The organism is Shewanella sp. MM_2022_3, from assembly GCF_022557375.1.
Taxonomy (GTDB): domain Bacteria; phylum Pseudomonadota; class Gammaproteobacteria; order Enterobacterales; family Shewanellaceae; genus Shewanella; species Shewanella xiamenensis.
In genome coordinates, this window is the sequence record NZ_JAKZGV010000013.1 from 1 (window position 1) to 57,671 (window position 57,671).

57 protein-coding genes (1 of these 57 running past the window's edge) are annotated in these 57,671 nt (G+C 43.6%); 3 read left to right on the forward strand and 54 right to left on the reverse strand.

Annotation, left to right across the window (positions count from 1 at the left end; translation table 11 throughout):
- From MMG82_RS09520 to rfaH, 13 genes are all read right to left on the reverse strand, one after another.
- Window positions 1–868, reverse strand: an 868-nt coding sequence (locus MMG82_RS09520; RefSeq protein WP_241406798.1) for an oligosaccharide flippase family protein, incomplete at its 3' end; no start/stop codon positions are given.
- 72 nt (window positions 869–940) lie between these two features.
- Complete coding sequence (locus MMG82_RS09525) at window positions 941–2,062, reverse strand: DegT/DnrJ/EryC1/StrS family aminotransferase (RefSeq protein WP_240293482.1); 1,122 nt, start codon at window positions 2,060–2,062, stop codon at window positions 941–943.
- A gap of 4 nt (window positions 2,063–2,066) precedes the next feature.
- Window positions 2,067–2,822, reverse strand: coding sequence for an acyltransferase (locus MMG82_RS09530; RefSeq protein WP_240293214.1), 756 nt, complete (start codon window positions 2,820–2,822; stop codon window positions 2,067–2,069).
- Entirely contained in the window at window positions 2,822–3,541 is a 720-nt protein-coding gene (locus MMG82_RS09535; protein WP_047537112.1) for an SDR family oxidoreductase, read from the reverse strand. Before MMG82_RS09535 ends, MMG82_RS09530 begins: the two co-directional genes overlap by 1 nt.
- Window positions 3,538–4,641 (reverse strand): class I adenylate-forming enzyme family protein, encoded by a 1,104-nt coding sequence (locus tag MMG82_RS09540; protein WP_241406799.1) that lies wholly within the window; start codon window positions 4,639–4,641, stop codon window positions 3,538–3,540. Before MMG82_RS09540 ends, MMG82_RS09535 begins: the two co-directional genes overlap by 4 nt.
- Window positions 4,642–4,902, reverse strand: coding sequence for a hypothetical protein (locus MMG82_RS09545; protein WP_241406800.1), 261 nt, complete (start codon window positions 4,900–4,902; stop codon window positions 4,642–4,644). It abuts the gene before it with no gap.
- Window positions 4,883–5,131, reverse strand: a complete 249-nt coding sequence (locus MMG82_RS09550) for a hypothetical protein (RefSeq protein WP_047537106.1) — start codon at window positions 5,129–5,131, stop codon at window positions 4,883–4,885. The genes MMG82_RS09545 and MMG82_RS09550 overlap by 20 nt, the downstream gene beginning before the upstream one ends.
- A complete protein-coding gene (locus MMG82_RS09555; protein ID WP_252977694.1) occupies window positions 5,125–5,532 on the reverse strand; it encodes an FdtA/QdtA family cupin domain-containing protein in 408 nt (135 codons plus the stop codon). The genes MMG82_RS09550 and MMG82_RS09555 overlap by 7 nt, the downstream gene beginning before the upstream one ends.
- Window positions 5,533–5,540: 8 nt before the next feature.
- A complete protein-coding gene (gene rfbA / locus MMG82_RS09560) occupies window positions 5,541–6,404 on the reverse strand; it encodes a glucose-1-phosphate thymidylyltransferase RfbA (RefSeq protein ID WP_240293212.1) in 864 nt (287 codons plus the stop codon).
- Between the two features lie 77 nt (window positions 6,405–6,481).
- Entirely contained in the window at window positions 6,482–7,552 is a 1,071-nt protein-coding gene (gene rfbB / locus MMG82_RS09565; RefSeq protein ID WP_240293211.1) for a dTDP-glucose 4,6-dehydratase, read from the reverse strand.
- Window positions 7,553–7,628: 76 nt separating this feature from the next.
- Window positions 7,629–8,618 (reverse strand): Wzz/FepE/Etk N-terminal domain-containing protein, encoded by a 990-nt coding sequence (locus MMG82_RS09570; protein WP_240293210.1) that lies wholly within the window; start codon window positions 8,616–8,618, stop codon window positions 7,629–7,631.
- A gap of 95 nt (window positions 8,619–8,713) precedes the next feature.
- Window positions 8,714–11,419 carry an SLBB domain-containing protein gene (locus tag MMG82_RS09575; RefSeq protein WP_240293481.1) on the reverse strand — a complete coding sequence of 902 codons (2,706 nt, stop codon included), beginning with the start codon at window positions 11,417–11,419 and terminating at the stop codon, window positions 8,714–8,716.
- 1,029 nt (window positions 11,420–12,448) lie between these two features.
- Window positions 12,449–12,949 carry a transcription/translation regulatory transformer protein RfaH gene (rfaH, locus tag MMG82_RS09580; protein WP_240293209.1) on the reverse strand — a complete coding sequence of 167 codons (501 nt, stop codon included), beginning with the start codon at window positions 12,947–12,949 and terminating at the stop codon, window positions 12,449–12,451.
- 475 nt (window positions 12,950–13,424) lie between these two features.
- On the opposite strand from rfaH, the gene MMG82_RS09585 reads away from it, so the two are divergent.
- The gene (locus MMG82_RS09585; RefSeq protein WP_037420415.1) at window positions 13,425–14,894 is read left to right on the forward strand and encodes a peptide MFS transporter; all 1,470 of its coding nucleotides are present in this window, start codon (window positions 13,425–13,427) and stop codon (window positions 14,892–14,894) included.
- Window positions 14,895–15,285: 391 nt separating this feature from the next.
- Here the strand turns inward: MMG82_RS09585 and MMG82_RS09590 are convergent, their stop codons facing one another.
- Both MMG82_RS09590 and MMG82_RS09595 read right to left on the reverse strand, forming a co-directional pair.
- Window positions 15,286–16,389: a response regulator gene (locus tag MMG82_RS09590; RefSeq protein ID WP_037424734.1), complete on the reverse strand. Its 1,104-nt coding sequence runs from the start codon at window positions 16,387–16,389 to the stop codon at window positions 15,286–15,288.
- Between the two features lie 120 nt (window positions 16,390–16,509).
- The gene (locus tag MMG82_RS09595) at window positions 16,510–17,295 is read right to left on the reverse strand and encodes a VacJ family lipoprotein (RefSeq protein ID WP_037424736.1); all 786 of its coding nucleotides are present in this window, start codon (window positions 17,293–17,295) and stop codon (window positions 16,510–16,512) included.
- A gap of 220 nt (window positions 17,296–17,515) precedes the next feature.
- Here MMG82_RS09595 and MMG82_RS09600 point away from each other — a divergent pair, with 220 nt between their 5' ends.
- Together MMG82_RS09600 and MMG82_RS09605 are read left to right on the forward strand one after the other, a co-directional pair.
- Window positions 17,516–19,516, forward strand: a complete 2,001-nt coding sequence (locus tag MMG82_RS09600) for a flagellar hook-length control protein FliK (protein WP_241406801.1) — start codon at window positions 17,516–17,518, stop codon at window positions 19,514–19,516.
- A gap of 15 nt (window positions 19,517–19,531) precedes the next feature.
- Window positions 19,532–19,840 carry an EscU/YscU/HrcU family type III secretion system export apparatus switch protein gene (locus MMG82_RS09605; protein ID WP_037420403.1) on the forward strand — a complete coding sequence of 103 codons (309 nt, stop codon included), beginning with the start codon at window positions 19,532–19,534 and terminating at the stop codon, window positions 19,838–19,840.
- A gap of 95 nt (window positions 19,841–19,935) precedes the next feature.
- Here MMG82_RS09605 and MMG82_RS09610 read toward each other — a convergent pair whose 3' ends face one another.
- The 39 genes from MMG82_RS09610 to flgK form a co-directional block, all read right to left on the reverse strand.
- On the reverse strand, window positions 19,936–20,334 hold the full coding sequence (locus MMG82_RS09610) for a DUF2802 domain-containing protein (RefSeq protein WP_037420401.1): 399 nt from the start codon (window positions 20,332–20,334) through the stop codon (window positions 19,936–19,938).
- Window positions 20,335–20,487: 153 nt separating this feature from the next.
- Window positions 20,488–20,982, reverse strand: coding sequence for a chemotaxis protein CheW (locus MMG82_RS09615; protein WP_011073088.1), 495 nt, complete (start codon window positions 20,980–20,982; stop codon window positions 20,488–20,490).
- A gap of 7 nt (window positions 20,983–20,989) precedes the next feature.
- On the reverse strand, window positions 20,990–21,970 hold the full coding sequence (locus MMG82_RS09620; RefSeq protein WP_241406802.1) for a chemotaxis protein CheW: 981 nt from the start codon (window positions 21,968–21,970) through the stop codon (window positions 20,990–20,992).
- Window positions 21,954–22,745 carry a ParA family protein gene (locus MMG82_RS09625; RefSeq protein WP_037420395.1) on the reverse strand — a complete coding sequence of 264 codons (792 nt, stop codon included), beginning with the start codon at window positions 22,743–22,745 and terminating at the stop codon, window positions 21,954–21,956. Before MMG82_RS09625 ends, MMG82_RS09620 begins: the two co-directional genes overlap by 17 nt.
- Window positions 22,746–22,809: 64 nt before the next feature.
- Window positions 22,810–23,304, reverse strand: coding sequence for a membrane anchored protein in chemotaxis locus (locus MMG82_RS09630; protein ID WP_109277579.1), 495 nt, complete (start codon window positions 23,302–23,304; stop codon window positions 22,810–22,812).
- Between the two features lie 37 nt (window positions 23,305–23,341).
- On the reverse strand, window positions 23,342–24,466 hold the full coding sequence (locus tag MMG82_RS09635; protein WP_047537078.1) for a chemotaxis response regulator protein-glutamate methylesterase: 1,125 nt from the start codon (window positions 24,464–24,466) through the stop codon (window positions 23,342–23,344).
- A gap of 20 nt (window positions 24,467–24,486) precedes the next feature.
- A complete protein-coding gene (locus tag MMG82_RS09640) occupies window positions 24,487–26,796 on the reverse strand; it encodes a chemotaxis protein CheA (RefSeq protein WP_173944675.1) in 2,310 nt (769 codons plus the stop codon).
- A 15-nt stretch (window positions 26,797–26,811) separates the two neighbouring features.
- Entirely contained in the window at window positions 26,812–27,549 is a 738-nt protein-coding gene (locus tag MMG82_RS09645) for a protein phosphatase CheZ (RefSeq protein ID WP_037420388.1), read from the reverse strand.
- A 13-nt stretch (window positions 27,550–27,562) separates the two neighbouring features.
- Entirely contained in the window at window positions 27,563–27,946 is a 384-nt protein-coding gene (cheY, locus tag MMG82_RS09650; protein ID WP_007649667.1) for a chemotaxis response regulator CheY, read from the reverse strand.
- Window positions 27,947–27,993: 47 nt separating this feature from the next.
- Window positions 27,994–28,707 (reverse strand): RNA polymerase sigma factor FliA, encoded by a 714-nt coding sequence (locus MMG82_RS09655; protein ID WP_047539533.1) that lies wholly within the window; start codon window positions 28,705–28,707, stop codon window positions 27,994–27,996.
- Window positions 28,700–29,581, reverse strand: a complete 882-nt coding sequence (locus MMG82_RS09660) for a MinD/ParA family protein (protein ID WP_047539532.1) — start codon at window positions 29,579–29,581, stop codon at window positions 28,700–28,702. The genes MMG82_RS09655 and MMG82_RS09660 overlap by 8 nt, the downstream gene beginning before the upstream one ends.
- A 4-nt stretch (window positions 29,582–29,585) precedes the next feature.
- Window positions 29,586–30,965, reverse strand: coding sequence for a flagellar biosynthesis protein FlhF (gene flhF, locus MMG82_RS09665; RefSeq protein WP_037420382.1), 1,380 nt, complete (start codon window positions 30,963–30,965; stop codon window positions 29,586–29,588).
- A gap of 11 nt (window positions 30,966–30,976) precedes the next feature.
- On the reverse strand, window positions 30,977–33,076 hold the full coding sequence (flhA, locus tag MMG82_RS09670; protein ID WP_037420379.1) for a flagellar biosynthesis protein FlhA: 2,100 nt from the start codon (window positions 33,074–33,076) through the stop codon (window positions 30,977–30,979).
- Window positions 33,077–33,470: 394 nt separating this feature from the next.
- A complete protein-coding gene (gene flhB, locus MMG82_RS09675) occupies window positions 33,471–34,601 on the reverse strand; it encodes a flagellar biosynthesis protein FlhB (protein WP_037424768.1) in 1,131 nt (376 codons plus the stop codon).
- Between the two features lie 17 nt (window positions 34,602–34,618).
- Window positions 34,619–35,416 (reverse strand): flagellar biosynthetic protein FliR, encoded by a 798-nt coding sequence (fliR, locus tag MMG82_RS09680; protein ID WP_037420371.1) that lies wholly within the window; start codon window positions 35,414–35,416, stop codon window positions 34,619–34,621.
- A 4-nt stretch (window positions 35,417–35,420) separates the two neighbouring features.
- Window positions 35,421–35,690, reverse strand: coding sequence for a flagellar biosynthesis protein FliQ (fliQ, locus tag MMG82_RS09685; protein ID WP_037420368.1), 270 nt, complete (start codon window positions 35,688–35,690; stop codon window positions 35,421–35,423).
- 17 nt (window positions 35,691–35,707) lie between these two features.
- Entirely contained in the window at window positions 35,708–36,454 is a 747-nt protein-coding gene (gene fliP / locus MMG82_RS09690; RefSeq protein ID WP_047539529.1) for a flagellar type III secretion system pore protein FliP, read from the reverse strand.
- Entirely contained in the window at window positions 36,451–36,858 is a 408-nt protein-coding gene (gene fliO / locus MMG82_RS09695) for a flagellar biosynthetic protein FliO (protein ID WP_037424769.1), read from the reverse strand. Before fliO ends, fliP begins: the two co-directional genes overlap by 4 nt.
- A gap of 34 nt (window positions 36,859–36,892) precedes the next feature.
- The gene (fliN, locus tag MMG82_RS09700; RefSeq protein WP_037420360.1) at window positions 36,893–37,267 is read right to left on the reverse strand and encodes a flagellar motor switch protein FliN; all 375 of its coding nucleotides are present in this window, start codon (window positions 37,265–37,267) and stop codon (window positions 36,893–36,895) included.
- Between the two features lie 12 nt (window positions 37,268–37,279).
- A complete protein-coding gene (gene fliM, locus MMG82_RS09705) occupies window positions 37,280–38,311 on the reverse strand; it encodes a flagellar motor switch protein FliM (protein WP_037420356.1) in 1,032 nt (343 codons plus the stop codon).
- A 40-nt stretch (window positions 38,312–38,351) separates the two neighbouring features.
- Window positions 38,352–38,873, reverse strand: coding sequence for a flagellar basal body-associated protein FliL (gene fliL, locus MMG82_RS09710; RefSeq protein ID WP_037420354.1), 522 nt, complete (start codon window positions 38,871–38,873; stop codon window positions 38,352–38,354).
- A gap of 83 nt (window positions 38,874–38,956) precedes the next feature.
- Window positions 38,957–40,582 carry a flagellar hook-length control protein FliK gene (locus MMG82_RS09715; protein WP_047539528.1) on the reverse strand — a complete coding sequence of 542 codons (1,626 nt, stop codon included), beginning with the start codon at window positions 40,580–40,582 and terminating at the stop codon, window positions 38,957–38,959.
- 150 nt (window positions 40,583–40,732) lie between these two features.
- The gene (gene fliJ / locus MMG82_RS09720; protein ID WP_047539527.1) at window positions 40,733–41,176 is read right to left on the reverse strand and encodes a flagellar export protein FliJ; all 444 of its coding nucleotides are present in this window, start codon (window positions 41,174–41,176) and stop codon (window positions 40,733–40,735) included.
- Window positions 41,177–41,187: 11 nt separating this feature from the next.
- Entirely contained in the window at window positions 41,188–42,525 is a 1,338-nt protein-coding gene (fliI, locus tag MMG82_RS09725; protein WP_037420345.1) for a flagellar protein export ATPase FliI, read from the reverse strand.
- On the reverse strand, window positions 42,494–43,441 hold the full coding sequence (gene fliH / locus MMG82_RS09730; protein WP_099458442.1) for a flagellar assembly protein FliH: 948 nt from the start codon (window positions 43,439–43,441) through the stop codon (window positions 42,494–42,496). The genes fliI and fliH overlap by 32 nt, the downstream gene beginning before the upstream one ends.
- Window positions 43,428–44,474: a flagellar motor switch protein FliG gene (fliG, locus tag MMG82_RS09735; protein ID WP_011716417.1), complete on the reverse strand. Its 1,047-nt coding sequence runs from the start codon at window positions 44,472–44,474 to the stop codon at window positions 43,428–43,430. The genes fliH and fliG overlap by 14 nt, the downstream gene beginning before the upstream one ends.
- Window positions 44,467–46,152 carry a flagellar basal-body MS-ring/collar protein FliF gene (gene fliF, locus MMG82_RS09740; RefSeq protein ID WP_037420337.1) on the reverse strand — a complete coding sequence of 562 codons (1,686 nt, stop codon included), beginning with the start codon at window positions 46,150–46,152 and terminating at the stop codon, window positions 44,467–44,469. The genes fliG and fliF overlap by 8 nt, the downstream gene beginning before the upstream one ends.
- A 44-nt stretch (window positions 46,153–46,196) precedes the next feature.
- The gene (gene fliE, locus MMG82_RS09745; RefSeq protein ID WP_011625692.1) at window positions 46,197–46,535 is read right to left on the reverse strand and encodes a flagellar hook-basal body complex protein FliE; all 339 of its coding nucleotides are present in this window, start codon (window positions 46,533–46,535) and stop codon (window positions 46,197–46,199) included.
- 175 nt (window positions 46,536–46,710) lie between these two features.
- On the reverse strand, window positions 46,711–48,051 hold the full coding sequence (locus tag MMG82_RS09750; protein WP_241406803.1) for a sigma-54 dependent transcriptional regulator: 1,341 nt from the start codon (window positions 48,049–48,051) through the stop codon (window positions 46,711–46,713).
- Complete coding sequence (locus tag MMG82_RS09755; RefSeq protein ID WP_144344717.1) at window positions 48,044–49,126, reverse strand: ATP-binding protein; 1,083 nt, start codon at window positions 49,124–49,126, stop codon at window positions 48,044–48,046. The genes MMG82_RS09750 and MMG82_RS09755 overlap by 8 nt, the downstream gene beginning before the upstream one ends.
- A gap of 108 nt (window positions 49,127–49,234) precedes the next feature.
- On the reverse strand, window positions 49,235–50,668 hold the full coding sequence (locus MMG82_RS09760; RefSeq protein ID WP_037420328.1) for a sigma-54 dependent transcriptional regulator: 1,434 nt from the start codon (window positions 50,666–50,668) through the stop codon (window positions 49,235–49,237).
- Window positions 50,669–50,953: 285 nt separating this feature from the next.
- Window positions 50,954–51,367, reverse strand: coding sequence for a flagellar export chaperone FliS (gene fliS, locus MMG82_RS09765; protein WP_047539519.1), 414 nt, complete (start codon window positions 51,365–51,367; stop codon window positions 50,954–50,956).
- A gap of 6 nt (window positions 51,368–51,373) precedes the next feature.
- Entirely contained in the window at window positions 51,374–51,694 is a 321-nt protein-coding gene (locus MMG82_RS09770) for a hypothetical protein (RefSeq protein WP_047539517.1), read from the reverse strand.
- A 28-nt stretch (window positions 51,695–51,722) separates the two neighbouring features.
- Entirely contained in the window at window positions 51,723–53,093 is a 1,371-nt protein-coding gene (gene fliD, locus MMG82_RS09775) for a flagellar filament capping protein FliD (RefSeq protein WP_047539515.1), read from the reverse strand.
- Between the two features lie 47 nt (window positions 53,094–53,140).
- A complete protein-coding gene (locus MMG82_RS09780) occupies window positions 53,141–53,527 on the reverse strand; it encodes a flagellar protein FlaG (protein WP_047539514.1) in 387 nt (128 codons plus the stop codon).
- 131 nt (window positions 53,528–53,658) lie between these two features.
- Window positions 53,659–54,477, reverse strand: coding sequence for a flagellin (locus MMG82_RS09785; RefSeq protein ID WP_047539512.1), 819 nt, complete (start codon window positions 54,475–54,477; stop codon window positions 53,659–53,661).
- A 254-nt stretch (window positions 54,478–54,731) separates the two neighbouring features.
- Window positions 54,732–55,553, reverse strand: coding sequence for a flagellin (locus MMG82_RS09790; RefSeq protein ID WP_047539510.1), 822 nt, complete (start codon window positions 55,551–55,553; stop codon window positions 54,732–54,734).
- Between the two features lie 94 nt (window positions 55,554–55,647).
- A complete protein-coding gene (gene flgL, locus MMG82_RS09795) occupies window positions 55,648–56,859 on the reverse strand; it encodes a flagellar hook-associated protein FlgL (protein ID WP_047539508.1) in 1,212 nt (403 codons plus the stop codon).
- An 11-nt stretch (window positions 56,860–56,870) separates the two neighbouring features.
- Window positions 56,871–57,671, reverse strand: partial view of a flagellar hook-associated protein FlgK gene (gene flgK, locus MMG82_RS09800; protein ID WP_047539506.1) — the final stretch only. 1,125 nt of this gene lie beyond the right edge of the window; the window shows 801 of its 1,926 coding nt (coding positions 1,126–1,926); its start codon lies beyond the right edge, outside the window — the gene reads right to left on this strand; it ends in the stop codon at window positions 56,871–56,873.

The following is a 57,671-nucleotide window of genomic DNA, read 5'->3' on the forward strand; positions in this document are numbered from 1 at the left end:
CTATAGGAAATAACAACAACAAAATAACAACTGTAATAAAAATTGATTTAAAAAGTTCTCTCAACAAAGCTTCACGGTCTTGTAACTCTGAAAACCTTGGTAAAAGATAAACGGAAGCAGCTGTGGTGATTAGCATTAAATACCCATTACTAAGCCTTAGCATTGCTTCCCAATTCCCTGCAACATTACTACCTAAGTCTTGAGTTAGCAAATCACGAATAAATATTGAAGCAATTGGTGCAGATAAAGCAGTTATAAGACCAGCACCTAAATACTTCAGCAACTTAAGGAAAACTTTTCTTTCGATATAGCCAAAAAAAAATTTAAAATGAAACCATTGATGTTTATTACAAATCCAAATGGTGGAGAACAAGGCCAAACCCTGATATATAGCCAAGCCGATCAAAGCCCCCTCCAGCTCATAGAAATAAACGAGAAACGGAACTGAAATTGCGGATAAAACACTACCAAGAATGTTAGCCACAACTAAGCTTTTAAATTCTTTTTTTCCGTTAAGAATAGCAACAAATAATGCATTAAATGCAATAAAAGGTAGTGATATTGCTAACCAATAAAAACAAGACTTTAATTCTTTTGAATTAAATATATATTCAGATAAAGCTTCACTATTAAGATATACAATGCAAGAACCTATCAATGAAAACAGCAAGGTTGTTGTCCCTGCTGTTTTCCACAGACGATGTATTTCATCAGACTCAGTATTTTCAGCAGTATATTTGATAATACCAGTAGGAGACACACCATTACTTAAAGAGGTAATCACTTGTATAGCATTTTGAAATTGACCAATCGCTGCATATCCTGATGGACCAACTGCAATTGCTAAAATTTTATTTAGCCATAACATAACTGCTATTTTAACAAATACAGAAATACTATTTAAAGACGTGACTCTCAAAAAGCTCAAAATCAATTACTCTTATATTTCAAAACGGTTAATGACACTAATGACATAATCAATTTCATTTTGCGTCATAGTAGGGTCTATCGGTATTGATAATACTTCTGAATGAATACTTTCAGTTATTGGTAAATGTAAAGCGTTAAATGTTGAATATGCTACTTGCTTATGGGGTGGTATTGGGTAATGTATTAAATTTTGTACCCCATTCTTAGTTAGCCATTGTTGTAGTTGCTCGCGTTTTTGGCAGCGAATAACATATAAATGCCAAACATGGGCTTTATAGTATTCAGTACAAAGCGCTGAGTATTGTATTGGTAATACAATTCTATTGTTACTTATTCCTTGAGAGTACATGGCTGCAATCTGTTGACGACGTTGTGTTTCATCCAAAAGATATTGCAATTTAACGCGAAGCATAGCAGCTTGGATTTCGTCTAAACGACTATTTACCCCCTGATAGAGGTTTTCATACTTCTTATGGGATCCATAATTTCGTAGCGCTTTTAGGGTTTGTGCTAATTGATCATCGTTTGTAGTAATAGCTCCAGCATCACCAAGGGCTCCTAAGTTTTTTCCAGGATAAAAGCTAAAACCAGCTGCATCGCCCCAATTACCAGCTCGTTTACCATTTATTTCAGCACCATGAGCTTGAGCACAATCCTCTAAAACTAATAAACCAAACTCTTTTGCAATAGCCATAATTTCAGGCATTGGTGAAAGTTGACCATATAAATGTACTGGCAAAATTAACTTTGTTTTGTCTGTGATAGCGTCGCGAACAATTTGTGGGTCAAGATTATAGGTAGCAGGGTTTGGTTCAACTAATACTGGTACTAAATCATTCTCTGTAATCGCTAACACAGATGCTATATAAGTATTGGCCTGAACAATCACTTCGTCACCGGCTTGTAGTTTACCCAACTCCTTCCATGCTCGGATGACTAAGATTAAAGCATCCAACCCATTCGCAACACCAAGAGAATGCTTTGTTCCACAATAAGATGCAAATTCAGCTTCAAATTGAGCAAGTTCATTACCCATAATATACCAACCTGAATCGATCACTCTGCTACAAGCTTCTTTTAATTCAGATTGATATTGTTGATTAATTTTTTGTAAATCTAAAAAAGGAACTATCATGTTATTTCTCTTTAACGTCATTCAACCAAGTTTCAACGACCTCCTCTGGATAACCTCTATGAAATCGATTACGCCATGGATATGCCTTTAACTTAGGATTATTGTGCATTCGTAAAATTTTAGAATCACAGATTATTTTTATTGGATTTCCGCTCGCTAATTTGCCCTCAGGAATATTTTCTTTAACAACAGAACCTGCGGCTACTACACAATCTTTACCAATACTAACTCCAGGAAGCACGAGAACTTTTGCAGCTAAGACTGCAAAATCATCAATAGTTACACCAATAAGATCGGTACTTGGAGGTGTAGGATCATTAGTCAGTAGCACTTCAGGAAAGAGCCAAACATAGTTACCAATTCTTGACATTTTACCAATATGCACATCAGCATGGCATTTAGTATAATTTCCAATTACACAATCACCTTGTACATCGGAACGATTCCCCAACTGGCATCCATCACCTATTATACTATTTTCTCTAACACTAACATAATGACCAGTATTAAGAGAGTCCCCTATTTTAGAGCCAGAATAGAAGACATTATGACTTCTAATATTGCAATTTTTACCAAACTTTAATTCTTTCTCTGCTGCTAATGGAGAAGGAAGACCTAATTCACAATAGGCACCAATGCGACAGCCTGAACTTAAATACACATTTTCATGTATTACCGTAAAAGGTCCAATCTCAACGTTATCTTCTAAAGTTGCTAAAGGTGAAATAATCGCTGAAGGGTGAATCAATACCGACATTAAGCAGTACTCCCCGCATCAACTGTAATAGTTGTCCCTGTTATAGAGCTTGCACCATCAGAGAGTAAAAAAACAGCGGCAGCTGCGGCATCGTCAACATTTGCTAGACGCCCAAGTGGACTTCTTCTTTTAATTGACTGCAATTTCTCACCTTGAAGACCTGCTGTCATTGCAGTCTCCATATAACCAGGAGCTAGAGTATTTACGGTGATATTCGCTTTTCCAACTTCCCTTGAGAGGGATTTTGTAAAGCCGGATAATGCTGACTTAGATGCCCCATAAACACTTAATCCGTTAAAACCAGTGCTTCCAATAATCGAACCAACATTTACAATTCGACCACACTGATTTAATAACATGGCACGACTTACATATTTTGTTAGCAAAATAGGTGACATAATATTAGTAATAATTAGTTGACTAATATCTTTTTCATGCATTGTCGCTAAAACACCATCATGACCAATAGCTGCATTGTTTATTAAGCCGTAAGGTCGCCCATGATCTTTTAATATTTTTTTGACTAAATTTGAGATACCTTCAGTCTCAGAAAAATCGTACTCATAAAAAAAAGCATGCTCAGGATAAGCAACTCTCAATTGATGAAAATCGCCTTCTGTGCGGCTAATTCCAACCACTTTGTAATTACTTTCAAGAAGCTTTTTTGAAATTGCTAGTCCTAATCCCTTACTTGAACCTGTTACTATAACTACTCTCATGAAGCTTTACCTCTCATGATTTTTCCAACAGAATTTTTCTCAATTTGATCAACAAATTTAATCAAAGCTGGAACCTTAAATGGTTCTAATTGTGAATAGCAAAAAGACTGTATGTCTTTCTTAAGTTGACTATGGTCGTTAAAAGATTCCTTAAGAACTATATTGCACGCAACTAACATACCCATCATTGAATTTTTTTTACCAAATGCATGACATTCAGATACTGCATCATGTTTTAAAATGATCCGTTCAATTTCTTCTGGTAAAACCTTATTACCTCCAACATTGATCGTACCACTTTCGCGTCCCATGAATATAACTCTATCATCAACAATCGAAACTAAATCACCAGTATTTATGTATCCGTCATCATCGATTTGCAAAACACCGCTTATAGTCGTATTAGATGAATTCTTAGATTTGATCCATAGCACACCATCTTTCAACTTTATATTTGGTTGAAAATGAGATTCACATGATGGCTTATCCAAGAATGAAATAGGAAATCCTTCTCTCAGATCATTAACACTAAACCCAACACCAGCCTCTGTTGAAGCATAAATATGGGTTATTTTAGCCTCGTGATAGGTAGTTTTTAATGTATTTAAAATTGTTTGATCAGCAATTTCACCACCTAACGTAATCCTTTTTAAATTAATAGAATGACTTCTAGGATCCATAAGTAGCTTTCGATAAAAAGAGGGTGTAGCAGACAAACAATTTACATTTGTAGAAATTAGTAAATCTATAATCTCAGGTATGCTATAATTAGATTCTAGAATGGTTAATTTAGAACCAGAACGTATTGATTGAAAATACACTTGTAAACCAGCAAACCGATTAATATCATAAACGAGTGCCCAGTTATATTCGCCACCTTTTTCCACATCAGTTTTAGCAGTTCCAGTAAGACGCTCAAGTTCATAAGAAACTAACTTTGGCGTACCTGTAGTGCCTGATGTTGCAAGTATCCATCTACGTTCAAAACTATCTGATAGATGTTCTGATATTATTTTAACTTCAACATTTGACTCACTAAAGTTAAAATAATAATTTACACTTACATTCAAAAAAAATTCTTGTTCTGTAACTGTATCCAATCAATCAGGTAGAATTAATAAATTATTTGCTAGATAAGATATAGAGGGTAAAAACTTAGCAGCAAGCTCACGAGAACCAAATTTAACAGCAATATTACTATTCTTATAAGCTGAGTATTTATCTAAGAAGTTATTAGAAATAGCTAGCATTTCAGAATAGGTAACACTTTCCCGATTATTAACAATACACGTTCTATGAGCCGGTACTCGCTTTAGAAAATCTAAAAGTGTCTCTTGATTTTTACTTTGAGTATTTTTCATAAATAGCTACGAATTCGCCAAAAGTTTGAGGATACACAGCATCTTCCATCAACTGAAATGGATCGTAATCTAGTTCCTCTTCCAAGAGAGCGACCAAAATTGCAAAACCTAGTGAATCAAGTTCTGTCTCTAGTAAAATAGTGTCATCACTTAAATTATCATATGACTTATTTGCATTTGTTTGAGCCAAAGCTTCATTAAATTTATCTAAAATAATTTTTTTTAACATTTTTTAATTTCCTGTAAGAAATTTTGATAATCACGAATGTAATCATCTTCATCATATATATCGCTTGCTAAAACCATCAATACACAGTCATCCGAAAAATCATGCATTTCTCGCCATGTGCATGAGTCAATTAATAGGCCATGTGTAGGTATGTCTAAAAGAATCTCTTCACGTTTTAAGCCGTCATCCAATACGAACTTACAGCTACCCTTTAAAGCTATTGCAACCTGTTTAAGTTTTTTATGGGCATGTAAGCCTCTAACCACATTCTGTTTAGTGGCATAAATACAATAAACACGTTTTATTTCAAAAGGGATATTTTTATTACCTTCAAATGAAACTAAATTCCCTCTTTCATCACCAAGATTTTTAAACTCAATTAATTTAATTAAGCTCACCATTAACTCCTTCATTCGAGTAATGAACTTAGATATTGTCCATAACTATTCTTGGACATTTCATTTGCAACTTTGAGTATTTGTTCATTACTTAGCCAATGATTGCGCCATGCAATTTCCTCTAAGCAAGCTATCTTAAAGCCCTGTCTTTTTTCGATGGTTTCAACAAATGATGCGGCTTCTAACAGACTTTCATAGGTGCCAGTATCTAACCAAGCAAAACCACGACCTAGCAGCTCAACATTTAACTCACCCATTTCAAGATAGGCTTGATTAATACTGGTGATTTCTAACTCACCGCGTTCTGAGGGTTTGACATTTTTAGCGATATTAACAACTCGGTTATCGTAAAAATACAGTCCTGTAACCGCAAAATTAGATTTAGGTTTTTGGGGTTTTTCTTCAATCGAAATAGCTTTTAGATCTTGATCGAATTCCACGACTCCAAAACGCTCAGGATCTTTAACTTGATAACCAAATACAGATGCACCGGTTGGTCTCGCGGCGGCTTTTTTAAGTATTGGTGAAAAACCTTGTCCCCAAAAGATATTATCACCAAGCGCTAAACACACATTATCATTGCCAATAAACTCTTCACCAATGATAAAGGCTTGCGCTAGGCCATCAGGTGTTGCTTGAACTGCATATTGCAAACTGATACCAAATTCACTACCGTCACCAAGTAGGCGCTGAAATGAAGATTGATCCTCTGGTGTAGTAATAATTAGAATATCTCGGATACCTGCCAGCATAAGCACAGAAATAGGGTAATAAATCATTGGCTTATCGTAGACAGGCAATAATTGCTTAGATACGCCTTTAGTAATGGGATATAAACGAGTGCCAGAGCCACCAGCGAGAATAATTCCTTTCATTAAAAAATAAGCTCCAAGATAAATAGGCCCTAGATTTAAAGAAAAATAAGGGTATTAAAACAAAATTGTTAAAAGGATTAAATGCCTAAACGCTCACGCTGATAAGTACCATCCTGTACATGCTGGCACCATTCTTGGTTAGCTAAATACCACTCGACAGTTTTGCGTAGACCCGTTTCAAAAGTCTCTTGTGGCTGCCAATTAAGCTCTGCACTCATTTTGCTTGCATCAATGGCATAACGGCGATCATGGCCAGGTCTATCAGTGACATAGGTAATTTGCTCAGCGTAAGGTGTGTTTTGAGGCACTAATGAATCTAAGATGCGGCAAATGGTTTGAACCACTTCTAAGTTCTGCTTTTCGTTATGGCCACCTATATTGTAGGTTTCACCAACCTTACCTTCGGTAACGACTTTGTATAACGCTCGAGCATGGTCTTCGACATATAGCCAATCACGGATTTGATCGCCTTTACCGTAAATGGGCAATGGCTTGCCTTCAAGTGCATTAAGGATTACCAGAGGAATTAACTTTTCTGGAAAATGATAAGGGCCATAGTTATTGGAACAATTAGTCACAATAGTCGGTAAACCATAGGTACGTAACCATGCTCGTACTAGGTGATCGCTCGAAGCTTTAGAAGCAGAATAAGGGCTGCTGGGCGCATAAGGTGTGCTTTCGGTGAATAAAGGCAGTTCAGAGTCTGCCGCCACTTCATCTGGATGCAGTAAATCGCCATATACTTCATCGGTGGAGATATGATGGAAACGGAATACAGCTTTACGCTCAGCATCAAGTTGCATCCAGTAATGGCGAGCAGCTTCGAGCAGCGTGTAAGTGCCAACAATATTAGTTTGAATAAAATCTGCAGGGCCGATAATTGAGCGATCAACATGGGATTCTGCCGCCAAATGCATAACGGCATCGGGTTGATGCTTAGCAAATACTCTATCTAATTCAACTCGGTCACAAATATCTACTTGCTCAAATGCGTAACGCTCGCTTGCCGCCACGCTCACCAAGGATTCTAAATTGCCTGCATAGGTCAGTTTATCAAGGTTAATTACGCTATCGTGAGTGTTGCTGATGATATGACGAACGACTGCTGAGCCAATAAAACCGGCGCCGCCAGTTACAAGGATTTTCACAACAAAAGACCTCGAAAAAATTAAAATAATTCGCTTATTTAAGTAAGAAGGATATTAGTGCGCTCCCGCACAATTTCTAAATTCTGGATTCTAGGTTATCTTCTTTTCTTACAAAATGTCTTACCAATACGAGCATCATACCCAACATGACACCAAGTATGGTGCCTAATACACAAATTAATGCGCGTTTTGGCTTAGCCTTTTCTTCAGGCGCTAATGCAGGGTCAATGGTTTTGAAAACGTATTCATCACGTACTTCGGCAAACATAATGGTTTTTGCCTGTTCTTCAATGAGTTTATAAAGTACGGTTTTTATATCTGCGACATTAGTTAAAGCGATTTGCTTATTTAAAAACTCAGTACTGCGGTGTGCTTCTGCTACATCACGGTCCTTCATCACCTTATTAATATCTTTAATTAACCAAGTGACCCATTGCTGCGCGACCGTCGGGGATAAATGCTCAACTGATAAAGTCACCATTCCCGTATCTTTGGCTTTATTGACAACAATCATTTTGCTAAAGACTTTGTATGCCTCTTGCATTGATGGCTCAGGTTTAAATGGCGCTTTCACTTCGCGCACCCAAGTATTGGTTTGCTGGTTGTATAGCTCAGGATCATAGATAAGTTTATCTGCATCCCTATCCCATTTTTCTGCCGCCATTAAATCGGCAAGGATATTGTGCTTTTGAATAAAATCACTGGTAAATTGGCGAGACTTTAAGACCTCAATTGCCAATTCGGTTTTATCTGTACCGCCTTTGCTACCCAGATTCACGCCTGCAAGGCTAGCTAGACCACCAAACTGAGAAGCTAACGCACTTAAACCACCACCTTGCTCCTCTGCTGCGGGAGCAAGCAGCGCTTCGGATTTATAGATATTAGGTTGCTTTATGGCAAAGACCACTGCACCAACTGCAAATAAAGCGGTAACAACCAAAATAATCCATTTACCACGCCAGATGACGGAGAACAGTTCGCGAAGATCGATTTCGTCGTCTTGCACTTGAGGGAATCTGGCATCGGATTGATGTATATTTGGATTTTGAGTAATTTGTGTGTTCATTGGTTCTTCAGATTCTAGGTTATATGCCCTAGGCACTGAACCTAGGGCGAGCTATAAGCAAATTAGAGGCCTAATGCCTTTCTAGCTCATTATTTTTACAGCCCAGAGATGGCTGAGATAGCAACTGCGGTGTTATAGATAATGCCAGTCACTTGCGACCAGAGTGTAAGGTTATCTTTGTACTCGGTATCTAATGGCACAATTACGGTATCACCAGGTTGCAATTGATCACCACCGCTGAACCAGCTTGAACGCGAAGGCATTAGAACTGAACCATTAGCCTGAATAACATAGGTTCTTCCCTCATCAGCACGTTCTCTTGCACCACCAGACATGGCTAGATACTGGTCTATCGTTAAACCTTCTTTAAACCTATGGGTTGCAGGATGCTGAACTTCACCCATTACTGCAATCGTTTGCTTAGTTGAAGGAACATATAAAATGTCAGCATCTTCTAACTGCAAATCAGCCTGAGTAATACCAAGTGAAATTGCGGGTAAATCCACGACTAAACGGCCAACCGCTTTAATATTTTCAAGGTCGGTTAGCATTAACTGTGCATCAGCATAATTAACTACCGTGCCATCCTTTGAAATCCCGCGGGTAGCTATATCACGACGCAGTTGGTCTGCCAGCTTTTTGATTTCAATCTGCTCTTGTTGGCGCACAGACTCACGTACAAAGACTGCTGAAGGTAATGCCGCATATTCGGTAAAGCCACCCACACGGGTGATTAAGTCACTTAAGGTTTCACCACGGCGAATATTGTAACGGCCAGGGAATTTAACCTCGCCTCTGACCTCAACCACTTTGGTCTCTTGCCAATCTGGCGTTGTCATCACAGTAAGAATATCTCTGCCAGATAACAATAAATTAGCACTTGAGTTATTTTGCAGTGCTAAAGCAAGGTCAATATTTTTATGCTCAGTTTTAGAACCTGAATTATCAACTACCGTTGATGTTAATTCGGCTCTAGTTGTGTAAGCACCTTCTTTCAAGCCACCAGCAGCAACAACTAAATCATTGACTCTTGCACCTGCGGTTAATGGGTACAGACCGGGTAAACGTACCTGACCATCAATCCCGACAACCTGAATCCCAGCTCCTGCTCGCCCCTGGTTATTAAGCTTAACCATGACCGGATAGAGTAATTCTTGGCGAGCCATTTGATTACTGAGTTTGAGTAACTCTGTATCATCAAATAAGTTTGCCAACATTTTGTTGACGACACCTTTAACCACAGCCACATCTTCTGACTCAGTTTTATCAGTAACAACCACTCCAGCCAACTGCGTACGCTGAGTTAATCTACTTTTATCAAGCTGAACAAACCCTGCTTTGAATAAATCAGAACTGATCAGAGAATTCGTGTTTAAAGAGGTTACCTTCTCTACGCGCTGTTTAACTAATTTATTCAGCTCGAAACGATTTTGTACATCGTCAGAAAAATTAAAAATAATGATTTTATCACGGGGATTTAAAGCGATATCTTGGTCACTATTTTTGTCATTAATAGCTTTACCCGGTGAAAACTGACGAACTTCAATATCACCATATTGGTTCACTTCACGAACCACTAAGGCATAATCTAAATCAGCAGAAATGGCTAAATCCCCCCAAATTGAGGGAAAAACATCACTGATTTTTTGTCCGGAAAACCATTGATATTTACCAGGACGTACGACAGCACCGACTACGGTCACGGCGCTTTCAAACTGTTCAGAAGCGTTTTTAACACGAATAACATCACCCGCTTTGGCTAATGTCATTTTGCCCTGTTCGCTAGTAAGGTCGACATTGATGACTGTTTTTAGCGATTTACTGTTGTAACGCTCAACCGAACTGCTTTTAGGATAGGCGCCAGGATTTAAACCCGCGGCCATGGCGATAACATCCGCCATGGTTTCGTTATTTTTTAACTCATAAATAGCTGGACGTCTTACTTCACCTGAGACGCTAACAAGGCCACCAATTGAAGGAATAAAGACGACATCTCCAGAACGTAAGCGCAGGTCGCCCGATGCATCCCCTTTTAACAGCAGATCATATAAGTCTAATGTACCGACAAGTTTGCCATTACGTTTAAGTTGTACATTCCGTAATGAGCCAATTTCGTTAACACCACCAGCAACAAATAACGCTTGGGTGATAGTCGATAAACTAGAAACCGTATATGAACCAGGTTTGTAAGCATCACCCGCCACAAATATACGAATAGAGCGCAATTCCCCCATGGTGATATTGGATTCAATACCAATCATTTGTTGTTGAATACGCTGCCCCAGCGTTTCTCTTAACTCAGAGAACGTTAACCCATTTACAGGAATGGGCCCTAATTCGGGGAATTGAATGACTCCTTCGCGATTAATTACTAAGTCGTATTCTTTATTCTCTTTCCCATAAAGCTGTACTTTGATGTTATCGCCTGGACCGACAAGATATTCCCCAGGGACTGGCACATCAGATACAGGCGCAAAGGTGCTAGGCTCACCAGCAAACATTTCATAGCCAAAGCGACGTAGTTTAAGGTTGGAAGAATCCGCAGAAAAATCTAATTCCGCTTTTTCTTTCTTATCACTTGCCGCATTGATGCGCTCTGGTTGCATGTCACGTTCGGAAACAACCTGCGGATTTGCTATCTGCGGCTGAGCTTGACTACCGGAAATCATACTGGGATCAATTCCGTACTGTCTCGCTAAGCGCTGTTGTTCTGCTTTGGGTAATTGTTTGAATTGTTCAATCATCTGCGGAGAGGGCGTAACGGCTTGCGCCTGAGCGCCCATCAATATTGCAGCACTCATGCTTGCGAATATCGCGACTCTAGGGGCCGCTTTGATGTATTTTTTAAGTTGTTGTAACACCAGATATCTCCGATTGGGTTTAAAGATGAAAAACAATGATAAAGCAGAGCGTCGCTACGCTCCTTCTAGATTCTAGCGCCACCGTAGTAGCGTCCTAGAGCAGCGCTTTTTTGCTTCGTCCTCGCAGTTGCGAAGCAACGTCCTTCTTTTTTCAGACACGCTACCGATTATTCCGTATATCCGTATACTCCACCCTGAGGGCTTGCTAAAGCAATTTTGAAGTGTTCCTGACACTTCTATCGCGTGGCGGCCAGAGGGCTTATTCAGTGCATCCAGCACTTCATCCTTCGGATCAGCTAACGCTGTTAATAATTGTTCCAGACAATTATTTGCGGCGTCCGCTTAACGAATGAAACTATTCATTCGATGCCTTTCAGGCACGCTACCGATCCGCGTGGCGGCCGGAGGCCTTCGGCGTCCGCTTAACGAATGAAACTATTCATTCGATGCCTTTCAGGCACGCTACCGCCCATAGATTGCGGCCTCTATATTGCCCTTCGCGCTGCGAATATTCTAATTTTTCAAAACCTTAGCATTTGTTACTTGCTGTTTTTAATTGTTGGCTTTCTAAAGTCCCAAACTTATCAGTTAACCATCTTTAGTTTGGCTACCATCTTCAAAAGACCTAAGCCCTGCTGGCAATTTAAGCCCGCGAGCCTCATATGCCACAGCGTAAAAAACAAGTAAAACTTTTGTTGCACACAATTTAGTTCAGCGGCAAAAATTGTACAGCCAAACCACTACGTCGTTTGCTCAAAAAACATGCACACAAATTATGTTTAACTTTTAATGGTGCAAATTTAGTTTTGTGATACCACCTCAATGCACAAACAAATATAACACACTGAAAATTATATATTTTTAATTTCAAGCTCTATATTACTTGAAATGAAATAACTCAGGCTATGGCAAATGTCTTACACAACTCTAAGCTAAAGTCTTAATCAACATAGTAAAATAGTTCACAACTCACACTCGTTCTACAGACTGTTCTGGCACAGTTAACATATTGATCTGTCCCATAATATTAAATAAAACGTGGCAACGTTTGTTTGGGCATTTCTCTTGAAAAATAGCTTCTAAGTCTGCAAACGGGCCGTCTTTAAAACGAATTTTCTCCCCTGTTTTTAGCTCTAACGGAGTGTCTAAAACAGATTGGGAAGGCGTTAATTCTTTCATGCGAATGGCGTGAATGACTCGGTCATCAATGGGTGTCATTCTTTCCTGACAATTGACTATACGACTCACACCGCGAGTAGAGTGGACTTGCTTAACGCTAGTTTGGCTTGGGTCAAAATTGATAAACAAATAATTTGGGAATAAAGGCACACGACAGATCCGCTTCTGACCGCGTTGAGATTTTTCTTCAGAGACCATTGGTAAATATGTCTCTAAATTTTGAAGAGCTAAATTTTGTTGTGCCCTCGTTTCACTACGAGGTTTACAGTACAAAAGGTACCATGCCTTCATCGATTAATCTCACTACCCTATGTTAAGTGACGTCCATTCACGGGTCGCAATCATAACAAAGTTGTCAAGACGGATGGAAGCAGTTTTTTGCCTTAAAACCCTTGCTGTTCGGTATCTAAACAAAGTACCGATATATTAGGAAAATCAACATAAATCGATATTTAGCGACGAGTTGCAGATAATCTCACCAGTTAGCAAGTCAAAATTGACTTTAGTGACTTTTAAAGGGTATATAAGGTGGGAATTTTAGCGAAAATATCCTAATTAACGCTTAAAATATTACTTTTATTATAAGAACGTAACAATAACTCATACTTAAATCTCAGTAATTCAACAATTTACTCATGCTTTTAAGCTAGAGCTAAATATCGAATTGACTCAAGATAAATGAGAAGAGCAACAATCATTTTTCTGTGGTGACATCATCCTGTTTCAGGGGCGCCACAGGCAATCACGAGCTTAAGGTGGAAACTTCATGAGCGTAGCAAAACCACAAGGGACAATGCTTGGCCATCCCAAAGGTCTGTTCCTACTGTTTACAACAGAACTCTGGGAACGTTTTAGTTATTATGCAATGCGTGCCATTTTAGTACTGTACTTAGTTGATAAAGTGCAAAGCGAAGGTGGACACGGTTTAGGTTGGAGCCAAGCTGATGCAATTTCGTTATATGGCACCTTCACTGGGCTTGTTTATTTGACCCCACTTCTAGGTGGTTGGTTAGCAGATACCTTTCTAGGCCAACGCCGGGCCATTATGATTGGCGGTACTTTAATGGCGGCTGGTCAATTTATTTTAGGTACGCCCCATGCGTGGGTACCTGGGATGGAAACCGAAGTATTCTACGTCGGCTTAGGCACGTTAATCTTAGGTAACGGCCTGTTTAAACCAAATATTTCTACTATGGTGGGCGATCTGTACCAAGAAGGAGATCACCGCCGTGACGGTGCTTTCACTATTTTCTATATGGGGATCAACGTTGGTGCTTTCCTCTCAGGTATTATCGTAGGCTCAGTAGTTGCCGCTTATGATGGTAATTTCCAAGCTGGTTTTATCTGCGCAGGTATCGGTATGATCCTGTCGTTAATTATCCAGCTTGTGTTTGCACAAAAGTTACTTGGTGATATCGGTAGAACTCCTGCTGCTAAGCTTGAAAAGCAAAAAGCAGCAGAAAAAGGAGAAGTCCGTAAAGAACCACTGACGAAGGTTGAACGTGACCGTATTAAAGTCATCATGGTGATGGGTTTATTTACTATTATTTTCTGGGCGGGCTTCGAGCAAGCTGGCGGCCTGATGAACTTGTTCACGAACGACTTTACCGACCGCATGATCGGCACATGGGAAGTACCAACCACTTGGTTCCAATCCTTAAACGCAATGTTTATCGTTATTTTCGCCCCTGTTGTTGCTTCGATTTGGGTACGTTTAGGTAAGAACGAACCTAACTCCCCGATTAAGTTTGCTTTAGGCTTAGTACTGTTAGCCGTTGGCTTCTTATTTATGATCGGTGCCGTTGTCGAAATGGGCGGTGACGCTACAGCTAAATCAAGCATGTGGTGGTTGGTTGGCGCTTATTTCTTCCATACCATGGGTGAACTTTGCTTATCGCCTATTGGTTTATCTATGGTCACTAAGTTAGCTCCACTACGCATCGCTTCGTTAATGATGGGTTCTTGGTTCCTCTTTGTGGCTGCTGCTAACAAAATTGGTGGTGTGGTGGGTTCCTTTATTGGCCATGGCGGCGAAAAAGAAGAACAACTTGCCAATGCAATGGCTATCTTCTCGGGTATTGCGATTACCGCAGCACTTTCTGGTGTGATCTTATACTTTATGGCAGACAAATTAGTCGATTGGATGCACGGTGCGGAAAGCAAGCATCACAATGAAGCCGAAGCATTAGAAGATGAAATTGCGGTAACCGCTGAACACGAAGCCATTAAAAGATAACGCAGCTAGAAGCTAGGACGCAGCCAAATGCGCTGCTCTAGGTGACTTAGCTGCGAGAAAAAGCAGATAGGGCTTCGCCCTGATAGGACGCTTCTACCCATCCTGAATAATTCTATATTCGATAAAAACGCTGCAGAAATGCAGCGTTTTTTATTGCTTTGCTCCCAAAACACGTTGAGGTTAGAGATGGGATGTTTCGCACACTGACAAATTAGAACATGGGGACTAGGTTCTAGGTGCTAGGTGCTAGGTTCTAGGTTCTAGGTGCTAGGTTCTAGGTTCTAGGTGCTAGGTTCTAGGTTCTAGGTGCTAGGTGCTAGAGTCTAGGCTTCTCGAGCTACGCAATGGCCTAGCTGTAGCGCTTTTGGCTGCGTCCTAGCATCTTATCTTCTTATAAACTTAATTGAATAAAACCACCCGCAGGCAAGTTTGAATTGTAGACTAATCCTTTAAATTGATTATCTAATAACTGCTGCTTATGTTCAGGCTCATTGGTTGCGATACAAAGTTGCTCCTGGGGCAGAATCGTTCGAAACTGAACACTCGGTTTACCCCAATCTAATACCCCTAGTGGTAAACTTTCTGAAATAGCCAATGGACTTAAGCCTTTGTCATTACGCAAATAGCACCTCAGTCCCTTGCCTGCTAGGGCAATGGCTGCACGATAACGAGTTAATTCGATTGCGACATAAACAATATCTACTGTGATATCCAAACCGGACTTTACCAAACGCTCATTCAAGTAGCTCAGCATATTGAACGGCTCGATAATGGTTTTACTCTGACCACTTCGATAACTTTTCAGCTTTTGGTTGACAAAACTGCGTAGCAAAACACAAGCAAACGCCGCGCGATTGTCTTCGGGATAGAGGTGGGCCATATACATAATCAAATGATCACTGCCCACCATTGTTGAGTCAATAAAGTAGCTACTGATATCACTGCTTTTAAATAAGCTGTAATCAACTTTGGCGGCGGGATAACTGATATTTGAAGCAGGGAAAAGTTGCTGCTGAACTTGCTTAGCCGCTTCAACACTTTGTTCTAATAAGGCTAAATTATCATTCAACTCTTGGTGAGATAAAGCATCAAAGTCTGCCTGAGTAATATCATCGGGATGATTTCGCTGCAGCCCTTGTTGAATGGCTTGCTCGATAATAAAGAGATCAGCAACAGGTTTAACCAAATAATCACTCGCACCGATGCGCAGCGCCTCGACGACATCCGCCATAACATTGTTACCTGAAATAACAATAGAAGGCACTAATGGCTCTAACCTGCTCATTTCCTTAAGCATATCTAAGCCACCAAGCTTTGGCATACTCAAATCGGCAAGTATGATATCGAAACGTTGTTGCTTGAAATGAATCAGCCCCTGCTCTCCATCGCCAGCCTGCACTACCTGTGCACCGCGACCATTTAGAAAGGTAGCAACGATTTGCCTGAATACTGGGTCATCTTCAACCCACAGAATTGAAACACCATTTAACGCCATAAAGATTCCCGCATAACGTTTACTGCAACAGCAATCATTCAATGATGACATGGGAAGAATCATTTATACGGCATGGGCTTGGCTGCATATTCATGCCTGCAGCCAAGTTAGCGCATGAGCTTACTCAAGTTCCTGCATGTACTGGTCGAGTAACTCATCATCTTCTTGTTTTTGAGGAACATTGCCATCATAGACCTTATAGTCCATGTGTTGTAAGTACGCATCTTTCACGAAGGCATAGGGATCGAGCGCATTATCAACAAGTCTTTCCTGGTCAATTGCCGAGGCTCTAGCATGTAAGCTTTTAAGGCCCCATTTAACCACGGATTGCCACACTGTGAGTTCAGATAGTGGAAAGTATAGACCATCAACCCAATCTGATGCGAGTTCACGAACAACATATGGACCAGCAAAGGGTGCCATAAAATAGGGACCATTAGGTACACCGTAATAGCCCAACACTTCGTTAAACTCGTCCTGCTTACGTGGCATTCCCATCATATCAGCCACATCAATAACGCCTAGTAACCCTATCGTCGTGTTAACCGTAAAACGACCACCCGCATTCGCCGCCCAACCCCATTTGCCTTGCAATAAGTTGTTTACCACGCTGCTGGGTTCTTCCAAGTTTTGCACAAAGTTATTAATCCCTGTTTTAGCAGGCAACGGGATATAATCGTTATAACCATGTGCAACGGGCCGGTATAGGTACCTATCGAGAAACAGATAGTTAAAGTCCCACATGGCGCGGTTGAACCCTTCAAAGGGATCTCTTGGATCTTCGTAAGTAATTTTTACAGCTGAAGCCCCGTCCTTTGGAGTGTTATCGGGTACGGCTACCTCTGCGCCATAAACCTTGGGCAGTAATGCAAAGCCTAAAAGTACCCCTATCCATTTCAACTTCATATTGCTCTCTTAAATAAATGTACTGCCGAGTTCACGAGTTTTCGTTAAAGTTACCATCAACAAGTGACGATAAAAGATTAGTCATCCGAGTCGTATACTAAGTATGACAGACAAAATGCCACTGACTTTACAAAGCGCATAAGCATACTTGGCAAAACAGTTTGGTCAATTGTTAATTTTTTAAATAACGCACCGCGAGTTATTCCAACAAAGGTTTAGTATGGAGTCGATTCCACTTAGTCAGATTACCAACGCACCATTAATCACTTCAGGGACTCAGAACACTGCCCTGAGCACCAATGCGCGTCCTATTCCCGCTGAAGTCCAACTATCTCCTGAAGGCGATAGTATTATTCTAAACGGTACAGAATATAATTTAAAGCTCGTTAATGCTCAGCAACGCCAAGCATTAATTATTGCTAGTCAATTTTTAGTCAATCAAGTCGTGAATAGCCCCTCTGAATCGAGTGCTATGACCCAAACCTCGCAACTGATTGCCTTGGGTTCGACAGTCAACCTTAAGCTCCCAGAAGCGATCACATTACTTGCACAACAAAATGGGATTTCAGAGACAAAATTATACGCTCTCTCTGCCCGCCCACAGGGCTACCCCCTCCCTAATGTCATTGTTACTGCAAAAGAATTCCAATTTACTAATGGAACTGTTGTGCCACAGGATCCAGGAACACGACTTAATGCGGGTGAATATCAAGCAAAAATTACCCTTTTACAAGGGAAACCTATTTTAGTGTTGACCCCAATACTGAGCAAACTCGAAATCCAAATTGGCGCTCCGATAAATGAAACTCAGCTTCCCATTATTGACAAGCAAGCGAGTCATGTTGTGATAAGCAAAATGGAACCCGTTCAGATTATTGCGAGTTTTTTACGGAAACTTGAGGGCTTAGTCCCCCAAACGGATAGCACTGCTGCAAAAGTGAATACGTCTAGCACCCAAGGTGGATCAATTTCCGACATAAAAATATCCCAGACTCAAACGGGTTCTATTGCGGATGAAGTGACATCCGTAAAAAACTCACCATCCAAGATTGCTATTAGCGTCAATTTACAATCCACCACAGAAGCAAAGCTGACGACAGGACAAACTACCAATCAACAAATTGATCCCAAAACGGCTATTCCTGAACCTAAGGCACTGACTAAAGATGCAAGCGCATCGGATGTAAAAAATACCGTAACGGTGTCAACTGCTTTGCAAAGTCAACATGCAAAATCGGACTTTAGCAGCTTACAGACTAAACCACAGGTCCCCGCTAATGAGTTAGCGATGACCAAAAATTTGTCCGGTAATGAAACACAGCTAAATCTTAAAACCCCATCAGACTCGTTAGGTGCTGACAAACAAAATAAGCTCAACGAAGCCAATATCAATGTTAATCAAGTGCTTCAAAAAGCCTTTACCAAGGCCGGTGCTCTCCCCATCGAGCAGATGGTCTCTCGAGCTAGCACAAACTTAGCTGCCGAGCTGTTAAAACATTTGCCTCATCTAGGCCCACATCCTTTAGGTCAATTAAGCGATCCAAACGAACTAAAAGACAGCATCCTTGGTCTCGCAACCTTAAATTTAGCAACGCCGCAGCTCGCTCAAGCCTCAATGCTATTCAATGCGGGAGCCATTAGCTCATTGTTTCAGTTGTTATTGGGGTTTAGGGCAAATAATGCCAATAGTAAAATGAGTGCTAAATTGGCCGATTACTTAGAGCAACTCCAAACTAGAATCGGATTATCTAACCACCAGCTGGGACAATTTAGTAAAGCTGGCGGCCTAGAAAGCATGGTACAACTAGCTTCAAGCCTACAGCTTTATCAACAAGCCAGTAGTGAAAATAATGGTAATTTAGTGTGGTTTTTTGCCCTTCCCTATGGGATTAATCAACGTCATGAACAATTAGAAGGTAAATTCGAGCGAGAAGCCGATAGCGATGAACAGCAACATCATAAAGGCTGGAATTTACAATTGAAGTTTAATCTCGCCCAGGGTCCATTACTGATATCGGCACGTTTTCACCAACAAGTACTAGATATTCAGTTCAAAGGTGACAGTCAGTCATTACTTCGCCGAGTAGATAACTTTCTGGCTCCACTGGGACAAAAACTATCGCAATTAGGATTTACACCGGGTGAATTATCCACCCAATTAGCACCAGTTCCAGCAACGTTGCTGCCTGGTGATCATTTTCTTGTGAAAACAAGAGCATAATTAAAGAGTCTATCTATGGCGGAAGAATACAAAACCCAGCAAGCAGTTGCCTTGAGTTATGACGGAAAACATGCGCCTAAAGTAGTCGCATCGGGTGAAGGGCTAATCGCTGACGAAATTATCGCTCTAGCAAAGGCCTCAGGCGTTTATATTCACCAAGATCCGCACCTGAGTAACTTTCTTCGATTGCTTGAATTAGGCGAAGAAATTCCAAGAGAACTGTATCTGCTTATCGCCGAATTAATCGCATTTGTGTATATGTTGGACGGAAAATTCCCAGAACAATGGAACAATATGCATAAGAAGATTGTTGATAAGGCTTAAAGCAAAAGTGGCTAGCTCCTAGAGCCACAACGTGGCGTTCTAGAGCAGCACTTTGCTGCGGCCGAGAGTCACGAAGTGCGTCCCAAATTATTCACCTATTTACGGTGTAAACGAATTAACAACTCAGCTTCAGCTTTAGGCAATTCACACTCTTTGATTAGCTCATCTACACCAGCTCCGAGGGCCACCATCTTCATCGCACGTGTATAAAGCTTTGCTTGGGGATCCTGTTGAGTAGATTCTTCAATGCGTTCAGATTGTTGATGTAAGCGTTTTTCAAGCTCAATCACACGACGTCCCATACCAATGGTACCGCTTCGAAGCTCCTGCATTTCACGCTTAAAGCCCTCGCGCTGACGATCGCCCTCTTTCACTAATACGGTTAACGCTTCAACTTTACTGCGCAACTTACTTAATTGTTTCTGAAGGTAAAGAACTAAACCTAAACACGCAATCACATAAACTAAGGCTGCGATTAAAAATTCATCGCCCATTCATCATCCCTACGCATCACAATCAGCTGAAATCAGCACCGACTCATCAAGTGGCATTCTAAAACTAAAAGAGTAAATTAAAGCCAAATGAATCGTTCGCATAACAAAAAGCAAAGCGGCAGATAGACACTATCTGCCGCCTCCGATGAATATTTAGAGTTGATTTAACTCAGCCCACTCTTCATCAGATAATAGTTTGTCTAAATCAACTAAGATCAACAACTCATTATCACGATTGCTGACGCCTTGAATAAACTTCGCACTCTCTTCTGTACCAACGTTAGGCGCGTTATCAATTTCAGAACGGCGTAAGTAAACGACTTCAGCAACACTATCGACCAAAATACCAATGACTTGCTTTTCTGCCTCGATGATCACGATACGTGTCGAATCATCCACTTCTGCTGATTGCAACCCAAAACGTGAGCGGGTATCAATAACAGTAACCACATTACCGCGTAAATTGATAATCCCTAAAACATAGTGTGGTGCACCAGGTACGGGAGCAATTTCGGTATAACGCAGCACTTCTTGCACTTGCATGACATTAATACCATAAGTTTCGTTGTCTAACTTAAAGGTAACCCACTGCAATACTGCATCATCTTTACTTGCAGCCACGGCTGCGACATTTCTTGTATCTTTCATGTTTACCTCAACCAATGGAGTCCTGACAGCCTAAACCCGCATCAAGCATTTCAACTAAGGCTTGTACGTGCAAAATGCCACACATTTGTTCTTTAACCACACCAGCTAGCCAAGGACGTTTCCCTGCTTTGCTGCGCCAATTTACTTGCGATTTGGTAATTTTTACTGCATTAAGCAGGGACTCACAAGCTAATCCCCAATTACTGCCCTCTAATAATACAAGATATTGATAATTTACCGATTGCGCCAGTTTATCTGTGTATTTTTCTGGCATAACCCATGCACAGGTATCCACTAGATTTAACTGTTCTTCTCGATGAGTTTGTACACCAAGGAACCAAGAAGGACGGCCAATAATATGATTAATCCGTTCTACTTTGACGATACCACCGAGACTGACTAATGGAACCGCTAACGTCAACCCAGCTACCTTAAAGAATAGTACTTGAAACTCATCATCGAGTACTTCTTGCAGATCTTTTGTCACACTTGGAGGCGCAAAGCCGACTTGGGTGTCGGGCACAGTCGATAAGTTATCGACTTGCGTCGGCGCAACATTCGCAGTCTCATCAACATCAGCCACCGTTATTGCTACAGGTTGCTTGGGTGCTGGTAAAGGTTGCTCGATAACCTCAGTTGGCTTATCAACAACTGTAGCTTCCGCTTTTAGGACTGGCGCAAGCAGGCGCTCTAGCGACTGTTTATTCACTAACGGCTCAGCACTTTCCTTAGAGGAGACAGTAACAATGCTTTTTGCCCGAATAGGTTGTACTTCAGGCTCTAGAGTAGCTTTAACATCCGCTTTAGACCGCTCATGCTCTGCCAAAATGGCATTATTGAGCTGCTGAGTTTCCGTTTTTTTACTGCTATCAAAAGCGGTCGCAACATTTTCTTGAGATTTAATGGGGGAAGCACCAAAGGCACTATCGTCTTCGTGCAATAATAATTCAAAAAAATCAAAAACAGTTTCATCAACCGATTTTGACATGGCCAAACTCCCCAGCTAAAAGAAAATCTAATAATCTTTCATAGGCCTTTACACCACGACAACCGCTTGCATAATGGGAGGCGGGTAAATGCGCTAAACTTGCGTCTCTAAACTTAGTATCTACAGGAATAACATCACGCCATAGACTCTCACCATACTGTTCACTCAACACCTGCAACGCAGCAGGAGATGCCTTAGTACGCTTATCAAACATGGTTGGGACTACGGTATAACTGTAACGAGTCTTCTTTGACCGCCCCATGATTTCCATAGTTTTGACCATGCGCTCAAGCCCTTTAATCGCTAAGAACTCTGTTTGCACAGGAATGACAATATGTTGGCTCGCGGCTAACGCATTCACCATCAGCACACCTAAGACAGGCGGGCAGTCGACGATGGCAACATCATATTCATCAGCAACAAGGGCAAGCAAATTACGCAAGACAAGTCCCATGCCTTCTTGATGGCCTAAAGCTCTATCCAGTGTTGCTAGCGCCATAGTCGACGGTAATAAATCTAAACCATCCACCAAAGTTGGTACGATATGCGATTTAACTAGCTCTTTTGTAAGATGATTGTGCGCAACAAATACATCAAAAAGAGAACCTGGCACCTCTTCTGAGTCAACCCCAAGGTAGTAACCGAGTGAAGCATGAGGATCGGTATCAATCATCAAGACGCGCTTACCCCGTTTAGCGAGTGCTCCCGCTAAACTTGCTACCGAAGTGGTTTTACCGACCCCACCTTTTTGATTCGCTATGGTCCAGACTTTCAAAGCACTGACCTCTTAAATGTTGATTCTGTGCCATTTATAAGTGGAATGATCGCGGCCCACCACGTTACTCTTCTTCCCTTGTCGTGACTCTTATGCCACCGTTAGGCAGACTTATCACCTTAACACCGTCGGCATTTTCCGAAATCACCACAGGAACTTGAGTCGACTCCTGTCGAACCTCTGTTGTCAATGCTGCTTCATTTTGCAAACGCAAAGAGACTGATGATTCAGCAGGTGACTGAGAGGATAACTGTTGTTTATCCATCTCAGGCACTTTTTCAAGTAAAGGCGGAATATTATTACCATCCGCCGCTGGCATTTCAGGCCCAAGAGTCACTGCATTATGTTCACCAGGCGCCACCATTTTTAGCATAGCCTTAGTTTGTTCTGGGTGTGTGGCAAGCCAATCAGCAATGACCTTAGCTTGCTCATCAGGCACCATGAGCACGACTTGGGTCGATGCTAAGCGTTTAACATCAGCAAGCAATTTTATGTTTTTTCGATGATAATCGAAACTTAAGGCACCAAGACAAACGATCGTCATCATCATTAGCACCATAATAAGCACAATATTTGTGCTTATCTGTGACTTGCTGCTAGCCACGTGCAGACTCTTTTAAAATCGACTCAGCCATGTGCTCCAATGAAATGGATTGAGTGGCAATACCCGCACTGGCCACTGCTTGAGGCATACCATAAACGACGCAACTCGCTTCATCCTGCGCCCAAATGGTCGCACCGGCAGCTTTAAGCATGCGTGCTCCTTCTCGGCCGTCAGCTCCCATTCCAGTTAACACTACAGCAAGCACATCTCCACCGTAGGCTTTTGAGGCTGAAGCAAAAGTGATATCGACACAAGGCTTATAATTCATTTCAGCACTACCAGCGAGCACTTTTATTCGGCCTGTGACGCCTGTACGCTCTACCATCATCTGCATTCCACCTGGCGCTAGATACGCACAACCTGGACGCAAAATATCGCCATTTGCCGCTTCTTTTACCTCGATTTTACATAAACCATTTAAACGATTTGCAAATGCTGGGGTAAAAGCGGCTGGCATGTGTTGGATCAGCAAAATAGGGTGCGGATAATTTGCTGGAAACTGAGTCAAAATTTTCTGTAAGGCGACAGGCCCCCCCGTCGACGTACCAATTAACAATAATTTGTATTGCTTACCACTAGCACGAATAGACGATACAGATGACGTGCGCACTGGCGCAGGTGCACTTTGAACAGGAGTGGCCACATTCCCTAATACCGAGCCAGAGCTTGGTCTTGGGGTAATTGGGGCAACGCTAGGACGCGCCACTGGACGGAAAATTCGACGACGACCAAGAGCCTTGACTCTTTGCTGCAATAACAAAATCGCTTCATCTTTATTGGTCGCGATATCTTCAAAACGTTTAGGTAAAAAATCTAACGCACCCGCATCTAGGGCGTCTAAGGTGGCCTTAGCGCCATCATGGGTTAATGATGAAAACATCAGAATCGGGGTTGGACACTTTGCCATGATTTCACGGACGGCGGTGATACCGTCCATGACAGGCATTTCAATGTCCATAGTGATTACTTGGGGATTAAGCTCAGCAGCCATCTTCACCGCTTCAGCCCCGTTAGCAGCCGTCGCGATCACTTCCAGTTCAGGATCTTGATTGACTATTTCACTAACACGTCGTCTAAAAAAGCTTGAGTCATCAACGACTAATACTTTAATGGCCATTCCATTCCTTAACTTGGGAACTAACTTTTATTTTTCGCATAATGCTTTAATAACCCAGGAACATCCAAAATGAGCGCAATACCACCATCGGATGTAATCGTTGCCCCAGCCATACCTGGCGTACCGTGCAACAAGGCTCCCAGTGGCTTAATCACCACCTCTTCTTGGCCAATCAATGCATCCACAACAAAACCGATCTGCATCATACCTAACTGCACTATCACAACATGACCATGTTTCTTGTCACCATGTTTGAAGGTAGTTTTATTTCTATGCAACCAATGCTCTAGATAGAAGAGCGGCACGGCCTTGTTGCGAACGATGACAGTGAGTTGTCCGTCAACAATGTTGGTTTTGGTAAGATCGAGATGAAAAATCTCATTAACACTGGATAAAGGTAATGCAAAAACTTGTTTCGCAACATCAACCATAAGCGTTGGCATAATTGCCAAGGTTAACGGCACTTTAATCTCAAGTATGGTGCCTTTGCCTTTCATCGAGTCAATATGCACAGTACCGTTGAGTTGGGTGATACGGGTTTTAACCACGTCCATCCCCACGCCACGACCAGAGATATCTGAAATCTCGACCTTAGTCGAAAAGCCTGGGGCAAAGATCAAGTTATAAGCTTCATTGTCCGTCATACGCGCAGCGGAATCTTCATCCAGCACGCCACGTTTAATGGCAATTTGTTTTAACTTTTCGGGATCCATACCTGCGCCATCATCTTCGATTTTTAGCAGAATATGGTCACCCTCTTGGCTTGCCGATAGAGTAATCGTCCCCGTTCTGGGTTTACCAGAGGCTTCACGGTCATTTGGCATTTCAATACCATGGTCGACCGAGTTACGAACCAAGTGCACTAAAGGATCCGCAAGCGCCTCAACCAAGTTTTTATCAAGGTCAGTTTCTTCACCGACCAACACTAAATCAATTTCTTTATTGAGCGTACGGGCTAAATCACGAACAACGCGAGGGAAACGGCCAAAAACCTTTTTGATAGGCTGCATACGGGTTTTCATGACCGCACCTTGCAAGTCAGCAGTCACTAAATCTAGATTCGCGAGTGCCTTAGACATCTCTTCGTCATCACGACTAATGCCCAAACTTACCAAACGGTTACGTACTAATACCAGCTCTCCCACCATATTCATGATTTGGTCGAGTCGTGCAGTATCTACGCGAACGGTCGTTTCACCTTGAGGAACATTTGCTGATGCGGCAGCGGCCGCTTTAACAGGAGCCTTCTCGGCGAGCGCAACTTCGGCCTGAGGTTTAACTGCTGGAGGTGTTACCGGAGTAACACTGGCTTTAGGCACAGCAGGAGCCGCAGCAGATGTGGCAGGAGTGGGAGTCGGTTTCGCAGATTCCACTTTTGCAACAGCTTTGGCTGGTGCCCCACCTTTTCCATGAAGTTCGTCGAGTAAACGCTCAAATTCATCGTCAGTAATTTCGTCTGAATCGACAGCAACAGCAGTTGGTGTTGGTGTTGACACTGGCACAGCAACAGTTTCAACCTTAGGCTGAGGTGATATAGGTGTATCTACTTTGCCATTAAATTTTCCTGAACCATGAAGCTCATCAAGCAGGGCTTCAAACTCATCGTCAGTGATATCATCACCCGAGCTGGTAGCTTGTTGTACTTTGGGCTTGGCTGTATTTGATACAGAGGGAGTTGACGCAGTGGGTACTGCCACAGCATCAGCATTAGTAGTGTTAGTCACACCGGGACCTTTTCCACTACCGTGCAGTGCATCAAGCAAAGCCTCAAACTCCGCTTCATTAATCTCATCAATACTTGAGTTTGAAGAACTCACAGCCTCAACAGGCATCTCTTCAACTGCGACAACGTCAACAACAGTTTCAATAACGGGCTCGGGTTCGGGCTCAGCAATAGATTCAGGCTCTGACGCAGTTTGTCCTAATTCTGACGGCAGAGGCTCACCAGAACTAAGTAACTTTAACTTTGCAAGTAATGCAGCATCAGCAGGATCTTGTTGCTCTCCCTGCTGGGTTTGAGCAAACATGGTGTTAATCGCATCAACAGCCTGAAGAATAATATCCATTAATTCTGCTGTGACACTGCGCTTGCCAGTACGCAATAAATCGAATGTGTTTTCTGCCTCATGGCAGACATCAACCATGGGAGTCAAACTTAGGAAACCTGCGCCGCCCTTTACGGTGTGAAACCCCCTAAAAATGGCATTTAGCAAGTCAGTATCATCAGGATTATTCTCAAGGGCAACAAGCTGCTCTTGAAGCAACTCTAATATTTCCCCCGCCTCGATTAAAAAGTCCTGGAGTATCTCTTCATCTACATCAAAGGCCATCAAATTGACTCCCAGTTAGAAACCCAGACTCGATAGCAGATCATCCACTTCGTCTTGACCTGTTACTACATCTTGACGAAGCTCGGCATTCATTATCGGCCCTTCAGCTTCAATATTATTTTTCTGAGTAATCTGACTCTCAATTATTGGCTGCTCACCAAACACCGTCAGCATAGACACCAGATTACTTTCAACTTCCATCACTAGATCGATTACCCTGCGGATCATTTGTCCAGTCAGGTCTTGAAAATCCTGCGCCATCAATATTTGGTTGAGCAATTCGCGTAATCGGTTTGAGTCCAATTCACTTCGCGACATCAAATGCTGAACGTTATGGCAAAGCACCTTAAAATCACTGAGGGCAATTTCACGACGCATTAATTTGTCCCACGATGGCATCACTTGTTGGATGTTCGCGGTTAATGCATTCGCTAACGGCAAGCACTCCTCAACAGCATCCATAGTCTTATTTGCAGCTTGTTCAGTCATGTCAATGACATAACTTAGCCGTTCCTTAGCATCGGGTATTTCTGTATTGGCTAACTCAACTAACCGATTATCGATTTGGAAATCCATAAGAGCGCTATGCAATTGGCGAGTGAGTTTGCCTACCTCATCAAAAAGTTCCCTCTGAAGAGGAGCTGCCAGTTCTCTTAATAAATCATCAGCTTGATTTTGTTCATTCGCGCTTAACAGTTCGACTAAACGCTGAGCATGCTCGAGCGTGATGAGCCCTGATGTATGTGACTTCATAGCTCATCCCTGCTTAAGCGAGTCGTTCGAATATTTTATCTAGCTTCTCTTTCAATGTTGCTGCGGTAAAAGGCTTTACCACATACCCATTCACACCCGCTTGTGCAGCAGCAATAATTTGTTCACGTTTTGCCTCGGCAGTGACCATTAATACCGGTAGATGCTTCAAGGAGTCATCGGCCCTAATGGCTTTAAGTAAATCGATACCCTGCATGCCTGGCATATTCCAGTCTGTAACGACAAAATCAAAATCGCCTTTTTGCAACATTGGCAAGGCGGTTGAGCCATCGTCCGCTTCCTGGGTGTTGTTAAAGCCCAAGTCTCGCAACAAGTTCTTGATGATACGTCTCATTGTCGAAAAGTCATCAACGATGAGAATCTTCATATTCTTGTCCAAGGTTTCCTCCGGTGAGCTGACATTCAGTGCTCAATTAATAATTATACTTATGTCCAATGCTTGAGTTTGCCTTTGAGTCGCAACATTGCCTGACTTAATATCTGGCTAACACGCGATTCGCTTACCTCAAGAATGGCGCCAATCTCTTTTAAATTCAATGCTTCATCGTAGTATAACGATAGCACTAGCGCGTCCCTTTCGGGCAATAATTTTATCGCCTCAACAAGTGCAGAATGAAACTGGGTTTCTGCCAAGACCTCAAACGTACCATCGCTAATATCATCGCTTGTAGTGAGTATATCCTGTGATACGCCTAAGTCTTCTATCCCTATGATTTTACCAACAGAAACATCATTAAGAATATGATGGTACTCATCGAGCGTCATATCAAGTTTTTCTGCAATTTCTGTGTCGCGCGCATCACGACCTAGCACTTGCTCTAATTCATCAATGGCTTGGGCAACTCGACGATTATTTCGGTGGACAGAACGAGGAACCCAATCGCCACGGCGGATTTCATCCAACATGGCGCCACGGATCCTTATGCCGGCGAAGGTTTCAAACTTTGCACCTTTACCGCCATCAAACTTAGATGATGCTTCTAATAATCCCATCATCCCCGCCTGTAGCAGGTCATCTAACTGCACAGAGGCAGGTAATCTGGCGAGCAAGTGATGTGCAATTCTTTTAACCAACGGTGCATACTGTTCAACGATTGACGTTTTATTGTCTAAACAAGTATACGCTGCGGCTTTATTCACTCGTTTTTTCCTCTTGAAAATCTGGTCGTTGAACTAAGCGCTCAACGAAAAACTCCAAATGCCCACCAGGTTGCTGTGGTACTGGCCAGCTCATAATTTTATTCGCTAGACCTTGGTAAGCAATTGCAGCGGGAGACTTAGGATAAGCTTCAACCACTAACTTTTGCTTGCGAACCGATTTACGCAAATTTTCATCAAATGGAATGGTCGCAACTAATTCAAGTGCCACGTCCAAGAATCTGTCGGTCACTTTACTGAGTTTAGCAAACAATTCCATACCTTCGCGTAAACTACGCACCATATTTGCAACAATTTTAAAGCGGAAGACGCCGTGTTCACGGCTGAGGATTTTGATTAACGCATAGGCGTCAGTAATAGACGTTGGTTCGTCACAAACAACAACCAACACATCCTGTGACGCACGGGAGAAACTGAGTACCATGTCAGAAATCCCCGCGGCAGTATCCACGATGAGAATATCAAACTGGGTGCGCATCTCACTGAAAGCACGAATTAAGCCCGCATGTTGCGCAGGACTTAGCTCTACCATGCCCTGAGTACCCGATGTAGCTGGCACAATCCCAATACCTTTAGGCCCCCGGACAATAATGTCATCTAACTCAGCATCGCCAGACAATACATGGGAAAGGTTACGTTCAGCACGGATCCCTAACATGACATCGACGTTTGCTAAGCCAAGGTCAGCATCAAGCACTAAGACACGCTTGCCCTTCTCGGCTAATGCTACAGCAGTATTGATGGATACGCTGGTTTTACCCACACCACCTTTACCACCCGTAACCGCGATTACTTTCACTTTTTCGTTATAGGGTTGATTAATCATACGTAAACCACTTGCTTGATCCAGGGTCATAACTCTACTCAAATGCACAGGTCATATTATCTGACCACGCTGTGTCTGGTAACGATTGTTGTTCTGTGTTTTCTAAGGCCGCTAATGCTTGCTCAGCGAGCATCAAAGTATCAGCAACTTTCATATCTTCGGGCACTCGCTGCCCATCCGTAACATAACTTAATGGCAATCCACTTTGGATCAACACACTTAATGCGCCCGCTAAAGACACAGATTCATCAAGTTTGGTGAGTACAACACCAGATAAGGGAATGCGTTTAAAGTGATTTACAGCATCTTGCAGCACGCGGCGCTGTCCTGTGGCAGACAGTACCAGATAACTGCGGATAGGTATTCTGCTATTTGCAGTTAAATTATCAAGTTGCTGGTAAAGCCGCATATCTCGTTGGCCCATACCCGCGGTATCTATCAATACTAGCTTGCGATTTCTAAACTGATACAGAATTTGCTCTAGTTCAGCAAGGTCATGGGCTTGTTTGACTGGGCAGCCCATGATTTTGCCATAGGTGGCCAATTGCTCATAGGCGCCAATACGATAATGATCTGTGGTAATCAATGCCACTTGGTCAGCACCATGGTGAGCAGCAAAGCGTGCGGCCAGTTTAGCCAAGGAAGTGGTTTTCCCCACACCAGTGGGACCAACTAATGCCACAACACCGCCTTGCTTAACAATATCATCACCTTGATTATCAAGCATATTCGCAAGACTTTGCGGCAGTGCACGAACTAATTCTGCAGGAGTATAGTGTTGGCTCAGCGCAGCTAATTTGTTTGCCACCGCTGGTGAAAACTCGGCCTCCAACAACTTTGACTCCAGCATGGCACCGACAGGGTCGATACGCTTTTTATGCTCAGTCATCAATGCTGAAACCTGATGGGTCAACAAATTACGTAAGGATGATAACTCGTCGCGCATGGCTTCAAGATCGGCATTTTGCTTTTGCGAACTCTGTGACTTTTTATCGAAGGGATTGCCCATATCACGGCGCTCAGCTTTAGGCGCAGCTGCGGTAGCTTGTAATCCTTTAGCCCATGCAGGAAGCTCTGCATCTTGTTGTTGATGCGTGAGTTGTTGGTTTAAACGATTTTGTTGCTTCTCAAGCAAGGCTTGGAGTGAGTCCGCTGGCGCCGAGGGTTTTAGCTTAGTTTCAGCGCGGATCGGCGCTTTGGCGCCGAGCGAAACTAAGTCATCACTCACATCCATAAAGGTCGGAGTGGCAGCAGGCGCTTTCGCTTTTGGCTCGTCGTAGTCAACGGCAGCGACAATCTCAATACCGCCATTCACCTTTTTATTGGACATAATCACCGCATCGGAGCCGAGCGTGTCCTTCACTTGGGCCAGTGCAGCACGCATGTCTTTGGCAAAAAAACGTTTAATCTTCACTTATGCGTCCTCTACTGGCCGACGGCAGACACTATGCGTATTTGCTTTTCATCGGGGATTTCTTGGTAAGAAATCACTCTGAGATTAGGAATAGTATATTTAACAAAGCGAGACAGTGTCGCACGTAACATACCTGACGTTAGCAAAATAGCGGGCTGGCCAACCATTTCTTGCTTTTGAGCGGCATCCGCTAAGGATTGCTGCATACGCTCTGCAAGACCTGGCTCGATATTTGGACCATCGCCACCAGTTGCTTGCATTGATTGATGCAACATCTGTTCCAATTCTGGCGCCAAAGTTATGACAGGTATTTCGAGTTCAGGGCCTGAGATCTCTTGAACTATCATGCGCTTCAATGCGATACGCACCGCTGCCGTTAACACTTCAGTATCGTTACTCTTAGTGCCGTATTCTAACAAAGTTTGCACTATGGTACGCAAGTCTCTGACAGAAACTCCTTCATTTAATAGGTTTTGCATCACTTTTACGACATTTCCGAGCGGCATCACATCAGGAATAAAGCCATCCACCAACTTAGGCGAGTGTTTAGCAAGCATATCCATCAGTTGTTGCACTTCTTCGTAGCCTAAAAGTTTTGCTGCATTATTCGTCAATATTTGGCTGATATGAGTTGCCACTACCGTCGCTGCATCCACTACCGTATACCCTAAGGTTTGGGCATGTTCACGCAGCTCAGGGGCAATCCACACGGCTTCGAGACCAAAGGCAGGATCACGGGTCTCAATGCCATCTAACTTACCGTACACTTGTCCCGGATTAATGGCGAGCTCGCAGTCATGGCGAATATCCGCCTCACCCACAACAACGCCCATAAGAGAAATACGATAGGCATTAGGCGAAAGGTCTAAATTGTCACGTATGTGAACCGCAGGAACCAAGAATCCCAATTCTTGCGAAAGCTTTTTACGTACGCCCTTGATCCGGCTGAGTAATTCTCCACCTTGACCTTTATCGACTAAGGGAATCAAACGGTAACCCACTTCAAGACCAATAGTGTCGACATGATGCACATCGTCCCAGCTAAGTTCCTTAGGCTCTCTTTCGGCTCTTTCCGTTGGGCCCGTTTTGACTTGTTCGAGGGCTTTGGCACGTTTAGCCTCATTACGTTTAAATATAAAATAAGCCGCACATCCCGTTAAAACGGCGAAACTTAAAAACGCCATATGCGGCATTCCAGGCACAATCCCCATAACGAACAATACGCCAGCAGCAATCCCTAGCGATTTATGACTGTCAAACATCTGACTCATCAACATCTGACCCATATCGCCAGATTCATTTTGGCGAGTTACCATCAATGCCGCAGCAATTGACAGTAATAAGCCTGGGATTTGGGCGACTAACCCGTCACCTATTGTTAAGAGGGTATAAATTTCAACCGCTTGAGAGAATGTCAAACCATGCTGCACAATCCCGATAATAAAACCACCGAGAATGTTGATCACTAAAATCATGATACCCGCGATAGCATCGCCCTTAACGAACTTAGACGCACCGTCCATTGCGCCATAGAAGTCAGCTTCGCGGGTGACTTCAGCCCGCCTAGTTCTGGCTTGATCTTGATTAATAATCCCCGCATTTAAGTCAGCATCAATTGCCATTTGCTTACCAGGCATCGCATCCAAGGTAAAGCGAGCACTCACCTCAGCAATCCGGCCAGCACCTTTGGTAACAACAGCAAAGTTGATAATAATCAGAATGATAAATACAACTAGACCAACGGCATAGTTACCACCAATCACTACGGAGCCAAAGGCTTCAATGACCTTACCCGCCGCATCACCACCGTTGTGACCTTCGAGTAATACCACACGGGTCGATGCCACGTTAAGTGCAAGTCGAAGCAGTGTCGCAACTAATAAAACGGTTGGAAAGGCAGCAAAGTCTAAAGGTCTATCGGTATAAATCGCGACCAAAAGCACAATCAAGGCTAAAGCAATGTTAAAGGAAAATAAGATGTCGAGTAGAAACGGGGGAATTGGCAGTACAATCATCGCCAATGCTGCAAGCACTAGTGCTGGCGTACCTATGCCCTTAAAAGAGCTTAGCTTCAACTGTTTTACTTGGCCTAAGGAGGCTTTAACATCCATTCACAGATACCTAAACTTTGACGTATAACTGCCTAAAAGCAAAAAGCACGCCAACAACTAACAATCAGGTAGTAAAGCTAATATGTAGCTAGCTAACTTTACGTTAGAGCACTATTTACTCGTTACTACGACTTGTTGAGATTTCAAGATTATATTTTGTTCATTCTGGCGCGAAACGAAGAAAGATGTGTGGTTGTTCTACTCAAATGACGAGCTGCTTTTATGACAGAAAGTAAGAGTAAGGGCTTACAAGACGATTACTGATGGCTGCATTTGGCTGGCTTTTCTGCCGCGTTATCGTCCGTTTATGTAGAATAACTACACGGCACGGACTTTGCCTTGCATAAAAGCCAGCCTAATTGCTGCAAAAATAACCATGAAACGTCAACACGCCCTAGTACTTCAGATCTTCAGGAATAGGTTGATTAACGGGAATAGGGATAGGTTTGCGGCCACGCCCTTTTTGATACTGCCTTAACTGGAATACATAAGCGAGTACCTGTGCTACCGCGGTAAATAGACCTTCAGGGACTTGTTGATCAAGTTTCGTTGTATGGTAAATAGCCCGCGCAAGTGGTGGTGCAGTAACAATGGCAATATTATGCGCCCTTGCTACCTCACGAATTTTAAAGGCAACCTCATCGACGCCCTTAGCAATCACAAACGGTGCTGCAGAGCGCTTAACATCATATTTTATCGCCACTGCATAGTGCTCAGGGTTCACCACAATCACATCCGCATTGGGAACTTCGGCCATCATGCGTCGCTGCGCTAATTCACGCTGCATTTGGCGGACTCGCCCTTTGACCTCAGGTTTACCCTCGGTATCTTTATACTCGTCTTTGACCTCCTGCTTTGTCATTTTCAGCTGTTTATTATGGTTCCAGATCTGAAATGGCACATCGATTACCACAATGAATAATACGGAAGAGCAAAGTAGGATAAACATCCATACCAGTAAATCTAAGGCGTGGTAGACATTCCCAGGAAGGTGATCGGCAGAAAGGAGTAAAATATCATTAAAGTAATGATTTAGAAGAAAATATGCCGCCAACGCAACAACAGAAAACTTAGCAATGCCCTTCGTTAATTCAACCAAGGCTTGCACACCAAACATCCGTTTAAAACCCGCAATCGGGCTCATTTTGCTGGCTTTAGGCATCATGGCTTGGGTAGAAAAATTCATTCCACCAAGGGACACGTTTCCGATAAATGCCACCACCACAATCAGCAGCATAATCTTAAGCAACGGCCAACCTATTTCGCCGCCGACAACGCCCCAGACATTAAACATTTGATTAGTATCAAAAATTGCAGCTCTATCCATGGTAAACACACGTTCAAACACATTGGAAAGTGCTTTTGCAATACCAGGACCGAGCATATACAGTCCTGTTGCAGCCGAAAGCAGAACTGTGGCCGTACCTAATTCTTTGGAACGGGCAACCTGACCTTTTTCCCGCGCCTGTTCGAGGCGCCTCCCGGTGGGTTCCTCGCTGCGTTCGCCGCTACTTTCTTCAGCCATTACGCGTTCCTATCCGGTTAAAGTATGCCATCAGCTTGACACTGAAGCCCTAAAATATCACACAGCAAAAGCTGTGCCGATGACCATACTTCATCGAAATGAGCCATAACAGGAGTTAAGGTTAACCATAAAATTAACAATCCACCGATCATCGTAATCGGAAAACCAATCGAAAAAATGTTTAGCTGTGGTGCAGCGCGGGTCATAACCCCAAAGGATAAATTGACTACCAATAACGCGATAATTGCTGACAGCGACATAGTTAATGCCGCGCCAAACATATAAGACCCCCATTCCGCCAACGCGCGATAGCTGGTCAACGTTAATCCCACATTAGAAATCGGCAGTGTATCAAAACTGGCCACAAGCATACGGATCATCAACAGATGACCATCAACAGCTAAAAAAATTAAGGTTGCGAGCAACAGGAAGAAGTTACCAATCACTGGAGTTTGTTGTCCTGAACTCGGATCAACCATAGAGGCAAAACCTAAGCTGGTCTGCATGCCGATAATCTGACCCGTTAACACAAAGGTTTGCATCACCATTTGGGTCACAAAACCCATGGCAACACCAATAATAATTTGCTGTGCAGTAATAAAAACGGCGCTTAAGGAAAAGAGTTCTGCATCCTTAACGGGCGGCAACACGGGGGCAATGGCGAGGGTTATGGCAATAGCAAGAAGTAAACGCACACGAGTGGGAGTTGTTGCCGCGCCAAACACCACCATAACCATCAGCATACTGGCGACGCGAAACAGTGGCCACATATACGAAGCAATAGTTTGCATTAACGTATCAAGCAGCAACTCCATGGGATTAACCTACCACTTGAGGAATACGGTTAACCATTTCAATAAAGAAATCCATTAAGGTCTGTACTAACCAATGACCCATTAACATCAAAGCAAGCAAGGTCACAATAAGTCGAGGTAAAAAACTTAAAGTTTGCTCGTTAATTGAGGTCGCAGCTTGGAATACCGCCACAATTAAGCCAATGCCGAGCCCAGGCAGAACAATAGCCGAAACCATCATCACAATAACGGCTAAAGCTTCGCGAAAAATATCGATTAGCGCTTCTGGCGTCATCTCAGTACTCCGCCTGTCTAACCAAAGCTATTGGCTAAGGTGCCCATCACAAGCCCCCAGCCATCAACAAGTACAAACAGCATAATTTTAAAGGGCAATGACACAATCATAGGCGAGAGCATCATCATCCCCATGGCCATTAAGATACTGGCAACCACTAAATCGAGTACTAAAAAAGGCACAAACAACATAAAACCAATTTGAAAGGCCGTTTTGAGCTCGCTGGTGATAAATGCAGGCACAAGCACACTCATTGGTGCTTCTTCGGGTGAATTAATATTCTGGTAACCCGAAATATCGATAAAGGTTTTGAGATCCGTGGTACGCACTTGCCCTAACATAAATGCCCGTAATGGCTCTTTGCCCTTATCGAAGGCCTGTTGCAGAGTAAGCTGTTCATCAATATAAGGTTTTACCCCTTGGTCATAAATTTTGTCGAACACTGGCGCCATAATGAAAAAGGTCATAAACAGGCTCATACCGATTAAGACTTGGTTAGACGGAGTCTGCTGTAAACCAATCGCTTGGCGCAAAATGGAGAGCACCACAATGATGCGGGTAAAGGACGTCAACATAATGACCATGGCGGGTAAAAAACTCAGCGAAGTCATTAGCAATAGGATTTGCATGGTAACCGAATATTCGGTCGAACCATCGGCGGCGGTTTTTACGGTTACAGCGGGCAATACGCCATCTGCCGCTCCGACGGATGTCGCAAACAACAGCGTACTAAGCCCAATAAAAGTAAGGATGTACTTGATCATTGTTTTAATTTCGCCTGCCGTAGCTTGTCCGCAAAAGATACGGACTCAATTTCGATAGGCTCAGCTAATTTATCAATTAAATTAACTTGTTGCCCACTCACGCCAAGTAAATACTGCTGTTCACCCACTTGAACTAAAACAAGGCGCTCTTTCTGACCAAGGGATGTTACTGCAAGGGTTTTGAGCACACTATGATTGGTTGGCACTAAATTAAATCGCCTTAGCAGGTAAGCTAAGGCGAAAATAAGCAACAGAACTAAAATAAGCCCACCGAGCATACTCGCCGCTGCTGCCATTTGTGATGGCTCAGTCACTTTTGCTGTCGCCACTGCACCTTGGGTGGCCACTTCAGCGACACTCGCCTGAGCTGCTGACGCGGCATTGAGAATTACCGATGTGCTCATCTCGCTCCTTCAGGCTTTTTCTTAATGAGTGATATTACTTAAGCTTTTTAATTCGCTCAGTCTGACTAATTACATCTGTTAAGCGAATACCAAATTTATCGTTTACCACCACCACTTCACCATGGGCGATAAGCGTGCCATTGACCATCACATCCAACGGTTCACCTGCAACTCTGTCGAGCTCAACTACTGAACCTTGGTTCAGCTGTAACAGGTTACGGATACTGATGAAGCTGCGACCAACTTCCATCGAAATCGTCACAGGTATATCTAAAATGGTATCTAACTTAGCCGCTTCTGCCTTGCTAATCGGCTGTGAGTCATCCACTAGCTCATCAAGATCAACGGCATTAGCCTCTTCCAGAGCTTGTTCGGCCATCGCTGCTGCCCAATCATCATCTGTACTCATCTCACTCCACCTTTATAATTCTGATATGTCTCTAGCTTTGCCTTTACGCGTCACTAATTGTAATTCGGATTTGACCGTCTCAGGACGAGGGATTTTTTCGTAAATTTTAAGTGCTAGATTATCTCGTGAACGTCCCATTTTACAGCGGTAAGTCGGTAAGTCCTCAATTCTCATCATAATGTACTCTGGTAATTCAATAGGGATAATATCCCCAGCCTTAAAGTTCATTACATCTTTGAGTGTGAGTTCGTGCTCAACCACGGTGGCATCAAAGCCTACTTTAACGTCCATAATCTCGTCATGCAGCGCCTGCGACCAACGCATATCGGTATCTTGTTTATCACTCTGTACGCCCGCATCGAGTAATTCGCGGATTGGCTCAATCATCGAATATGGCATCGTGATGTGGAAATCACCGCCACCACCATCCACTTCGATATGGAAGGAGTTAATGACAACGACTTCAGTTGGACTGACAATGTTAGCCATCGCTGGGTTAACTTCGGAGTCTAAATAATCAAACTCCACATCCATCACGGGTGCCCAAGCATCTTTATAATCTTCAAAGATAATTTTAAGTAATAACTGCACAATACGCCGTTCAGTGGGGGTAAATTCCCGCCCTTCAATCTTGGCGTGGAAACGGCCATCACCACCAAAAAAGTTATCCACCAAAATAAATACCAGTCGCGCTTCCATGGTAATCAGCGCAGTACCTTTTAGGGGGTGGAAACGTACCATGTTCAGACTGGTTGGGACGAATAGGGTATGTACGTACTCACCAAACTTGAGCATTTGCACGCCGTTGATCGACACTTCGGCCGCGCGACGCATCATGTTAAACATGCTGATCCGCAGGTGACGGGCAAAACGCTCATTAACAATTTCGAGCGTGGGCATACGACCACGCACAATCCGATCTTGGGAAGAAAAATCGTAGGAACGAGCCTCCTGCCCAGCGGCATCAAGCTCATCATCCTCTTCGACATCATCGACCCCGTGTAAGAGCGCATCAATTTCGTCTTGGCTTAATAAATCACTCACAGTATTGTCTTCGCCTCTTTAAGGTGCTGAAGATGAAAGGTTATTGCATGACAAAACCAGTAAAGAGCACTTTTTCAACCACTTTACGTCCCGTTACAGATTGCAACGTGTTTTGTACGCTCAACAGGGCTAATTGTCGTAATTCATCTTTACCCGCCTGTGTACTTAGCTTTTGCACATCGGCACCACTAAAAGTGGTTAGCAGCGCATCTTCAATCAATGGAATGTGCTTTTGGGTCAACACATCATCATCTTGACCTCTGACCATAAGTTGCACTTTGATTTCGACAAGCCGAGCGCGATCCGGTCCTGGAAGGTTAAATAAAAATGGGCGAGGCATCGGCACATAAGCTGCCAATGCCGGCTCAGCAGCCGGCGCTGCCGTTTCGGTTTTAGCACCTTCGGCCTCGACAGGAGCCTCTTCACTACTTCCAAGGAAAAACCAAAGCGCGCCACCAATTAATAGCGCAACAAAGACACCCACACCGATAAAAATAAATAGCTTCTTTTTACTTTTTGGTGCTTCAGTACTTTCAAGTTCTAGTGATTCTTCCTTGGCCATTTTCTGTTCTCTTTAATAGGCTAAATTTGGGAATGGGATTAAGGCTCAGTTTATAATCCACTTTGTTACTATAGGTTACCTGCTTAAGCGTAATAATCTATACCCGAATTTAAACTAGTTGCTTGATTTAAACCTAAATCGAGTTCTTCTGCCGAGAAATCATCCACATTTCCACCACTTGCACCGCCACTGTCTGCAAATCCTCCCTCACGGCGTTGTCCTTGGTCACCTTGAGAGACATGACTGTCAGCGAGCTGCATGCCTTGTTCTTGTAATAATTCACGTAAACGAGGAATCGCTTGCTCAACCACATCGCGGGTCTGTGTCTGAGCAACATGGAATTGCACTTGCGTCTGCTCACCATGAACTTGTATTTTCACTATCATGTGTCCAAGTTCGGGTGGATCTAGGCGAATTTCCGCCTGTTGAATACCTTGGCTAACCATAGTAACAAGCTGCTGTTTCATCACAGGAGAAAAGCGCTGGATCATTTCCTGCATCTGATTTTGGTTTTCAACGCCTTGACGTAAGGAAAGATGAACCTGTGGTATCTCTTGGCGTTGAATTTGCTGGTTAGCTAAAGAGTGTTGTATCGATACCGCTTTAAAATCAACAGGCTTAAATTCTGTAACAGATTCTTCATGGCCAGTATCGAGCGAAGATAAGGCGTTTTCTTGCCGCGAATCCAGTGTGACGGCTAACTTGGCATCTTTTAACAATAATCCTGCCGAAATTTCGGCGCGTGAAGGATTGTCGTCAATAGCATTAGGCTCAACCGAAACCGCACCTAAGGCATCAAGCTCTTTAGTCGTAGAGTTTAATATCACAGCATCAGCATCGGTAACTGACACATTAGCTGTATTGATTGACGGTGACTGTCCAACCGTTGGCGCAGTCGTTTTATCAATTGATGGGAGCGACAGATTTATCGACTTATTGCTTAGTTCAGCCTCTTTCGCCTCTAACTTGTTAGCTTCAGAGATAGATTCCCCTTCAATCGGTAAAATGGGGGGTTCTGGCGGTTTAACCCATTTTTCAGTTCGCATCTCTGCAAGCATTGATGCATCATCTATAAGCGTATCATCGGTCGAAGCGCCAGTCTTATCCACAGTTTCAGTATTCGCCGTTGCAATCAAACCTACTGTATTAATTGACTGATTTTGTTTATTTATAATATCTTCTGGAAGTGCAGATGCTCGTTCTTGTTGAAAAACAAATGTACCCGTTTGCTCTAAAACTTGTGCATCTAATGTGTCATTCGTTACGGTAACTTCATTTGACTGAGCAAATTTCGCTAGCTCATCTAAAAAAGTTGGCTTGATAGTCTCTTCCGTTGGTAAAGCGCCATCCTCTGTTGCAGGGGCTAAGATGCTAGCGGCATCTTCTGTCGTTAATTGAGCTTCAAGCGGCAAAGAGTCGCTCGGAGCGGCCGCTTTTTTCATCTCGTTTGCCATGCCTATTTGAGCAAAAATCAAGCTAATATCAGCTTCATCATCTGCACTAGTATCATCAATATCTGTTTTCTGTTTTGCCGATTTGGCAGAAACATCTGGAGAAACATTGGTGTTAGTCGAGGATGAGCTAATAGATGTCACTGAAGCCAAAGCGGCAGAAAAGTCTTCACTATTAGCATCTTGCCCCAACATTTTACTTGAGCCAGCACTATTTTTCGCATTAGATACTAATAGGATATTGTTCATTTGTTGCATAAAAGCTCCTAAACATCCGCCCAGAGGAAAAAGAGCGTGGGCAAACGTCAATTTATACGGCTTTGGCTATATCTGGCATAAACCAAGCAAATAAAATGCCAACAAATGGATATTAAAAATTCGAGTATTATTGACTGTCGGATTGGTTAATTACTTCTTACGACGGAAAAATTGCTGCGAAGCAAATTCATCCGTCATTTTTTGCTCTTTTTTGAGCTCAATGACTTGGCGCTTTTTCTCTTTATTTTCTAAAAGTAGTTCCACAGCCTTACGTTTTTTTTGTTTTTCTAGCCAGTGCTGCTGACGGTAGTGTTTCTGCTTTTCACCATCGGCTACAACACGATTTTGCTGAGCAATAGCCTCATCGATTTGCCGAATAAAACGATGGAATTGGTGGTAATGACTCGCACTAATCGCCTGCCCCTGCTGCGACTGCATCTGCTTCATATAATCCAAGCGATAGTTATTTAGCGCATCGAGCTGATTTTGGCGCTTTTGGCACTCAAGTTGTGCCGACTTTAGCAGTAGCGCAGCCTGTTCCTCGGCATCGAGGGCTAACTTTAATACGAGTAATAGGGGATCGGCATTCGCCATAACGGCCTCAATTATTTACATTGCGCAGCGAGTTGCCCGAGCATCATTTGACTATCAGCAAAACTAAAGGCATCACGCATGGTTTGCCGCAGAAAAGCGTTCATTGCAGGTTGTAGACGTATCGCATTATCAATACGAGGATCGCTCCCTTGTGCATAAGCGCCAATCGAAATCAGATCCTTATTCTGCTGATAAAGGGAATAGGTTTGCTTGACGCGGCGCATGGCCTCAAGATGTTCATTGGAAATTACCATAGGCGCCACACGGCTAATAGAAGCCTCAATATCAATGGCAGGATAGTGCCCAGAATCAGCAAGCGATCGTGACAGCACAATATGACCATCGAGGATCGCCCGAGAAGCATCGGCAATCGGGTCCTGTTGGTCATCGCCCTCGGTTAGTACAGTGTAAAATGCGGTGATAGAACCTTGTCCAGGCCCGCCATTACCCGCCCGTTCAACCAGACGCGGCAATTTAGCAAATACCGAAGGTGGATAACCTTTAGTCGCCGGCGGTTCACCGACTGCCAAGGCAATCTCACGCTGCGCTTGGGCGTAACGAGTCAGACTATCCATTAATAACAATACGTTATAGCCTAAATCACGAAAATATTCAGCGATACGAGTCGAGGTTTCACAGGCGCGAAGGCGCATCAGCGGTGAAGTATCGGCGGGTGCCGCCACCACAACAGAACGCGCTCTCCCCTTTTCACCTAGGATTTCTTCAATAAATTCTTTAACTTCGCGGCCACGCTCCCCAACGAGCCCCACCACAATAATGTCGGCCGTGGTACCTCGGGTCATCATACCTAACAGCACACTCTTACCCACACCTGAGCCCGCAAACAAGCCCATACGTTGTCCCTTGCCAACAGTTAACATGGCATTGATGGCGCGAACGCCCACATCGAGTGGTTCAGTGATCGCACGGCGAGAAAGTGGGTTGATGGCGTTACTATGTCTTGGCGCCTGCTGTTCGGTAGATAATGCGCCGAGGCCGTCTAACGGCACACCATTACCGTCGAGCACGCGCCCTAACAGGGATAAGCCCACATTCAGACCCGCCTGCTCTCCAAGGGGAACAACCCGCGCGCCAGGTAACACGCCACGCAGCTCTTCAATTGGCATGAGATATAATAATTCATCATCAAAACCAACGACTTCGGCAATTAACTCTCCAGCCATGGTCTCAATAGAACACAAACTACCGACGGGTGCTCGACAGCCACTTGCCTCTAAGGTTAAGCCGACAACGCGCACTAATTGCCCACAGGCAACGGCGCGAAATGGGGGCACTTTATTGATGCAATGATTCAGTTTATTCAGCAGTTGATGGCGGCGATTGTGCATCTTGCTCTCCATCAGCTTGCGGTTGTGTTAACAGTTCATTATCGTCCAGTGTCGATTTAGGGACGATTTTAGCGGCATTTTCGTCATCAAGTGCAGCTTGTCGCTGTTGTTGCTGTAACGCTAAGTGAGATTGCTGATTACGCAGTGATTCAAACACAGCATCAATCCGTGAGGAAAGGGTTAAATCGACCAACGAGCGTTGGCTACTGATAATACAATCCCCCACCGTTAAGCTAGGATCGGCCTCTAATTGCCACTGATTACGGTTCAATTGGGTACTAGAATATAAGGTTTCAACCAAGGCAACATCATCGGAATGCATGCGAATACTGACGCTTTGCTCCTTGATTGGCAGAGATTCGACCCCTAAACGTAGCGCCGACAGGATTTGTTCTGGATGAGTTTTAAGTTCATGACCAATCACAGATTTAGCCAGCGCCATAGTGAGTGTCATTAAGGAATGTTCAATATCGCCATCGAGTATTTGCAATGGCTTTTCAAATTGGCTTAACAGCCCTTCGAAGCGGCTGACTAATGCCTTGGCTTCAGCAAGCCCAGCCTCAAGCCCTTGCTCATGACCTTGGGCTAGGCCCTCGGTATGGCCTTGCTCTAAACCTTCAAGTCTGCCCTGCTCCAGTCCTTCGGCATAACCTTGTGTCTTACCTTCGTTAAAGCCTTCTTCTTCGGCTTGAGCGCGAATATCTTCAATTTCCGCCATGGTGGGTGGCGCAATGGTTTCGGCGGCCACCGCCTTCGGCGCTTGCTGCGGCGAATAACCAAAGAGGTTTGAAATACTCACCTCTTCGGTTTGGGTCACATCGGGCAATTGCCAATGGCTAAACTCAAGCTCAGCGTCGCTGCCCCCCCTGTGGGACAATTTATTGTCGCTATTGTCGCTCCGATTAGAGGAACTCATCGCCACCACCGCCGCCTAACATGATTTCACCACTGTCACTTAACCGACGTGCAATTGACAGAATTTCTTTTTGGGCGATTTCCACTTCGCTGATCCGAATTGGGCCCATGGCTTCTAAATCGTCACGCAGCAATTCGGCGGCCCGTTTAGACATATTGCCTAAAATCTTATCTTTGAGCTGATCGTCTGCGCCCTTCAGCGCCTTCATCAATACATCCTGCTGCACTTCACGCAGCAAGGTTTGAATACCACGATCGTCCACATCGATAAGGTTTTCAAATACAAACATTAAGTCTTGGATTTGCTGCGCCATTTCCTCGTCGGTTTCGCGCATGGTTTCCATCAACTGACTTTCAACACCCGTATCGAGGTAGTTCATAATGTTGGCCGCCGCCTTTAGGCCGCCCATCTTCGCTGCTTGCGCACCACCTTGGCCGGCGAATTGTTTCTCCATGATGTCGTTTAATTCTTGCAATGCTGCAGGTTGCACTTCTTCAAGATTGGCGATACGCATCATTAAGTCTAAGCGGGTATTCTCAGGGAACTGGCCGAAAATTTCTGCGGCTTGATCTGGCTCTAAATACGATAAAACAATGGTTTGGATCTGTGGATGTTCGTTTTGGATGATAGTCGCGACTTGGCGCGCATCCATCCATTTAAGGGAATCCAAACCTTTGGCGCCGCTGCCCATGATAATTTGTTCAATTAAATTACCAGCTTTGTCTTCACCTAGGGCCGCCGTTAACGCTTTACGGACGAACTCTTCGCTGTTGAAGCCAATAGAAGAATATTTTTGAATATCATCGAGAAACAGCTTATGCACTCCGATGACTTTTTCCTGACCAAAGTCTTCCATGGCCGCCATTGCCATACCCACTTTTTGCACTTGTTTAGGTTCTAAGTGCTTTAAAATAGAGGCGGCATCGGCTTCACTCAAACTTAACAGTAAAATCGCCGTTTTTTCGATGCCACTGAGATCCTTAATATTGAAACTTGAGGTTTCAGCGGCGTCTTTTGATTTATTCTCAGCCATTGTCTTGTAACCAGTTTTTCACGACTTGGGTTGAAAGCTCGGGCTCATTGGCCACAAGCGCACGGATAGCTTTAATCATATCATCATCTTTATGCAGATTAGGGATAAGAATTGAGCCATCGTCGGCATAACTATACTCTGCTTCTTTGGTATTGAGCATCCCTAAGGTGTCAGCAGCATATTGATCTTCGATCTCGGCGAGCTCATTACCTAATCTTGCATCGTCTGGCATGTTAACGCTATCAGGATAGATTAAGCGTTTGAGCATTGGGCGCACCACAGCAAGGATCAGCACTAAGATAACTAAGGCACCAATACCTAACTTTACTGCACGCCAGAACCAAGGCTGTTCCCAAAGCTCAGGCGCAGGTACATCTTCAACCAATTGATCCATAAAGGGAACAGTGACTACCTCTAAAACATCACCCCGCTGCGCGCTAAAGCCTACCGCGCCTTCTAATAAACGGCGGATATTCGTCAGCTCTTGTTCGGTACGGGCAACGCGTGCCACTTGGCCATTTTCACCCGCAGCGCCCGGTTTAAAGTCTACGGCTACAGACACACTGACGCGGCGCACTACGCCAATTTGCTGACGGGTATGGCTGATGGTGGTATCTAACTCAAAATTACGGGTCGCTTCGCGGTGCGAGTTACCTGCGGTAACACTTTCGGTAGCTTTATCAGCCTCCTGAGGAATATTAGATTCCATCGGAGGTTGGTTCGATAATGCGCCAGGGATCCCCCCACTCGAGCCACCAGTAGAGTTATTTTCAACCGTCATTTCACTGCGTAGTGACGGTAAATCTGGATTAAACCGTTTGGCCGTTTGTTCAACAGCGGTGAAATCCATACTCACATCCACTTGGGAGGTAAAATTATCAGGCCCGAGAATAGGCGATAAAATCGAGTCAATCTTGGTGCGGTATTCGGTTTCTTTTTGCTGTACCAACTCAAGCTCACGACGAGCTCTAGCAGAAACACCATCTTGGCTGCCTGAATTCAGTAAGCGGCCGTTAGAATCGGTGACAGTGACCCGTGAAGGCTCTAGGCCCTGAACCGCAGAAGCGACGATATCCACAATGGCATCGACCTCACCTTGGCCTAAACCGCCACGGCGAGTGTTAATCACAACGGTCGCACTGGGTTGTGAGGTATTGCGGGCAAATACGTTTTCTTTTGGGAGTGCCAAAATCACTTTGGCGCGGCTTACGCTTTGTAACTGTTCAATCGCGCGGGCAAGGTTTTCTTCTTGGCTATGCTTGAGGCGAGCCTGTTCCATTCTTTGGCTCACACCAAAACCACTGTCTTGGGTAAGAAAGTCTTGGGTCGATGCAGCAGGACTATTAACCCCTGCACGGCTAAGCATCATTTTGACTTCTTGGTATTTATCTTCTGGTACTTTAACAACATCAACTTCGATCTGATATTTGATCTTGTTTTTATCAAGTACATCGAGTACTTGCACCATTTCCTGAGTTTCCATTTTACCTAATGGACGGTACTCAGGCTCCTGTGCCCAGATCATGACAAACACGGCGAGCGCCAAACAAATGGCTAATGCTAGAATCATGGTGATTTGGCGCATCATATCGACGCCACCGAGACTCCCCAATACGCCGGATTTGTTTTCTTGTTGGACCCCTTGGTCCATTACGCCGGCATTCGATCCGACAATCATTTCTGTACTCACGATTAGTACCTGCTCGTTGCGTTATTCAAGGCCTAAACAGGCATGCTCATTATTTCTTTATAAGCTTCAACGAGCTTATTGCGCACTTGGACAGTGGCTTCAAAGGCAACACTGGCCTTTTCGCGTGCGATAACAGTATCAGACAAGCTCACGGTGGTATCACCCATTTCTAAGCGAGTCGCGAGGTTAGATGAGGTTGACTGCAAACCACTCACATTACCAATGGCTTGTGAAAGTAGCTGGCCGAAGTCAGCACCACTGGTGTTATTCACTTGCTGCACAATATTATTAGGTGAAATCCCAAAAGAAGGTTTGATTTCACCTTGAAGTGACTGCATTTCTTGCAGTAATGAATTCGCGCCAATTTGCATGTCGTGCTCCCCATCGTCGAGTTATTGACGATTAAACTCTCAAGATAACGAGGATATGCAAAACTACGGCCAAGTTTTTACTTGGCCGATCTAAAAAGAATTGCAGAGGTCATAGGTGTGAAATCGCCAAAGGATAACCAGTGGCGATGGTGCTAGAAAGGTTGCAAAACTCGACTTAGTTAGGCAATTGAATCCCCATATCGCGCATTCTGGCCATCTTGTATCTTAAGGTGCGCGCACTGATCCCAAGTTTCTCAGCAACCAACTTACGGCTGCCTTGGCATTGCGCTAGGGTTTCGAGAATGATCACATGTTCCTGCGCCTTTAACTCTTCACCTAACCCCTCTGGTTCACTGCAATATTCAGCATCATCGGATGATAACGGCACATCTTGAGCATCAATAATAATGTCATTGGCAGTAATCACCGTACCTGATCGCAAAATCAAGGCTCGCTGCACAACGTTATCGAGCTCTCGCACATTACCTGGCCAGCGATGGCCAAGTAAACGGCGGCATGCGGCCTCATCAAATTCGGGTACGTCGATGATACTCAGTGCCTTTGCGTGTTTTGTGAGTAAATGCCGAGCTAAGGGTAAAATATCCGCAGGCCGTTGATTCAGTGCAGGCCAAGTCAGTGGAAACACGTTAATACGATAATAGAGATCTTCCCTAAATTGCCCCGCAGCAACTACGGCCTTTAAATCCCGATTCGAAGTGGCAAGCACCCGAACATCTAACTTAATGGTTTTGCGACCGCCTAACCGCTCTACTTCACGCTCTTGCAATACGCGCAGCAGTTTGGCCTGTAATCCTAAATCCATCTCTGAAATTTCATCGAGTAATAAAGTTCCGCCCTGTGCTTGTTCGAATTTACCGGGGCAAGCTTGGTAAGCACCGGTAAAAGCCCCTTTTTCATAACCAAATAAGGTCGCCTCGAGCATATTCTCGGGGATGGCCGCGCAGTTAATGGCGACAAAGGCCTCGTCAGCACGGCTACTATGTTGATGAATATAACGGGCTAACACTTCTTTACCCGAACCGCTTGGCCCGAGGATCATCACAGAAGCATCAGAAGCTGCAACCCGCTGTGCTAAGGATAATAATGCAATGCTCTTTTCATCCGCCACGACGGGTTGATCGCTACTTTGTTTGAGCGGTAAATAGCGAGAAACTTGGTTGAGCAACACCTCTGGAGCGAAGGGTTTTGCCAGATAATCGACGGCGCCCAATTTAATTGCACTGACCGCACTGCCTATAGTGGCGTACGCCGTCATTAACAGCACGGGCAATTTGGGATGATGTTGCTGTAGGTAATTTAATAAGCCTAAGCCACCAATCCCCTGCATTTGCACATCGCTGATCACAAGATCAAATTGATGTTGTTTTAGTACGATTATGGCTTCTTCACCTGATGCCACATCAATACAGTCGTATTGTGCCAACATTAAGGTGTCCAGCAACGCCTCACGCAGGGAGGCATCGTCTTCGACTAAGAGTAATTTGGCTTCAGACATAGGGTTTCTCCAGCGGCAATACAGTAGCAGATTTAGCCTGCGGGAAGGTTAGCGACACAGTACAACCCTTATTGGGCATACAGCTTAATTGCAGTTGGCCGCCATGATTACGCACCACAGACTGTACAACGGCTAAGCCTAAACCTGTCCCCTGAGCTTTAGTGGTAAAGAAAGGTTCCAACACTTTTTGCTGCATTTTGGCATCCAATCCTTTGCCATTATCGATGACATTGAGATGTAACTGTTCATTGCTATCACTAGCAACGATTTGGATCTGCGTTGCCCCGGCTTCAAGACTGTTCATCACGAGGTTATTGACGGCTGAACTCAGCGCATTCACATTCGCCAGCATTAAGCTATTAGAAATATTGGTTACCGCCAGTTCAGCGCCATGCTTAGCAACTATTGGTTCACAGTTAGCAACAACATTCTCGATAACATCATTAAGATTAATCAGTTCGCCCAGCTCATCTTGACGTCCTTTAGCCATCAGCAGCATATCGTTCACTTGGCGTTCTAACTCGTTAAGCCTATCGACTAACTTCTGCTGAAATTTAGCCTTAGCAGATTCCGATAATTTGGGACTGGCCAGATTAGCAGCATATAACAGTGCAGCCGACAGTGGCGTACGTACCTGATGCGCCAGCGTCGCCACCATTTTGCCGAGGGCTGACAGGCGCTGCAGATGGGAAAGATTCTTTTGCAGTAGACGAGTTTCGGTCAGATCCGTTAGCACAATTAATTGGCCAGGTTCCGGCGTTAATGGGGTAATCGCAAATTTGACTCGGCGGCCATTGCGTAATGAGACTTCATGGCCATCATCGTCCTGTGGCGCAAACGCCGTATGGATCACATCAATCCAGCGGGCGCCGCATAACGACTGCTCCAGCAATTCGACGGCAACGGGGTTTGCATCGGTGACAATACCATCACCGTTCAAAATCACCACGCCAGAGGGCATAGCCTGTAAAATATGCTCCATCCGATTGGACATATTGGCGGCCTCACGCAGTTGGTTCCATTGTTTGCTAGTGTGCTTGAATGTTTCAATTTGCGCTAGTGGATGAGCAGACATAGTCACTCCGTCAAAAAATTGCTTATGACGGAGTGTTTGCAGATTCTATGCCAAATTAAGAAATGAATTTAGATAGATAAAACAATAAGATAAATAGCATCAAAATGACTATTCTTTCGTCATTCCGTACTTACGCATTTTCTCAACCAAGGTAGTACGGCGAATACCGAGCATTTCTGCAGCACGCGCAACCACGTTATCCTGCTGCTCTAACGCCTGGCGAATCATATCGATTTCAAGCTCTGCCAGCAGATCCTTGAGGTTAACGCCTTCAGGTGGTAACTCACTAGGGAAACGCGTTTCAGGAATTTCTACTGGCTCTTCGCTGGTGAAGATCGAAGCGAGCGCATCACGTTCTTGCTGCTCTTCACTGAGTTCGACACTATACTCAGGCACATCAATATGACGATACTTTATCGGCAAGTCGTTCACATCGACTAAACCGCCTGGATATAAAATCGTTAGGCGTTCAACAAGGTTAGATAATTCCCGGACGTTACCTGACCAAGCATGTTCTTTTAACGATTCAATAGCACGCTGAGTAAAACGAACTTTGCCACGCCCCTCGTTATAGACACGACTCACTAACTCTTGCAGCAGTAAAGGAACATCATCCTTACGCTCACTTAATGCTGGCATTTCGATCGGGAAGACGTTAAGGCGGTAATAAAGATCTTCACGGAACTCATTGCTGCTGATCATAGTTTCAAGATCCCTATGGGTTGCCGCTACGACACGTACATCAGCATTAATTGTTTTAGTTCCCCCAACACGCTCAAAGACACGTTCTTGCAACACGCGCAGCAATTTTACCTGCATTTGCAAAGGCATGTCGCCAATTTCATCGAGGAACAGCGTGCCACCTTCGGCCAGTTCGAAACGGCCCTTACGAGAACTAATTGCCCCAGTAAAAGAGCCCTTTTCATGGCCAAATAATTCACTCTCCAATAACTCAGGCGGAATCGCGCCACAGTTAACCGGAATAAAAGGACCATCTCGGCGCTCAGATAAATAATGAATGTTCCGAGCAACCACTTCCTTACCCGTCCCCGACTGACCAAGGACTAATACAGTGGCATCAGAGGTGGCGACTTGGCTAATCAAGTGACGCACATTGGCAATGCCTTCACTACGACCCACTAAGCTACGAAACAGTTTGGTTTGATTTGCACTGGTTGGGACTTGTGGACGTTTGACTTGCCCATAAACCTGACAAAAATGCAGGAGTTCGGTTAGTTGTGGGTAGTTTAATGGCTCTTCAATCTGCCCCAGTACATTCGACACTTGCAGATCATCTACATTGCCAAATAACAAAATGGGTTGCCATGGGTACTGACTCGCAAGTGACTTGAGAGCATCAGCTGGCATGTTATCAGCACTGACCACTAAAGCGCGGAACCGGGTATCTTGCAGACAAAGACTTAACTTTTCGATGGCGACGATTTCAATCTGCTCACCCAAAAATTCAAAAATGCAACACAGGCGACTTAAGCGCTCTGATGGGGTTCCGACAAGTAAAATTCGTTGATCTGTTTGCATCATTCAGTAGGCCGTAAAGCGCTAATTAGGTATCAATTCGCATTAATTATTTATGATTAGTTGCTGTAAAAGCTTAACAAATTCAATGTAACAATCTGTGCCACCATCACTACTGTGATGAATATTGTATTATCAGCAGTCGAGAAGCAAGCCTCGAATGCCGATTCTGCCAAACTGAATTGATTTTAGTTCATTTAAGCTATGATTCTAGCTAAAAAGGTCAATTAATTGACACAAGACAAAAAAGACGCACTTTAGGGTGCGTCTTTTCATTACTTAAAAGTAGGGTTAACGAGCTTCTTCAGTATGGGAAGAGATATTGTGTTTATCTACAGGGATGGCATCCCACCCTTCTTTGATGGTTCGTAAAATATCACAAACATCATCAATGGCCTTTACATCGTTATTGAGGTTAGCTTCAGAAATCTTACGTAACATAAAATCGTATAAATCACTCAAATTTTTAGCTATTTGCCCACCAGCATCCATATTTAAACTATTACTTAGCCCAATAATGATACCGACGGCTTTATTTATATAAATCCCTTTATTGACTAAATCATTCTGCTCAATCGCATAACGGCTTTGTGCAAGGCGCTGTAGAGCACCAGCAAACATCAACTGAATAATTCTATGTGGGGAAGCAACTGTAATTTCACTTTCAAGTGAAACCTTACGATATGATTGCAGTGATCCTCTCATAAACACCTACCTATTTGAATCTATAGTCTCATAAACACTGATCTGGCGCTTATTCTTATTGCTCGCATGTAATAATGCTTGCCTGTCAGCCATGATAATACTCGCCTTTTTCGAAAAGTCCTGAGTAAATTCAAGCTGACGCTGAAGATAGTTAGCATCCGTCATATTGGCATCGGCGACTAATACATTGAGTAAAAGTTGACGCTCGTCTACCATACTCTGCAAATTTGAGACCAAGTCATCAGTTTGGGGATCCTCAGCAGGAATTCGGTTTAGCTGCTCTAACACTTGCGCAAGTGTAATATTAAGCTCATCGAGTTGCTTCACAACAATATTCCTTTTTACTTAGATCGATTTAGCTCTTTTTAACTGCACCAGGCAAAGAGTTTAGTCGGTCAACTAAGCCGCTACTCTGCTGATTGAGTTGCCCAACAACAAGATCCATCGCATTAAACTGTTTGGTTAAACGGGCGGTTAGTTGGTCCATCTTCAATGTAAATGCAGCTCTTTGATCAGCTAAACGACTTTGCTGACTCGTATAGCTAGACTGACGATCAGCAATCAAACCTGTTGATTTAACATAGCTATTAGCAAGATCGTTAAACCGATTAGCAAGACCTTTATCTGGAGTTGCAAACAGTGCTTCAACGCTCGGCATATCTTCGGTGAGTGCTTTATTGAGTTTTGTGTCATCTACGGATAATTTTCCGTATCTGTCTGTTTTAATACCAATATCATAAAGCGCTATTGAACCACCATCCGCAGTGGGAACACGTCCACTTGCCACACTGCGAAGCTGGGATTCAATTGAGCGAATCATAGAGTCGCCCTGTAGTGCGGCAGCCGTTTTTTTGTCTTTGTCGTAGGCGGACATCTTATCGATGGCCGTCACTAAACTATTGTAGGCATCAACAAAAGCTTGAACGTTTGTTTTTACAGCTTCATTGTCTTGCTCAATTTTAATCGTCGTTGTTTTAGCAACATCGGCATTGGTTAAATTCAGTGTCACACCGGTTATGGCATTTTTTACTTCATTACTTTGTGAGGTGACTTTTTGACCATCAATATAAAGTACTGCATTTTTAGCATCTTGCAATATCGAAGTATTGCCAGAACCAAACATATCAGTAACCCCAGAACCAGACGAATTCGTTGCGGTAAGACTAATTTGGTTATCTTCACCGGTTTTATTTGAGCTAAACACTAACCGGCTTCCTGCATCGCTGGTAATCACAGTTGCAGTGACACCAACATTATCAGAAGCTTCATTGACTTTTTTGGCAATTGTAGCCAAAGAATCGGTAGCTGCTATATCAACAGAAAAGCTTTTACCATTAACACCAAATGCTAAACTACCCTCCCCTACTGGTTGTGTAGCATCGGTAACATTGGTACCAGCAATCTTATGGTTAGTTGCTAATTGCTCAACTTTAATCCCATAGCTACCAGCTTGAGCTGTTTTTTCAGCTTTTGCGCTAAGGTATGCATCAGTGCTAACAGATATTTTCCGTTGATTTAACGCATCACCTGTTTGAAGTTTCTTAACGGCATCCTGAAACGTAGATAGCGCACTCTTTAAAGTCCCCATTGCAGAAACTTTTGCTTTGATGCTGTCTTCCGTCTTATTAAACATCGCTTCTTTGGGGGCTTTCTCAGCATCAACTAACACTTTTACGATGTTAGAAATGTCTAAACCAGACCCCATACCTGTCGCTGTTAATGCCATAAAAACCTCTCACTCATCAACGGATAAATTACTGTGTGGTGTGAGTTTTAAGCTTCTGTCTTCATTAGCAGACCTGTCACTTCTGACAATTTTTCTGCTAATTTTAGTGCTTCCTCACTCGGCATCTGTCTGATGACATCACCAGTATCTCTATCTAAGACTGTTACTACTGCTTGCCCTGAATTTTCGTCAACTTTAAATGCAAGCCCTTTACGCATCATTGACATCATGTCAGAAAGTTCAGTAGCTACTTGGGTTAATTTTTCAGGATTTTGTTCATCTTCTGTTGCTCTTTGCTCAGTAGACTGTTCAACAGCTGATACGGCAGCATTGCGTTTTAACTCAACATCCGCCGTCGGTGCTTTCAGTGGTACTTGAGCCAAATCAATACGGCTAGGAACCTGCATTGACGTGCTTGCTATATTAGTATCCATAGCTATACCTCACCATCATAAGCATTTGTCTTTTATACAGCCTAACAAACACTATAACTTAATGATCATTTATGTGGCAAAGGGAGATCCGTCACCGAACCTCCCTTAGAACCTTATGCTTCAATAGATGATTAAAGCAGTGATAAGGCCACTTGAGGTAATTGGTTAGCTTGCGCCAACATTGCAGAACCTGTTTGTTGCAACACTTGGTTCTTGGTCATTTGTGACGTTTCTTTCGCAAAGTCAACGTCTACAATACGGCTCTTCGCATCGGCAACGTTTGCTTGGGTGTTAGCACTGTTACTGATGTTATGGGCTAAACGGTTTTGGATAGCACCTAAATCCGCACGTTGCGCGTCAATTGTTTTGATTGCTGCGTCAATTTTCTTTAAAGATGATGCTCGGGCAGCTGATGTTGTATTACCTAAAGAGCCGACAGATAAAGAAGATTTGTTACTGGCTTTTACAGTAACTTTAATATCTTCGCCATCTTGTGCACCAACTTGGAAGCTCTTACCTGCAGAGAAACCACCTGCTAAGAGCTTAGTTGTACCAAAAGCCGTAGTTTTACCAATTTCATCAATCTCGTTGGCGAGTTGATCCATTTCAGCTTTTAGTGCGGTTAAGTCTGCAGTGCTGTTAGCACCGTTTTCAGACTGAACGGTTAAGTCACGCATACGTTGTAACATGTTAGTTTGTTCTTGCATCGCGCCTTCAGCAATCTGTGCAATAGAGATCGCATCGTTGGCGTTACGCATACCCACTTCTAAGCCACGAACCTGACTATTTAAACGGTTAGAAATAGCTAAACCTGCTGCGTCGTCTTTTGCGCTATTAATGCGCAGACCACTGGATAAACGTTCCATTGAAGTGGCCAAACCGCTAGCGGAAGTATTTAAGTTTTTCTGTGCTTTTAAAGATGTAACGTTTGTGTTTACTGTAATGGCCATGATCGTTTCCTCTTTATACCTGGCTTGTCTAAACTTGCCTGTCTACTTAAGCCAGGCGGGTCTTAGTGGTTACAGTATATTTAACGGCCGTCTTTTTTTTATCTTTAGTATTATTTTTGAAAAATTTTTATCTTTATAAAAAATCTTTTTTTTCATAGAGATAAATATTTTAAATTAAAAAACTTTGCCTACTTTTCTAAACATAGCTAGAAAAAGTAGGCAAAAGTACTCTACAAAAATGCGCCAAATGAAACTTAACCCAACAGTGACAATGCGACTTGCGGTAATTGATTTGCTTGAGCTAGCATCGCAGAACCCGTTTGTTGTAAAACCTGATTCTTGGTCATTGCAGAGGTTTCTTTTGCAAAATCCACATCCACAATACGGCTCTTCGCATCAGCAACGTTTGCTTGAGTGTTCGCACTGTTACTAATGTTATGTGATAAACGATTTTGAACCGCACCTAAATCGGCGCGTTGGGCATCAATCGTTTTAATTGCGGCATCAATTTTCTTCAAAGAAGATGCTCTTGCGGCTGAAGTAGCGTTACCTAATGCAGCTACGGATAAGGATGTTTTATTACTCGCTTTTACCGTAACCTTAATATCTTCACCTTCTTGATGCCCCACTTGGAATACTTTTCCAGCAGAAAAGGTACCTGTAAGCAATTTAGTATTACCAAAAGCAGTACTATTACCAATACTGTCAATCTCTGTTGCCAGTTGATCCATTTCAGCTTTTAAGGCTTCTAAATCAGCTGTACTGTTAGCCCCGTTTTCAGACTGAATGGTCAAATCACGCATACGCTGCAACATGTTGGTTTGCTCTTGCATCGCACCTTCTGCAATTTGTGCGATAGATATTGCATCGTTTGCGTTACGCATACCCACCTCTAAACCACGAACTTGGCTATTTAAGCGGTTAGAAATAGCTAGACCAGCAGCGTCATCTTTCGCACTGTTAATGCGAAGACCGCTCGATAGACGTTCCATAGAGGTTGCTAAACCACTACTAGAGGTATTTAAATTTTTCTGTGCCTTCATCGAAGTCACGTTTGTATTAACTGTAATAGCCATGTTGAGTTCCTCTTCCTAGTTATACCGCCAAGGCTTGGAGCTTGGCTAAATTTTTAACAATTTATCTTACAGAGGGTTAGGTCTTTGCTTTCTGTTAAATAAAGTCAAACAGGGAAACAGAACCCACCTTACTAAACACGTTAGAGACTGCGTTCAATGCAAGCTGCTGCTTTTCAAATTCCGTAATCGCTGACGCATAATCCAGATCTTCCAGAAGTGATAGTGCTGAAGTATTCACCACTTTCTCCTCTGTATGTGTATCCTTGTAGCGCTCGACGGTTTTCAGATTATTTCCCGCCACACTTCTGGCTGAACTCATCTGATTGACGCCGCTATCGATATTATTCAATAACTGTGCCAACTGAGCTTTTCCTTGGGGAGAATTTGCTGCGTTAGGATCTTCGATCAGAGCGATTGCATTACTGATCGTGTCAAAAATACTGACCTCAGCCTGAGGTTCCATGCTGAAACTATCACCAGCACTGGGTTTACCGTCTATCTTGACCTCTATTCCATTAAAACTCACAGGTGTCGTGGCATCGAAGTTAGCAACGTTTGCGACTGGATTATTTGCTGAATCAAGCACCTGTAGATTGACGCCACCAGAACCGTTATCAGAAAAATTAAAGGTATAAGTATCAGCCACATAAGTCGCTTGATCGGCTATTTTGGCTGTATCAACGTTAAATCCACCTTGCTGGCTGGCCAAATAATTGACGCTATAATCGCCAAGCCCATTGGGAGCCTTCATAAACGCGAGATCGCCAGGAATATTGGTTCCAATGGCAACACCTGATTGCACTAAGCTATCGCGAACCCCAGAATCGCCGCTGTATACGATCTTGGGTGGAGTGGAATTATCAAAAGAGAAGGGTTGTTTGTCGGTACTAAACCCAGAGAACAGATAATTACCCGATTCATCTTTGCTATTGGCAATAGAGAGTAGTTCTTCAAGACTATCTTTCATCTCATCGGCAATCATTTGCCGCTCTGAGTCAGATAAAGTGCCGTTGACAGCACGCATCAACTGTTCACGAATAGAACCTGTTAAGTCTTCCGCACTGCCCAACTTGCTTTCTGTAACGGCAAGGCGGTTATTGGCATAGTCGATATTCTTCATAAATTGATCGACTAAGGCATTACGTTGATTTAGGTTGTCGATACCTAAAGCGGCAACAGGGTCATCCCCAGAGGTGTTGACCTTTTTGCCAGTGCTAAGCTGTTCTAAAATTTTGCTCGTTGCGGTTTGTTTTTGCAGCACGCTAGTAATACTTTGATTAAAGAGCTGCGCGGTTGATAATCGCATCGTCACTTCTCCTAACGCACTGAAGTCAATAGACTGTCAAAAATTTGCTGCGCGGTTGACATAATTCGCGCAGAAGCCTGATAAGCTTGTTGAAAACGCATCAGGTTGGCCGCTTCTTCATCTAAGTTCACGCCTGATTCACTTTCAACTCGGGTATAAGCTTGCTTATAAATGGCTTCTGCAGACCCCACTCGTACTTCAGCTGCTTTTGTTTGACTGCCAATATCCTGTTTGGTCTTTTGAAATACGTCTGCAAGCGTTGACTTACCACCATTCATCACTTTGGTTTCACTCAGTTTTGCCATCGCAACGGCGTTGGTGTTATCGCCCTCTGCAAAAGATAAATCGAAGGTAAATTTGTCACCTGCGGCTGCGCCGCTACTCTCAACTTCAAAGGTAAAACCAAATGCACTGATGCTCGGTGGCGTATAAGGCGCAGCAGCACCGAGTGATGCGCCTGATGCATCAAACGCTTCAAAGGTCGGCGGCACGGCAGTTGTATTTAACTGAATAGTCAGCTCACCCCCTTTTACAGGGAAATTCGCCGCATTACGGTCAGTAATTTGCGTGAGCTTAACTTGAGTGTTACCTGAGTTCGCAGTATCTGCGGTAATTTTGGGCGCCGCGGCAGCGATACCTTTAGGATCGGTCATCACTACTTCAATGCCATTCGCGGCCCCTGCGGTTGGACGAATGGCAAATCTGTCTCCAGAGGCCATGGCGCCAGCTTTAATATCAATAGAAAATCCAGCACCGCCTTCTAACTTAGTGCCGTTTAAGGTAAGCGGCGTTATCGCGCCAGTTTGCGTATC

What these genes read in the sequence shown, in the direction of transcription:
- MMG82_RS09555 (WP_252977694.1), bottom strand. Translation starts at nt 5,532, where the DNA reads ATGGTGAGCTTAATTAAATTAATTGAGTTTAAAAATCTTGGTGATGAA.
- fliE (WP_011625692.1), bottom strand. Translation starts at nt 46,535, where the DNA reads ATGCAAATTGGCGCGAATTCATTACTGCAAGAAATGCAGTCACTTCAA.
- fliI (WP_037420345.1), bottom strand. Translation starts at nt 42,525, where the DNA reads ATGCACAATCGCCGCCATCAACTGCTGAATAAACTGAATCATTGCATC.
- rfbA (WP_240293212.1), bottom strand. Translation starts at nt 6,404, where the DNA reads ATGAAAGGAATTATTCTCGCTGGTGGCTCTGGCACTCGTTTATATCCC.
- MMG82_RS09595 (WP_037424736.1), bottom strand. Translation starts at nt 17,295, where the DNA reads ATGAAGTTGAAATGGATAGGGGTACTTTTAGGCTTTGCATTACTGCCC.
- fliN (WP_037420360.1), bottom strand. Translation starts at nt 37,267, where the DNA reads ATGAGTACAGATGATGATTGGGCAGCAGCGATGGCCGAACAAGCTCTG.
- fliR (WP_037420371.1), bottom strand. Translation starts at nt 35,416, where the DNA reads ATGGAGTTGCTGCTTGATACGTTAATGCAAACTATTGCTTCGTATATG.
- fliF (WP_037420337.1), bottom strand. Translation starts at nt 46,152, where the DNA reads ATGATTGTCGGATCGAATGCCGGCGTAATGGACCAAGGGGTCCAACAA.
- MMG82_RS09600 (WP_241406801.1), top strand. Translation starts at nt 17,516, where the DNA reads ATGGAGTCGATTCCACTTAGTCAGATTACCAACGCACCATTAATCACT.
- MMG82_RS09640 (WP_173944675.1), bottom strand. Translation starts at nt 26,796, where the DNA reads ATGGCCTTTGATGTAGATGAAGAGATACTCCAGGACTTTTTAATCGAG.
- fliD (WP_047539515.1), bottom strand. Translation starts at nt 53,093, where the DNA reads ATGGCATTAACAGCGACAGGTATGGGGTCTGGTTTAGACATTTCTAAC.
- MMG82_RS09570 (WP_240293210.1), bottom strand. Translation starts at nt 8,618, where the DNA reads ATGAACACACAAATTACTCAAAATCCAAATATACATCAATCCGATGCC.
- MMG82_RS09785 (WP_047539512.1), bottom strand. Translation starts at nt 54,477, where the DNA reads ATGGCCATTACAGTAAACACAAACGTTACATCTTTAAAAGCACAGAAA.
- flhB (WP_037424768.1), bottom strand. Translation starts at nt 34,601, where the DNA reads ATGGCTGAAGAAAGTAGCGGCGAACGCAGCGAGGAACCCACCGGGAGG.
- rfaH (WP_240293209.1), bottom strand. Translation starts at nt 12,949, where the DNA reads ATGAAGGCATGGTACCTTTTGTACTGTAAACCTCGTAGTGAAACGAGG.
- MMG82_RS09605 (WP_037420403.1), top strand. Translation starts at nt 19,532, where the DNA reads ATGGCGGAAGAATACAAAACCCAGCAAGCAGTTGCCTTGAGTTATGAC.
- MMG82_RS09590 (WP_037424734.1), bottom strand. Translation starts at nt 16,389, where the DNA reads ATGGCGTTAAATGGTGTTTCAATTCTGTGGGTTGAAGATGACCCAGTA.
- fliO (WP_037424769.1), bottom strand. Translation starts at nt 36,858, where the DNA reads ATGAGCACATCGGTAATTCTCAATGCCGCGTCAGCAGCTCAGGCGAGT.
- flhA (WP_037420379.1), bottom strand. Translation starts at nt 33,076, where the DNA reads ATGGATGTTAAAGCCTCCTTAGGCCAAGTAAAACAGTTGAAGCTAAGC.
- fliQ (WP_037420368.1), bottom strand. Translation starts at nt 35,690, where the DNA reads ATGACGCCAGAAGCGCTAATCGATATTTTTCGCGAAGCTTTAGCCGTT.
- MMG82_RS09780 (WP_047539514.1), bottom strand. Translation starts at nt 53,527, where the DNA reads ATGGATACTAATATAGCAAGCACGTCAATGCAGGTTCCTAGCCGTATT.
- MMG82_RS09620 (WP_241406802.1), bottom strand. Translation starts at nt 21,970, where the DNA reads ATGTCAAAATCGGTTGATGAAACTGTTTTTGATTTTTTTGAATTATTA.
- MMG82_RS09610 (WP_037420401.1), bottom strand. Translation starts at nt 20,334, where the DNA reads ATGGGCGATGAATTTTTAATCGCAGCCTTAGTTTATGTGATTGCGTGT.
- MMG82_RS09615 (WP_011073088.1), bottom strand. Translation starts at nt 20,982, where the DNA reads ATGAAAGATACAAGAAATGTCGCAGCCGTGGCTGCAAGTAAAGATGAT.
- flgL (WP_047539508.1), bottom strand. Translation starts at nt 56,859, where the DNA reads ATGCGATTATCAACCGCGCAGCTCTTTAATCAAAGTATTACTAGCGTG.
- MMG82_RS09645 (WP_037420388.1), bottom strand. Translation starts at nt 27,549, where the DNA reads ATGAAGTCACATACATCAGGGCTCATCACGCTCGAGCATGCTCAGCGT.
- MMG82_RS09755 (WP_144344717.1), bottom strand. Translation starts at nt 49,126, where the DNA reads ATGTCTGCTCATCCACTAGCGCAAATTGAAACATTCAAGCACACTAGC.
- MMG82_RS09550 (WP_047537106.1), bottom strand. Translation starts at nt 5,131, where the DNA reads ATGTTAAAAAAAATTATTTTAGATAAATTTAATGAAGCTTTGGCTCAA.
- MMG82_RS09585 (WP_037420415.1), top strand. Translation starts at nt 13,425, where the DNA reads ATGAGCGTAGCAAAACCACAAGGGACAATGCTTGGCCATCCCAAAGGT.
- MMG82_RS09715 (WP_047539528.1), bottom strand. Translation starts at nt 40,582, where the DNA reads ATGCAACAAATGAACAATATCCTATTAGTATCTAATGCGAAAAATAGT.
- MMG82_RS09530 (WP_240293214.1), bottom strand. Translation starts at nt 2,822, where the DNA reads ATGTCGGTATTGATTCACCCTTCAGCGATTATTTCACCTTTAGCAACT.
- fliH (WP_099458442.1), bottom strand. Translation starts at nt 43,441, where the DNA reads ATGAGTTCCTCTAATCGGAGCGACAATAGCGACAATAAATTGTCCCAC.
- MMG82_RS09660 (WP_047539532.1), bottom strand. Translation starts at nt 29,581, where the DNA reads ATGACCCTGGATCAAGCAAGTGGTTTACGTATGATTAATCAACCCTAT.
- fliJ (WP_047539527.1), bottom strand. Translation starts at nt 41,176, where the DNA reads ATGGCGAATGCCGATCCCCTATTACTCGTATTAAAGTTAGCCCTCGAT.
- MMG82_RS09535 (WP_047537112.1), bottom strand. Translation starts at nt 3,541, where the DNA reads ATGAGAGTAGTTATAGTAACAGGTTCAAGTAAGGGATTAGGACTAGCA.
- MMG82_RS09750 (WP_241406803.1), bottom strand. Translation starts at nt 48,051, where the DNA reads ATGTCTGAAGCCAAATTACTCTTAGTCGAAGACGATGCCTCCCTGCGT.
- MMG82_RS09575 (WP_240293481.1), bottom strand. Translation starts at nt 11,419, where the DNA reads ATGAGTGCTGCAATATTGATGGGCGCTCAGGCGCAAGCCGTTACGCCC.
- MMG82_RS09545 (WP_241406800.1), bottom strand. Translation starts at nt 4,902, where the DNA reads ATGAAAAATACTCAAAGTAAAAATCAAGAGACACTTTTAGATTTTCTA.
- MMG82_RS09635 (WP_047537078.1), bottom strand. Translation starts at nt 24,466, where the DNA reads ATGGCCATTAAAGTATTAGTCGTTGATGACTCAAGCTTTTTTAGACGA.
- fliG (WP_011716417.1), bottom strand. Translation starts at nt 44,474, where the DNA reads ATGGCTGAGAATAAATCAAAAGACGCCGCTGAAACCTCAAGTTTCAAT.
- MMG82_RS09630 (WP_109277579.1), bottom strand. Translation starts at nt 23,304, where the DNA reads ATGGTGCTAATGATGATGACGATCGTTTGTCTTGGTGCCTTAAGTTTC.
- fliP (WP_047539529.1), bottom strand. Translation starts at nt 36,454, where the DNA reads ATGATCAAGTACATCCTTACTTTTATTGGGCTTAGTACGCTGTTGTTT.
- MMG82_RS09790 (WP_047539510.1), bottom strand. Translation starts at nt 55,553, where the DNA reads ATGGCTATTACAGTTAATACAAACGTGACTTCGATGAAGGCACAGAAA.
- MMG82_RS09760 (WP_037420328.1), bottom strand. Translation starts at nt 50,668, where the DNA reads ATGATGCAAACAGATCAACGAATTTTACTTGTCGGAACCCCATCAGAG.
- fliS (WP_047539519.1), bottom strand. Translation starts at nt 51,367, where the DNA reads ATGAGAGGATCACTGCAATCATATCGTAAGGTTTCACTTGAAAGTGAA.
- fliL (WP_037420354.1), bottom strand. Translation starts at nt 38,873, where the DNA reads ATGGCCAAGGAAGAATCACTAGAACTTGAAAGTACTGAAGCACCAAAA.